The sequence below is a fragment of the Streptomyces sp. NPDC101225 genome (genome assembly GCF_044767585.1).
In the GTDB taxonomy this organism is placed as follows: domain Bacteria; phylum Actinomycetota; class Actinomycetes; order Streptomycetales; family Streptomycetaceae; genus Streptomyces.
In genome coordinates this window covers 1-56,029 of the sequence record NZ_JBIWOE010000050.1, presented here as the reverse complement: position 1 = coordinate 56,029, position 56,029 = coordinate 1, and the positions used below count along the sequence as shown (strand labels likewise).

Annotated in this window: 39 protein-coding genes, 6 tRNA genes and 1 riboswitch; of the genes, 20 read left to right on the top strand and 25 right to left on the bottom strand. The window is 71.5% G+C overall.

All coding sequences use genetic code 11. From position 1 onward, the window contains the following. Positions 1-162: 162 nt before the first annotated feature. Positions 163-237: transfer RNA gene (locus tag ACIRPX_RS40320), tRNA-Asp, on the bottom strand. A gap of 93 nt (positions 238-330) precedes the next feature. Then, on the bottom strand, positions 331-4,284 hold the full coding sequence (gene hrpA, locus ACIRPX_RS40315) for an ATP-dependent RNA helicase HrpA (protein ID WP_404204825.1): 3,954 nt from the start codon (positions 4,282-4,284) through the stop codon (positions 331-333). 322 nt (positions 4,285-4,606) lie between these two features. Between hrpA and ACIRPX_RS40310 the strand changes: the two genes are divergently transcribed. Beyond that, positions 4,607-5,881 (top strand): RNA-guided endonuclease InsQ/TnpB family protein, encoded by a 1,275-nt coding sequence (locus tag ACIRPX_RS40310; protein WP_404204823.1) that lies wholly within the window; start codon positions 4,607-4,609, stop codon positions 5,879-5,881. Between the two features lie 50 nt (positions 5,882-5,931). Here ACIRPX_RS40310 and ACIRPX_RS40305 read toward each other — a convergent pair. The 4 genes from ACIRPX_RS40305 to ACIRPX_RS40290 form a co-directional block, all read right to left on the bottom strand. Further along, positions 5,932-6,005: transfer RNA gene (locus tag ACIRPX_RS40305), tRNA-Phe, on the bottom strand. A 24-nt stretch (positions 6,006-6,029) separates the two neighbouring features. Beyond that, positions 6,030-6,104: transfer RNA gene (locus ACIRPX_RS40300), tRNA-Asp, on the bottom strand. A gap of 38 nt (positions 6,105-6,142) precedes the next feature. Then, a tRNA-Glu gene (locus ACIRPX_RS40295) sits at positions 6,143-6,215 on the bottom strand. 80 nt (positions 6,216-6,295) lie between these two features. Further along, positions 6,296-7,915, bottom strand: a complete 1,620-nt coding sequence (locus ACIRPX_RS40290) for a metallophosphoesterase (RefSeq protein ID WP_404204821.1) — start codon at positions 7,913-7,915, stop codon at positions 6,296-6,298. An 85-nt stretch (positions 7,916-8,000) separates the two neighbouring features. Here ACIRPX_RS40290 and ACIRPX_RS40285 point away from each other — a divergent pair, with 85 nt between their 5' ends. The 4 genes from ACIRPX_RS40285 (at position 8,001) to ACIRPX_RS40270 (ending at position 13,052) form a co-directional block, all read left to right on the top strand. Further along, positions 8,001-8,351 (top strand): metallopeptidase family protein, encoded by a 351-nt coding sequence (locus ACIRPX_RS40285; protein ID WP_404204819.1) that lies wholly within the window; start codon positions 8,001-8,003, stop codon positions 8,349-8,351. 889 nt (positions 8,352-9,240) lie between these two features. After that, positions 9,241-11,238 (top strand): DEAD/DEAH box helicase, encoded by a 1,998-nt coding sequence (locus tag ACIRPX_RS40280; protein ID WP_404204817.1) that lies wholly within the window; start codon positions 9,241-9,243, stop codon positions 11,236-11,238. A 94-nt stretch (positions 11,239-11,332) separates the two neighbouring features. Continuing rightward, positions 11,333-12,880 (top strand): amino acid permease, encoded by a 1,548-nt coding sequence (locus tag ACIRPX_RS40275; RefSeq protein ID WP_404204815.1) that lies wholly within the window; start codon positions 11,333-11,335, stop codon positions 12,878-12,880. 99 nt (positions 12,881-12,979) lie between these two features. After that, a tRNA-Lys gene (locus ACIRPX_RS40270) sits at positions 12,980-13,052 on the top strand. A gap of 147 nt (positions 13,053-13,199) precedes the next feature. On the opposite strand, the gene ACIRPX_RS40265 is transcribed toward ACIRPX_RS40270, so the two are convergent. After that, positions 13,200-13,376, bottom strand: a complete 177-nt coding sequence (locus tag ACIRPX_RS40265; RefSeq protein ID WP_404204813.1) for a hypothetical protein — start codon at positions 13,374-13,376, stop codon at positions 13,200-13,202. 767 nt (positions 13,377-14,143) lie between these two features. On the opposite strand from ACIRPX_RS40265, the gene ACIRPX_RS40260 reads away from it, so the two are divergent. After that, positions 14,144-16,156: an alpha/beta fold hydrolase gene (locus tag ACIRPX_RS40260; RefSeq protein WP_404204811.1), complete on the top strand. Its 2,013-nt coding sequence runs from the start codon at positions 14,144-14,146 to the stop codon at positions 16,154-16,156. Positions 16,157-16,221: 65 nt separating this feature from the next. Here the strand turns inward: ACIRPX_RS40260 and ACIRPX_RS40255 are convergent, their stop codons facing one another. From ACIRPX_RS40255 to ACIRPX_RS40220, 8 genes are all read right to left on the bottom strand, one after another. Beyond that, positions 16,222-17,988 (bottom strand): ABC transporter ATP-binding protein, encoded by a 1,767-nt coding sequence (locus ACIRPX_RS40255; RefSeq protein WP_404204809.1) that lies wholly within the window; start codon positions 17,986-17,988, stop codon positions 16,222-16,224. Then, positions 17,985-18,932: a hypothetical protein gene (locus tag ACIRPX_RS40250; RefSeq protein ID WP_404204807.1), complete on the bottom strand. Its 948-nt coding sequence runs from the start codon at positions 18,930-18,932 to the stop codon at positions 17,985-17,987. The genes ACIRPX_RS40255 and ACIRPX_RS40250 overlap by 4 nt, the downstream gene beginning before the upstream one ends. After that, on the bottom strand, positions 18,929-19,507 hold the full coding sequence (locus ACIRPX_RS40245) for a flavoprotein (RefSeq protein WP_404204805.1): 579 nt from the start codon (positions 19,505-19,507) through the stop codon (positions 18,929-18,931). Before ACIRPX_RS40245 ends, ACIRPX_RS40250 begins: the two co-directional genes overlap by 4 nt. Next, positions 19,504-20,454, bottom strand: a complete 951-nt coding sequence (locus ACIRPX_RS40240; RefSeq protein ID WP_404204803.1) for an LLM class flavin-dependent oxidoreductase — start codon at positions 20,452-20,454, stop codon at positions 19,504-19,506. The genes ACIRPX_RS40245 and ACIRPX_RS40240 overlap by 4 nt, the downstream gene beginning before the upstream one ends. A 62-nt stretch (positions 20,455-20,516) precedes the next feature. Then, positions 20,517-21,302, bottom strand: a complete 786-nt coding sequence (locus ACIRPX_RS40235; RefSeq protein ID WP_404204801.1) for an ABC transporter permease — start codon at positions 21,300-21,302, stop codon at positions 20,517-20,519. Then, positions 21,299-22,147 carry an ABC transporter ATP-binding protein gene (locus tag ACIRPX_RS40230; protein WP_404204799.1) on the bottom strand — a complete coding sequence of 283 codons (849 nt, stop codon included), beginning with the start codon at positions 22,145-22,147 and terminating at the stop codon, positions 21,299-21,301. The genes ACIRPX_RS40235 and ACIRPX_RS40230 overlap by 4 nt, the downstream gene beginning before the upstream one ends. Before the next feature lie 5 nt (positions 22,148-22,152). Further along, positions 22,153-23,397, bottom strand: a complete 1,245-nt coding sequence (locus ACIRPX_RS40225) for a M16 family metallopeptidase (protein ID WP_404204797.1) — start codon at positions 23,395-23,397, stop codon at positions 22,153-22,155. Next, positions 23,394-24,662, bottom strand: a complete 1,269-nt coding sequence (locus ACIRPX_RS40220) for a M16 family metallopeptidase (RefSeq protein WP_404204795.1) — start codon at positions 24,660-24,662, stop codon at positions 23,394-23,396. Before ACIRPX_RS40220 ends, ACIRPX_RS40225 begins: the two co-directional genes overlap by 4 nt. Before the next feature lie 163 nt (positions 24,663-24,825). Here ACIRPX_RS40220 and lxmK point away from each other — a divergent pair, with 163 nt between their 5' ends. The 5 genes from lxmK to ACIRPX_RS40195 all read left to right on the top strand — a co-directional run bounded on the left by lxmK (position 24,826) and on the right by ACIRPX_RS40195 (position 28,926). Continuing rightward, complete coding sequence (gene lxmK, locus ACIRPX_RS40215; RefSeq protein ID WP_404204792.1) at positions 24,826-25,959, top strand: class V lanthionine synthetase subunit LxmK; 1,134 nt, start codon at positions 24,826-24,828, stop codon at positions 25,957-25,959. Beyond that, complete coding sequence (locus ACIRPX_RS40210) at positions 25,949-26,914, top strand: T3SS effector HopA1 family protein (protein WP_404204790.1); 966 nt, start codon at positions 25,949-25,951, stop codon at positions 26,912-26,914. Before lxmK ends, ACIRPX_RS40210 begins: the two co-directional genes overlap by 11 nt. Positions 26,915-26,929: 15 nt before the next feature. Beyond that, positions 26,930-28,234: an NAD(P)/FAD-dependent oxidoreductase gene (locus ACIRPX_RS40205; RefSeq protein ID WP_404204788.1), complete on the top strand. Its 1,305-nt coding sequence runs from the start codon at positions 26,930-26,932 to the stop codon at positions 28,232-28,234. A 279-nt stretch (positions 28,235-28,513) separates the two neighbouring features. Continuing rightward, positions 28,514-28,675 (top strand): LxmA leader domain family RiPP, encoded by a 162-nt coding sequence (locus tag ACIRPX_RS40200; RefSeq protein ID WP_266797768.1) that lies wholly within the window; start codon positions 28,514-28,516, stop codon positions 28,673-28,675. Between the two features lie 77 nt (positions 28,676-28,752). Next, positions 28,753-28,926, top strand: a complete 174-nt coding sequence (locus ACIRPX_RS40195; protein WP_404204785.1) for an LxmA leader domain family RiPP — start codon at positions 28,753-28,755, stop codon at positions 28,924-28,926. Between the two features lie 361 nt (positions 28,927-29,287). Here ACIRPX_RS40195 and ACIRPX_RS40190 read toward each other — a convergent pair whose 3' ends face one another. From ACIRPX_RS40190 to ACIRPX_RS40180, 3 genes are all read right to left on the bottom strand, one after another. Beyond that, entirely contained in the window at positions 29,288-29,728 is a 441-nt protein-coding gene (locus ACIRPX_RS40190; protein ID WP_404204783.1) for a transposase, read from the bottom strand. 559 nt (positions 29,729-30,287) lie between these two features. Further along, positions 30,288-30,929, bottom strand: a complete 642-nt coding sequence (gene ribA / locus ACIRPX_RS40185) for a GTP cyclohydrolase II (protein WP_404204781.1) — start codon at positions 30,927-30,929, stop codon at positions 30,288-30,290. A 107-nt stretch (positions 30,930-31,036) separates the two neighbouring features. Continuing rightward, the gene (locus tag ACIRPX_RS40180; protein WP_404204779.1) at positions 31,037-31,552 is read right to left on the bottom strand and encodes a MarR family winged helix-turn-helix transcriptional regulator; all 516 of its coding nucleotides are present in this window, start codon (positions 31,550-31,552) and stop codon (positions 31,037-31,039) included. A 63-nt stretch (positions 31,553-31,615) separates the two neighbouring features. On the opposite strand from ACIRPX_RS40180, the gene ACIRPX_RS40175 reads away from it, so the two are divergent. From ACIRPX_RS40175 to ACIRPX_RS40160, 4 genes are all read left to right on the top strand, one after another. Further along, on the top strand, positions 31,616-32,749 hold the full coding sequence (locus ACIRPX_RS40175; RefSeq protein WP_404204777.1) for a dihydrofolate reductase family protein: 1,134 nt from the start codon (positions 31,616-31,618) through the stop codon (positions 32,747-32,749). Between the two features lie 49 nt (positions 32,750-32,798). Further along, positions 32,799-32,872: transfer RNA gene (locus ACIRPX_RS40170), tRNA-Met, on the top strand. 308 nt (positions 32,873-33,180) lie between these two features. Next, positions 33,181-33,338, top strand: a riboswitch (cyclic di-AMP (ydaO/yuaA leader). An 11-nt stretch (positions 33,339-33,349) separates the two neighbouring features. Then, a complete protein-coding gene (locus ACIRPX_RS40165) occupies positions 33,350-34,375 on the top strand; it encodes a M23 family metallopeptidase (RefSeq protein ID WP_404204774.1) in 1,026 nt (341 codons plus the stop codon). Positions 34,376-34,526: 151 nt separating this feature from the next. Continuing rightward, positions 34,527-35,477: an aldo/keto reductase gene (locus tag ACIRPX_RS40160; RefSeq protein WP_404204772.1), complete on the top strand. Its 951-nt coding sequence runs from the start codon at positions 34,527-34,529 to the stop codon at positions 35,475-35,477. A gap of 40 nt (positions 35,478-35,517) precedes the next feature. Here the strand turns inward: ACIRPX_RS40160 and ACIRPX_RS40155 are convergent, their stop codons facing one another. The 4 genes from ACIRPX_RS40155 to ACIRPX_RS40140 form a co-directional block, all read right to left on the bottom strand. Then, positions 35,518-36,888 carry a PrsW family intramembrane metalloprotease gene (locus tag ACIRPX_RS40155; RefSeq protein WP_404204770.1) on the bottom strand — a complete coding sequence of 457 codons (1,371 nt, stop codon included), beginning with the start codon at positions 36,886-36,888 and terminating at the stop codon, positions 35,518-35,520. A gap of 70 nt (positions 36,889-36,958) precedes the next feature. Beyond that, positions 36,959-37,831, bottom strand: a complete 873-nt coding sequence (gene trmB / locus ACIRPX_RS40150) for a tRNA (guanosine(46)-N7)-methyltransferase TrmB (protein WP_404204768.1) — start codon at positions 37,829-37,831, stop codon at positions 36,959-36,961. 68 nt (positions 37,832-37,899) lie between these two features. Next, a complete protein-coding gene (gene lhgO, locus ACIRPX_RS40145) occupies positions 37,900-39,120 on the bottom strand; it encodes an L-2-hydroxyglutarate oxidase (RefSeq protein WP_404204766.1) in 1,221 nt (406 codons plus the stop codon). Positions 39,121-39,190: 70 nt separating this feature from the next. Then, positions 39,191-40,615, bottom strand: coding sequence for an MFS transporter (locus ACIRPX_RS40140; RefSeq protein ID WP_404204764.1), 1,425 nt, complete (start codon positions 40,613-40,615; stop codon positions 39,191-39,193). 682 nt (positions 40,616-41,297) lie between these two features. On the opposite strand from ACIRPX_RS40140, the gene ACIRPX_RS40135 reads away from it, so the two are divergent. Further along, positions 41,298-43,397, top strand: a complete 2,100-nt coding sequence (locus tag ACIRPX_RS40135; protein WP_404204762.1) for an asparagine synthase-related protein — start codon at positions 41,298-41,300, stop codon at positions 43,395-43,397. A gap of 244 nt (positions 43,398-43,641) precedes the next feature. Further along, entirely contained in the window at positions 43,642-47,034 is a 3,393-nt protein-coding gene (locus tag ACIRPX_RS40130) for an AfsR/SARP family transcriptional regulator (protein ID WP_404204760.1), read from the top strand. A gap of 4 nt (positions 47,035-47,038) precedes the next feature. Here the strand turns inward: ACIRPX_RS40130 and ACIRPX_RS40125 are convergent, their stop codons facing one another. After that, the gene (locus ACIRPX_RS40125) at positions 47,039-49,012 is read right to left on the bottom strand and encodes a sigma-70 family RNA polymerase sigma factor (RefSeq protein WP_404204758.1); all 1,974 of its coding nucleotides are present in this window, start codon (positions 49,010-49,012) and stop codon (positions 47,039-47,041) included. Between the two features lie 320 nt (positions 49,013-49,332). Beyond that, complete coding sequence (locus tag ACIRPX_RS40120) at positions 49,333-50,106, bottom strand: TetR/AcrR family transcriptional regulator (protein ID WP_404204756.1); 774 nt, start codon at positions 50,104-50,106, stop codon at positions 49,333-49,335. Positions 50,107-50,488: 382 nt separating this feature from the next. Here ACIRPX_RS40120 and ACIRPX_RS40115 point away from each other — a divergent pair, with 382 nt between their 5' ends. Together ACIRPX_RS40115 and ACIRPX_RS40110 are read left to right on the top strand one after the other, a co-directional pair. Next, positions 50,489-51,868, top strand: coding sequence for an NAD(P)/FAD-dependent oxidoreductase (locus ACIRPX_RS40115; protein WP_404204754.1), 1,380 nt, complete (start codon positions 50,489-50,491; stop codon positions 51,866-51,868). Positions 51,869-52,090: 222 nt separating this feature from the next. After that, positions 52,091-53,743: a SpoIIE family protein phosphatase gene (locus ACIRPX_RS40110; protein ID WP_404204752.1), complete on the top strand. Its 1,653-nt coding sequence runs from the start codon at positions 52,091-52,093 to the stop codon at positions 53,741-53,743. 7 nt (positions 53,744-53,750) lie between these two features. Here ACIRPX_RS40110 and ACIRPX_RS40105 read toward each other — a convergent pair whose 3' ends face one another. Further along, the gene (locus ACIRPX_RS40105) at positions 53,751-55,037 is read right to left on the bottom strand and encodes an MFS transporter (RefSeq protein WP_404204750.1); all 1,287 of its coding nucleotides are present in this window, start codon (positions 55,035-55,037) and stop codon (positions 53,751-53,753) included. A gap of 110 nt (positions 55,038-55,147) precedes the next feature. Here ACIRPX_RS40105 and ACIRPX_RS40100 point away from each other — a divergent pair, with 110 nt between their 5' ends. Continuing rightward, positions 55,148-55,696: a MarR family winged helix-turn-helix transcriptional regulator gene (locus tag ACIRPX_RS40100; RefSeq protein ID WP_404204748.1), complete on the top strand. Its 549-nt coding sequence runs from the start codon at positions 55,148-55,150 to the stop codon at positions 55,694-55,696. The last annotated feature ends 333 nt before the right edge of the window (positions 55,697-56,029 follow it).

The window sequence follows — 56,029 nt, the reverse complement described above, 5'->3', positions numbered from 1 at the left end:
GCACCCCCCGGATCATCAAGGACAGGGGCAAAGAGTCATACCGGCCCCGAAGGCCACGAACCCGAACCGGGCTCTACGAGGAAGGTAATGGGCGAGCGGACGACGGGCATGGACATGGAGAAGGCCCGCACCCTTGCGAGTGCGGGCCCTCGTCCCACTGTGCGGTCCTGACGGGATTTGAACCCGCGGCCTCCACCTTGACAGGGTGGCGAGCACTCCAAACTGCTCCACAGGACCAGATGCTGCAGGGCGATTCGTGCGTTGCGCTGCGAGAAGAGACTGTACAGGAGGGTGGGTCCCCGGTCGAACTCACCCGGCGTGCACAGGCGGTTACGGGGCCACCGCGTCGATCGCCTTCACGATCCGCTTGTCGGAGACCGGGTACGCCGTGCCGAGCGCGTGCGCGAAATAGCTGACCCGCAGCTCCTCGATCATCCAGCGGATGTCCGTGACGGCGGACGGGACCGGGCGCCCCTGGGGCAGCTGCTCCAGCAGCCACGCGTACTCGTCCCGCATCTCGTGGACCTTCTCCATGCGCGTGGTGTCCCGCTGGACGTTCGTCGGCATCTGCTGCAGGCGGCGGTCCGCGGCGACCAGATAGCGCATCAGGTCGGGCAGCCGGCGCAGCCCCGCCTCCGTCACGAACCCCGGCCTCACAAGGGCGTCCAGCTGCCCCCGGACGTCCTGGAGATTCGGGAGCAGCGCAGGACTCCGCACGGCCTTCAGACGGCGCTCACAGGCCTGCCAGGCGGCGAGCACCTGCTGCACCTGACCCACCGCGCGAACCGTGGTGTCCACGATCTCCGCGCGCACCCTGTCATACAGCTTGCGATACGACTCCTCGTCCCACGCCGGGCCGCCGAAGTCCCCGATCAGCCTGTCCGCCGCGGCCGTCGCGCAGTCGTCGAACAGCCCCTGGACCGAACCGTGCGGGTTCGCGGACAGAGCCAGCTTCTGCGCGTTCGTCAGCTTCTCCGAGGCGAACCTCGCGGGACTGACCGGAATGTTGCGCAGAATCAGCCGGCGCGTCCCCCGCCACATCGCCTCGGCCTGCTCCGCCTCGGTGTCGAAGAGACGCACCGAGACCGTGTCACCGTCGTCCACCAGCGCCGGGTACGCCTTCACCGGCTGCCCGGCCCGGCGCGTCTCGAAGACACGGGTGAGCGCGCCGATCGTCCAGTCGGTCAGCCCCGCACGCTCCAGCGACTCGCCGCCCCGACGCGACGCGGTGGCCGCGGCGGCCTGGGAGAGAGCCTGGCGCGCCTTCGGCCTCAGACGCAGCCGCAGCGCCTCCAGATCCTTGTCCTCCGCCACCCTCCGGCGCCGCTCGTCGACGATGCGGAAAGTGACACGGAGGTGCTCGGGCACCTTGGACCAGTCGAAGTCGCCCGCCTCGAACGGCACACCGACCATGCGCCTGAGCTCGCGCGCCATGGTGACCGTCAGCGGCTCCTGCAGCGGCACCGCACTGTCCAGGAAGCGCCTGGCGAAGTTCGGCGCCGGCACGTAGTTGCGGCGGATCGGCTTCGGGAGCGAGCGGATCAGCTCCGTCACCAACTCCTCCCGCAGCCCCGGAATCTGCCAGTCGAAGCCCTCGTCCGTGACCTGGTTGAGAACCTGGAGCGGGACATGGACCGTCACGCCGTCCGCGTCCGCGCCCGGCTCGAACTGGTACGTCACCCGGAACTTCAACTGCCCCTGCCGCCAGGAGTCCGGATAGTCGGCCTTGGTGACCGCCTCCGCCGACTCCCGGATGAGCATCTCCCGCTCGAAGTCCAGGAACTCCGGCTCCTCCTGCCGCTTCCGCTTCCACCAGGAGTCGAAGTGGGCCCCGGAGACGACATGCTCGGGCACCCGGGCCTCGTAGAAGTCGAAGAGCGTCTCGTCGTCGACGACGATGTCCCGGCGCCGGGCCCGGTGCTCCAGCTCCTCGACCTCGCTCAGCAACCTGCGGTTGTCCGCGAAGAACTTGTGATGCGTGCGCCAGTCGCCCTCCACGAGCGCGTTGCGGATGAACAGCTCACGGCTCGTCCCCGGATCGATCCGGCCGTAGTTGATCTTCCGCTGCGCCACGATCGGCACGCCGTACAGCGTCACCTTCTCGTACGCCATCACGGCCGCCTGATCCTTCTCCCAGTGCGGCTCGCTGTACGTGCGCTTGAGGAGGTGCTCGGCCAGGGGCTCGACCCACTCGGGCTCGATCTTCGCGTTGACGCGTGCCCAGAGGCGGGACGTCTCCACCAGCTCCGCCGACATCACGAACCGCGGCGGCTTCCTGAACAGGGCCGAACCGGGGAAGATCGCGAACTTGGCGTTCCGCGCGCCCAGGTAGTCGTTCTTGTTGCCGTCCTTCACGTCCTTCATCCCGACGTGGGACAGCAGGCCGGCCAGGAGCGAGACGTGGACCCGGTCGCCGGGGGCGTCGTCCTCGTTCAGCTGGATGCCCATCTGCTTCGCGACGGTGCGCAGTTGGGAGTAGATGTCCTGCCACTCGCGGATGCGCAGGAAGTTGAGGTACTCCTGCTTGCACATCCGCCGGAACGAACTGGAGCCCCGCTCCCGCTGCTGCTCCCTGATGTACCGCCAGAGGTTGAGATAGGCGAGGAAGTCGCTGCTCTCGTCCTTGAAACGGGCATGCTGCTGGTCGGCCTGGGCCTGCTTCTCGGAAGGGCGCTCGCGCGGGTCCTGGATGGACAGGGCGGCGGCTATGACCATGACCTCGCGCACACAGCCGTTCCGGTCGGCCTCCAGGACCATGCGGGCCAGCCGCGGGTCGACCGGCAGCTGGGCGAGCTTGCGGCCGGTCTGCGTCAGCCGCTTGCGTACGTCCTTCTCCGCCGGATCCAGCGCGCCCAGCTCCTGGAGCAGCTGCACGCCGTCGCGGATGTTGCGGTGATCCGGCGGGTCGATGAAGGGGAACTTCTCGATGTCGCCGAGGCCGGCCGCGGTCATCTGCAGGATGACGGAGGCCAGGTTGGTCCGCAGGATCTCCGCATCCGTGAACTCCGGCCGGGCGAGGAAGTCGTCCTCCGAGTACAACCGCACACAGATGCCGTCGCTGGTACGGCCGCAGCGGCCCTTGCGCTGGTTGGCGCTGGCCTGGGAGACCGGCTCGATGGGCAGCCGCTGGACCTTGGTGCGATGGCTGTAGCGGGAGATCCGGGCGAAGCCGGGATCGATGACGTACTTGATGCCCGGCACGGTCAGGGACGTCTCGGCCACATTCGTTGCCAGAACGATCCTGCGCCCGGTGTGCGGCTGGAAGACCCGATGCTGCTCGGCGTGGGTGAGACGGGCGTAGAGAGGGAGGACCTCGGTGAAGCGGTACTGCTTCTTCGTCAGCGCGTCCGCGGTGTCCCGGATCTCCCGCTCACCGGAGAGGAAGACGAGGATGTCGCCCTTGCCCTCCCCCATCAGCTCCTCCACGGCGTCCGTGATCGCGGTGACCTGGTCGCGGTCGGCGTCGTCGCCGTCCTCCTCCAGCAGAGGGCGGTAGCGGACCTCCACCGGATACGTCCGCCCGCTGACCTCGACGATCGGGGCGTCGCCGAAGTGCCGCGAGAAGCGCTCCGGATCGATGGTCGCGGAGGTGATGACGACCTTCAGATCGGGCCGCCTGGGCAGCAACTGCGCCAGGTAGCCCAGCAGGAAGTCGATGTTGAGCGACCGCTCGTGAGCCTCGTCGATGATGATCGTGTCGTAGGCGCGCAACTCGCGGTCGGTCTGGATCTCGGCGAGCAGGATGCCGTCCGTCATCAACTTGATGAAGGTCGAGTCCTGGTTCACCTGGTCGGTGAAGCGGACCTTCCACCCGACGGCCTCGCCGAGAGGGGTGTCCAGCTCCTCGGCCACCCGCTCGGCGACCGTCCGCGCGGCGATACGGCGGGGCTGGGTGTGCCCGATCATGCCGCGCACGCCGCGCCCCAGCTCCAGACAGATCTTCGGGATCTGCGTGGTCTTGCCGGAACCGGTCTCACCCGCGACGATCACCACCTGGTGGTCGCGGATGGCGTCGGCGATCTCGCTCTTCTTCTGGCTGACCGGCAGCTGCTCGGGATAGGAGACGGCGGGGAGCCGGCCGCGCCGAGCGCCCATCCGCTCCTCGGCCTTCGCGATCTCGGCCTCGATCTCGGTGAGGACGGCGGCGCGGGCCTGCGGCTTGCGGATCTTGCGCGCGCCTTCGAGCCTGCGCCCGAGCCGCTGCGCGTCGCGCAGGGAGAGCTCGGTCAGGCGGGGGGCGAGGGTGCCGAGGGCCGGGGTGGCGGGGGCAGGGTGCGTAGACATACGCGGTCCAGGATCTCATCCCCGGGAAATCCGTGGCGAACGATTTGTACCCGATGCCTCACCGGGGCGTTTGTCCCCGACGCCTCACGCGGCCCGCCGACCGGTCGGCGCGGTGCCGGGCACGGCCGGCTGCCGGCGCGCACCCTCACCGGCTCGCCCCTGTATCGCCCGGTCCGTCTTCGGCTCGGCATCCCGAATGGCCCGAGCATCGTCCCGACTCATCGCCCCGCACATCGGCTCCCTGTTCGAAAGATCGCTCCCCACGGTGAACGGAGCCGGAAACGCCCGATCGAACACACGACACGACCTAGATTCCTTGTTCGTGAAACTGGCGCTGCGGATCAAACTGCTGCCGACGCCCGAACAGGCCTCGGCCCTCGACGCAACCCTGCGCGCCTGCAACCAGGCCGCCAACCACGTCTCCGCCTTCGCCTTCACCAGCGGGATCAAGAACAACCGAGCCCTCCGCACCCGGACATACACGCACGTCAAGAACCACTGGAAACTCGGCGCCCAAGCCGCCCAGCATGTCATCAAGAAGACCTGCGACGCCTACGCCGCACTCAAGGGCAACATCAAAGCCGGAAACCTCGGGCGACCGGGCTCGAAGCGCCGCACGGCAGCCACCACCAAACCCATCACCTTCCGCCACCACGCGGCACAGCCCTACGACGACCGCATGCTGTCCTGGCAGACGGAACAACGCACCGTCTCCATCTGGACCACCGCAGGTCGCCTCAAACACGTCCCCTATGCAGGCAGGGAAGATCACCTCCGCCTGCTCGCCCAGCACCGCCGAGGCGAGACAGACCTCCTGACCGAGGGCGGGCGCTGGTACCTCCTGGCGACCATCGACCTGCCCGACCCGGCGCCGAACCCCGACCCGCGGGGGTTCATCGGTGTCGATCTCGGCATCGCCAACATCGCCACCACGTCCACAGAGCACCGACACAGCGGCAGGCGACTCAACCGAACCCGCGCCAACGACCGGAACCTGCGCACCCGACTCCAGAGAAAGGGCACTCGCTCCGCACAACGACGAGCCAAGCGGCATGCCGGCAAGGAAGCCAGGCGAACCCGGGACATCAACCACAAGATCAGCAAACACATCGTGGCGGAGGCTCAACGCACCGGCCGCGGGATCGCTCTCGAAGACCTGAGCGGCATCCGCGGACGGGCCCGGCTGAGAAAGCCCCAACGCGTCACGGTGAACTCCTGGGCCTTCGGCCAACTCGCCGCTTTCATCGCCTACAAGGCGCACCGGGCAGGAGTCCCGCTGATCCACGTGAACCCCGCATACACGAGCCAGGAGTGCTCGCGGTGCCATCACATCGACAGCCGGAACCGGCCCAGCCAGGCCGAGTTCTCGTGCAGGAACTGCGGCTTCGTCGAGCACGCAGACCTCAATGCGTCCCATGTCATCGCCGCTCGCGGCTGGAGGACATGGGTCTGCGGGGCCGAGTCACAGGTCCCTGCCCTGACGCTGATCGCGAAAGGGCTGGATGCGCCGTTTCCGCCGAAGCCATCGGCGGCACGAGCTGCAAGCCGGGGAGCTCGGCTCCCGGGCAGCGGACGCGATCGCTCGTACCGGGCTTGATCCACTAGATGTACAACAAGGCCCCGATCCGGGGATCGGGGCCTTGACTGTGGCTGGGGCCGGGGTCGAACCGGCGACCTTCCGCTTTTCAGGCGGACGCTCGTACCAACTGAGCTACCCAGCCATGAGATCTTCGGAAAGATCTCGGCGGTCCTGACGGGATTTGAACCCGCGGCCTCCACCTTGACAGGGTGGCGAGCACTCCAAACTGCTCCACAGGACCAAGCTGTTGCGTACGACAGTGTCGCACACCGTATTGCGTGCCCCCAACGGGATTCGAACCCGTGCTACCGCCTTGAAAGGGCGGCGTCCTAGGCCGCTAGACGATGAGGGCTATCGGCCCGCCTGGGCGCTTCTCAGCGCGTCGGGGACGTGAGAAGCATATGGGATGGCGGGAGGTATCGCCAAAACGGTTTAGGGGGCCGAGGCCCCCGGGGCCGGTGAGGCGGGCGTGGAGGTGCGGGAGGGGGAGACGGAGGACGAGCCCGAGGGGGTCGACGAGGTCGACGGAGCGGCTCCCGGCTGGTTCTCCTTCGGCAGGTGCCGGGTGACCTCGGCCGTCGTCTCGCCCAGTCCGCCGAGCTTGATCGCGTCCCACGCCTGGAGCCGGCGGGTGCTCCGGTCGAAGTAGAGGACCGACGCCTCGATCGGGGCCGGGTACTTCTGCTCCAGGGCCCGCAGGCCGCTGCCTCCGGTGGAGCCTTCCATCCGCAGCCGGGTGCCGTACTTCAGGATCTCGTCGCCCTCGTGGTGCAGATGACCGCACAGGACCAGCGGTACCTCGCCGTCCACCTCGCGGGCCGCGGACGGCTCGTGGGCCATGGCGACGTCGACCGGGGTGCCCGCGTTCTTCTGGTCGCGCAGTGCCGAGGCCAGCCGGTCGCCCGCCAGCTCCTCCGACTGGTCGGCTCCCCGCGGGTTGGAGCGGTCGGGGGTGAACTGCGGGTCGCCGATGCCGGCGAAGCGCAGGCCCGCGACCGTCTGCGCCCGGCCGTCGTCGAGGACGTGCACGTTCTTCATGCGGGACAGATAGCGCTGGGTGGCGTCGGAGTCGTGGTTGCCGCGGACCCAGACGTAGGGAGCTCCCAGTTGCGCGACCGGGTCCAGGAATCCGTTCTCCGCAGCCGTGCCGTGGTCCATCGTGTCGCCGGTGTCGACGATCACGTCCACCTTGTACTGGTCCACCAGCGACGCGATGATCTTCCAGCTGGCGGGGTTGAGGTGGATGTCCGAGACGTGCAGGACGCGCACGGTGGAGGGGTCCGGCTGGTAGGCGGGCAGGGTGGATGTGACGTCGTAGAGCTTCGTCACGTTGGTCACCAGACGTGCCAGCTCCTTCTGGTAGACGTCGAACTCGGTGACGATGTTGCGTGCGTTGCCGACCAGGGAGGGGGCCGAGGAGAGCAGGCCGGAGTACTTGGGTTCGAGGACGGACTCGGGGTTCCAGGTCAGGTAGGCGGATGCCCCGGAGGCCACCAGGAGGGCCAGGGCGGTGCCGCCGGCGGCCAGTGCCCGGCGGGGGCGGCGGTAGACGGCGAGGCCGAGGGCGGTGGCGCCGGAGACGACGGCGACGCAGGAGCGCAGGGCCAGGTCGCGGGTGCCGTGCTCGACGTCGTGGGCGACTTCGTCCTGGAGGCCGGAGAGGCGCTCGGGGTGGTCGACCAGGGCCTGGGCGCGGGCCGGGTCGAGCTGGTCGACGTTCACGTCCAGCCGTACCGGTGCGTGGTGGCTGTCGAGCTGGAGGGCGCCGAGGGGTGAGACGTTGATCTTCGTGCCGCCGGTGAGGGAGGGGCGCAGGGTCATCGTGGTGTTCATGGGGCCGACCGGGACCCGGACGTTGCCGACGACCAGCAGTCCCAGCCAGGCGCCGAGCAGGACCACGGCGGCCAGGCCCAGTGCGCGGAGCCAGGCCGGCTGCTGCGGGGTGAGGGCGAGGGGTGGTCGCGGGCGGGGTGTGCGGGATCTGCGGGTGAGGGCGTGCGGGGCCCTCCTGAGGCGGTTCAGGGCGTTCAAGGCGGCGGGGACGCGGGCCATTGGTCCCGTATGCCCGCGGGGGTGCGCGGATATGCGGGTCGTCTCATGACTCTCGTACGGACGGGTCGTGGCCGACAATGGGCCTGTGCTGGAGATGACGCGCGAGGAGTTCGAGGAACTGGTGGCCGAGGCCCTCGACCGGATTCCGCCGGAGCTGACGCGGCTGATGGACAATGTCGCGGTGTTCGTCGAGGACGAACCGCCTGCGGGTGAGCCCGAGCTGCTCGGGCTGTACGAGGGCACTCCGCTGACGGACCGGGGTGAGTGGTACGCCGGTGTGCTGCCGGACCGGATCACGGTCTACCGGGGTCCGACGCTCCGGATGTGCGCGTCGCGGGAGGATGTGGTCGCGGAGACCGAGGTGACGGTGGTGCATGAGATCGCGCATCACTTCGGTATCGACGACACGCGTCTGCACGCCCTCGGGTACGGGTGACCGGGGTGGGCGTCCTGGCGCGTGTCCTCTTGCGGGCGGCGGGAGTTGGGCAGGTCGACTTCTTTCCTCACCCCGGAGGTGGCTTCCCGTGCGCTCCGTGTACGTACCCGTCCGTCTGGCTGTCACGGTCATGGCGGTCGCCGCTGCCGCCGGCTGTATGAGTGTGGGTGAGGACGGGGGTGGCGCGGTGAAGCCGTCGCACTCGGCGGGGGAGCGCGGCGGCGAGGCGCCGGACGGGGGTTCGGTGGTGTCCGGCCGGGGTGGCGGGAGGGGTGTCGCGGCTGGCGGAAGGCGTGGTGACGGTGGCGGGGTGGAGGAGAAGGCGGGGGAGTCGGCGTCCCCCTCGGCCTCGCCGTCGGTGGGTGAGGACGGGGCTGTCCCGGTGGTGGGCGGGCCCGGCAGGACGCAGGATCCGGGTGGTGCCACGCCGACGCGGGTGACGTCTGCTCCCACGCGCCCGGTCGATCCGCCGCCGACGCCCAGCGAGCAGCCTGCCTCCGCCTCGCCGGAGCCGTCGGTCGCGGAGCCGTCGTCGTCCGCGCACCAGGAGACGGCGCCGCAGTTGGCGGTGCGGGAGCCGGCGCCGGCGGCGGGTTCGCCGGCGTAGCGAAGAGTTGTGCCGTCTGCCGTCTCCTGGTGCGCGTCTGCCGTCCGTCGTCCGTCGCCGTGGAGCGGTGTGACGTACGTCTATGGGGCTCGGTTTGCCTTCGGGGCAGGTGGGTGCGTATGGTGGTAGATCGTTTGATCCCATTTGCCCGGCGCCACCGCAGAGCGCGCCGTGTGGCGCGTACTCTCCCTTGCCGTGGCGGACCGCATTGAGGCGGTCGTAATGCGAATCACGGAGTTGACGGGCGCGTGCCGACGAGACTCCGGAAGGTTTCGCTTACGCATGTCCATTTCCAGTACTGATCACGCCGTCGTGCCCGAGAACGACTCGGTGGACGAGGCTCCCGAGGTCACCTTCGCGGATCTCGGTCTCCCGGAGGGCGTGGTGCGCAAGCTCGCCCAGAACGGCGTGACCACCCCCTTCCCGATCCAGGCCGCGACCATTCCGGACGCCCTGGCGGGCAAGGACATCCTCGGCCGTGGCCGCACCGGCTCCGGCAAGACCCTCTCCTTCGGTCTGCCGACGCTGGCGACGCTGGCCGGCGGCCGCACCGAGAAGCACAAGCCGCGTGCGGTCATCCTCACGCCGACCCGTGAGCTCGCCATGCAGGTGGCGGACGCCCTCCAGCCCTACGGCGACGTCCTCGGCCTGAAGATGAAGGTCGTCTGCGGCGGTACGTCGATGGGCAACCAGATCTACGCCCTGGAGCGCGGCGTCGACATCCTCGTCGCCACCCCGGGCCGGCTGCGCGACATCATCAACCGCGGCGCCTGCTCCCTGGAGGACGTGCGGATCGCCGTCCTCGACGAGGCCGACCAGATGTCCGACCTGGGCTTCCTGCCCGAGGTCACCGAGCTGCTCGACCAGGTTCCGGCGGGCGGCCAGCGGATGCTGTTCTCCGCGACCATGGAGAACGAGATCAAGACCCTCGTCGACCGGTATCTGAACGATCCGGTCAGCCACGAGGTGGACGCCGCGCAGGGTGCCGTGACGACCATGTCGCACCACATCCTGATCGTGAAGCCCAAGGACAAGGCGCCGGTGACCGCCGCGATCGCCTCCCGCAAGGGCCGCACCATCATCTTCGTGCGCACCCAGCTCGGTGCCGACCGCGTCGCGGAGCAGCTGCGCGACGCGGGGGTGAAGGCCGACGCGCTGCACGGCGGCATGACGCAGGGCGCGCGCACCCGGACGCTGGCGGACTTCAAGGACGGTTACGTCAACTGCCTGGTGGCGACGGACGTCGCGGCCCGCGGTATCCACGTCGACGGCATCGATCTCGTGCTGAACGTCGATCCGGCCGGTGATCACAAGGACTACCTGCATCGTGCCGGCCGTACCGCCCGCGCCGGCCGTACCGGCACGGTCGTCTCGCTCTCCCTGCCGCACCAGCGCCGCCAGATCTTCCGGCTGATGGAGGATGCGGGCGTCGACGCCGGGCGTCACATCATCAACTCCGGTACGGCCTTCGCCCCGGAGGTCGCGGAGATCACCGGTGCCCGTTCGATGACCGAGGTCCAGGCCGAGTCCGCGGGCAACGCGGCGCAGCAGGCCGAGCGTGACGTCTCGCACCTCAGCAAGCAGCTGGAGCGGGCGCAGCGGCGCGCGACCGAGCTGCGTGAGGAGGCCGACCGGCTGACCGCGCAGGTCGCTCGCGAGCGCGGTGAGGACCCGGTGGCCGCGGTCGCCGAGGCCCAGGCGGAGGCCGCTGCGGCGCCCGGGGGGTCGGTGCCCGAGCAGCCGGTGGCGCAGGATGTCGACCGGGCGCAGGCGTCGTCGTACGAGCGTCGTGAGCGGCGGGACGGCGACCGTGGCGGCTTCCGCCGTGACGATCGTGCCTCCGGCCGTGGCTTCGACCGCCGTGACGACCGTGGTGGGCGTTCCTTCGAGCGTCGTGACGACCGTGGTGGTCGTGGCTTCGAGCGCCGGGACAACGAGCGTGGCGGTTTCCGCCGGGACGACCGCCGTGACGACCGTGGTGGGCGTTCCTTCGAGCGTCGTGACGACCGTGGTGGTCGTGGCTTCGACCGCCGGGACGGCGAGCGTGGGGGTTTCCGCCGGGACGACCGTCCGTCCGGGCGTTCCTACGACCGCCGGGACGACCGCGGCGGCCACCGCGGCAGCGACCGTCCCTTCAACCGGGACCGCCGTGACGACCGTCCCGGTTTCCGCTCCGGCGGCCACGACCGTCCGTACGGCCGTCGTGACGACCATCGCGGTGCCGGTTCCGGCTCCTACGGCCGCCGGGACGACAAGCCGCGCTGGAAGCGCAACGGCTGACGTCTGACGCAGCGCCGAGGAAGGGCCCGTACGACTGTGGTCGTGCGGGCCCTTCGGCGCATGTCACGCTCCCGGTGAGGGAATTGCTGGGGACATGACAGATGACGCCAAGGTGAGTGGGCTGTCTGACGAAGAGCGGCTGGCCCAGCTCGGCTACACGCAGGTTCTCGCCCGCCGGATGTCGGCGTTCTCCAACTACGCGGTCTCCTTCACGATCATCTCGGTCCTTTCGGGCTGTCTGACGCTCTATCTGTTCGGCATGAACACCGGCGGTCCGGCGGTGATCACCTGGGGCTGGATCGCCGTGGGCCTGATGACGCTCTTCGTCGGGCTGTCCATGGCGGAGATCTGTTCGGCCTACCCGACGTCGGCGGGCCTGTACTTCTGGGCGCACCGGCTCGCGCCGCCGCGCTCCGCGGCCGCCTGGGCGTGGTTCACGGGCTGGTTCAACGTGCTCGGCCAGGTGGCGGTGACCGCGGGCATCGACTTCGGCGCGGCGTCCTTCCTCGGCGCCTGGCTGAACCTGCAGTTCGGCTTCGAGGTGACGCCGGGGCGCACGATCCTGCTCTTCGCCGGGATCCTGGTGCTGCACGGCCTGCTGAACACCTTCGGTGTGCGGATCGTCGCCCTGCTCAACAGCGTGAGCGTGTGGTGGCACGTGCTGGGCGTGGGCGTGATCGTCGGCGCGCTGGCCTTCGTGCCGGACCACCACCGGTCGGCGTCCTTCGTGTTCACGAAGTTCGTGAACAACACCGGCTGGGGGAGCGGGACATACGTCGTGCTGCTGGGTCTGCTGATGGCGCAGTACACCTTCACCGGCTACGACGCCTCCGCCCATATGACGGAGGAGACGCACGAGGCGGCGACGGCCGGCCCGAAGGGCATCGTCCGCTCCATCTGGACCTCGTGGATCGCCGGCTTCGTGCTGCTGCTCGGCTTCACCTTCGCCATCCAGTCCTACGACAAGGAGCTGGCGTCGCCGACCGGCGCGCCGCCCGCGCAGATCCTGCTGGACGCGCTGGGTGCGACCGCGGGCAAGCTTCTGCTGCTGGTCGTGGTCGGGGCGCAGCTGTTCTGCGGGATGGCGTCGGTGACGGCCAACAGCCGCATGATCTACGCCTTTTCACGCGACGGCGCCCTGCCCTTCTCCCGTGTGTGGCACACGGTGAGCCCGCGCACCCGGACGCCGGTGGCGGCGGTGTGGCTGGCCGCGGCGGGCGCGCTGGTCCTCGGTCTGCCGTATCTGATCAACTACACCGCCTACGCCGCGGTGACCTCGGTCGCCGTGATCGGCCTCTACATCGCCTACGTCATCCCGACGCTGCTGCGGCTGGTCAAGGGCGACGCCTTCGAGCGCGGGCCCTGGCACCTGGGGCGCTGGTCGCGGCCGATCGGTGTCGTCTCGGTGACGTGGGTGGGTGCCATCACGATCCTCTTCATGCTGCCGCAGGTCTCGCCGGTCACCGGCGAGAGCTTCAACTACGCCCCGGTCGCCGTGCTGGTGGTCCTCGGCTTCGCGTCGGTGTGGTGGCTGGCGTCGGCCCGGCACTGGTTCCTCAACCCCGGGCACCGCCGCACCCTCGCCCGCGAGGCGTCCCGCGCGGGGGCCTCCCGCGCCTCCGCCGAACAGGTGGATCCCTGACACTGCGGCCCGATCCTCACCTCCGCCACGGCCGTGTCTCCGATACCCGATCGGAGTCCCGGCCGTGTCCGGCTATGCTCGGGGAGGCAACATCGCCAAGGGCCCTTAGCTCAATTGGCAGAGCAGTGGACTTTTAATCCATTGGTTGTGGGTTCGAGTCCCACAGGGCCTACGGCCGTAGTCAGAGGTATACCCCCTCTGACCTGCGAAGGAGCGCCTCGATCGGTTTTGTTCGGTCGGGGCGCTTCGAGGTGCAAGGGTCTGTGCGTGAGCGACTGTGCCGGGTGACGGACGGGCGGGCCAGTCGTCTTCACGCCCGTCAGCCGCTGAGGCGGTGGAACCGTCCGGGGTACGGCGGGGCGAGCGGCCGGCCCGCCAGGCGGCGCGAGGCCGCGGCCACCGCCCGCGCATGGGCAGTGCGTTCGGCGGCGAAGGTCCGCTCCATCTCCGCGAACAACGCGATCAGCATCTGCCCCGTGACTGCGGCGCGTTCCACAACCAACCCACCGGAACACCCCACCACCAAGATCAACACACTGGTGAACGATCACCCTTGACGCGGAGATGATCTCCACACCGGCTGACATGACCACTCGTCACAGGACTATGTCGGCACCCCACCGCAGTCGGGCCTGCTGACAGCGGCGACGGCCCTCCTGGGGAGGGCAGCGACTCGCCGGGACCGTAGGCGGTGAGGTTCACCGTCGGGGTGCCATCGTCCGTGGTAACGGCGTGCCGAGACGGTAGCCATTGTCATGAACGCCCGGTCGGGCAGGTATCCGAGGGCATGCGCACGGCCGTCGAGTGCCCCCAGTACATCCTCGGGCCGCCCTGGGCGGATCGTCGCCACGCGCTGTGTCCAGGGATCCGTGAGACCGCTCGATGGGGTCAGCCGGTCGATGACGACGATGCCGTCGCGGGCGTGGAGCGCGTCGGCCGCCGCGCGCGATGCTGTTGCGGATGGGCGGGAAGTCCAGCTGTGGTGGATCAGAGCGGTGCCCCGGCGGCACGTGCCGGTGCCCGCCCACGGCGCCCATCGCTCGGTCGCCGGCCATGAGGCCCCCCTCGCTGTCGAATCCCGGCTGGTCCACCGCAACTGCAGCGCCGTTCACGATTCAACTCGTAGGTGGTTGACGGGATCCCGTCCGATCACTTCGATCGCGCGGGATCTCTGCGTCTCGCAGGACGGGCGGCAGGCACCCCTGGCGGGCGGCGCCCGTAATCCGCTGTTCACCTCCTCCTTCGCGAGCAAGAATCGTCCGCATGTCTGCGATCCCCGGTGGAACGACCGCCTTCCACGACCTGCCCGCGTTCCTCGCCCAGCCTCGCGTCAACTCCCTTGCGCTGTCCGCCGACGGTGGCCGTCTCGTGGCCGCCGTGCAGACGTTGTCGGAGGACCGGACCAGGTTCGTGTCCGGGCTGTGGGAGATCGATCCGGCCGGGGAGCGCGAGGCGCTGCGCCTGACCCGGTCGGGCAAGGGCGAGTCCGGGCCCGCGTTCGGCCCGGACGGGGTGCTGTACTTCCTGTCGGAACGCGAGGACGGCAGTGACGAGGGCAAGCACGAGGGTGCCGCGCTGTGGGCGCTGCCCGGGCGTGGTGAGGCCGCCGTCGTGGCCCGGCACCCGGGCGGGATCACCGCGTTCACCGTCGCCCGGGACTCCGGCGCGCTGGCTCACACCGCCGGACTGCTGCCCGGGGCCGCCGACGCCGACGCGCACGGCAAGCTGCGCACGGCGCGCAAGGAGGCGAAGGTCACCGCGATCCTGTACGAGGCCGGGCCCACCCGCGCCTGGGACCGCGATCTCGGCCCCGAGGCACAGCACACCTTCGTGCGCGCGGGGGCCGAGTGCGCAGTGGTCGACGCCGGCGGGCAGGGCGTCGGCCTCGAGCACCCCGGGGACGTGGCGCTGTCGCCCGACGGGACGCGAGTGGCCTACACCCGGTTCGTACCCGGCCGGGTGCCCGCCGAGAACCGCACCGCCGTGGTGGTGGCAGACGCGGCCACCGGCGAGGAGGTCTTCGTCCTGGGCGATGTGGAGCACCTCTACGAGGCGCCGGTGTTCACGCACGACGGCTCGGCGGTCGTGTGCTCGCGGATGACGTGGCCGACTTACGACGAGTCGATGGACATGACGCTCGTCCGGGTCGGCGTGGACGGCGGCGAGGCCGTCGATCTGCTGCCCGGTTTCGACAACTGGCCCGTCGGCGCCGTCTGTTCGCCGGTCGACGACGCCCTCTTCTTCGTGGCCGATGTGGAGGGGCACGCGCCCGTCTTCCGGCGGGACGCGGACGGTACCGTGACCCGGCTCACCGCCTCGGGCGCGTACGGCTCGCTCTGCGTGGCCCCCGACGGGCAGACGCTGTACGCGCTGCGCAACGCGATCGACTCGCCGCCGCGGCCGGTCAGGTTCGAGGCCGGCGCCGCCGATCAGACGCCGGTCGAACTGCCCGCCCCCGGTGCGTTCGACGCGCTGCCGGGCACCCTCACCGAGGTGTACGCCCACGCGGCGGACGGGTACCGGCTGCGCGGCTGGCTCGTGCTGCCCGAGGGCGCGTCGGCCGAGGACCCCGCGCCGCTGCTCGTCGCCGTGCACGGCGGGCCGCAGGGCAGCTGGAACGGCTGGACCTGGCGGTGGAACCCGTGGCCGTTCGCGGCCCGCGGCTACGCGGTGCTGCTGCCCGACCCGGCCCTGTCGACCGGCTACGGTCAGCAGGGCCACCGGCGCGGCTGGGGGCAGTGGGGCGGGGCCCCGTACACGGACGTGATGGCGCTGACCGACGCAACCGAGGCCCGCGACGACATCGATGCCGCGCGCACCGCGCTCGGGGGCGGCTCCTACGGCGGCTACATGGCCAACCGGGTCGCCACGAGCACCGATCGGTTCAAGGCGATCGTGAGCCACGCGGGCCTGTGGGACCTGCGGTCCTTCCAGGGCGACACCGACGTGCCCTGGTACTTCCAGTGCATCTTCGGGGACCCGGTGACCCGGCCCGAGCGGTACGAGGCGCACTCGCCGTACCTGGACGCCGCGAAGATCCGTACGCCGATGCTGGTCATCCACGGCGCGAAGGACTACCGCGTGCCGGTCGGCCAGGGCGCCGCGCTCTTCCAGGATCTGCAGCGGTTCGAGGTGCCCGCGAAGTACCTGTACTTCCCGGACGAGAACCACTGGATCCTCTCACCGGGCCACATCCAGGTCTGGTACGAGGCGTTCCTGAACTTCCTCGACCACCACGTCCTCGGTGCCGAGTGGCAGCGGCCCGGACTGCTGTGACCGCGGGCGGGCGTCGGCCTTCGACGAGGCGGGATCGCCGCTCCTGGGCAGAAACGGACGCCGCTTCACCGCGGCCACCGACCAGCGCTACGTGTGGCTGGAGACGGTGCCAGGGTCTGTGCCGCGTGCAGTTCCCGGTACGGCTCGCAGTTCTCCAGCAGGACGTCGTGCGGGCCCTCCTTCACCAGGCCACCCTCGTCCAGCATGATGACGTGCCGGGCGCTGCGGACGGTGGACAGCCGGTGCGCCACCACGAGGACCGCCCTGGTGCGGGCCAGTTCCTCGATGATGGAGCGGAAGCGGTCTTCGTTGATGCCGTCGAGCTGGCTGGTGGGTTCGTCCAGGATGACCAGCTCGGTGTCCGAGAGCAGGGCTCGGGCGAGCGCGAGCCGCTGGCGCTGGCCTCCGGACAGGTCCGTCTCCGCGCCGATGACCGTGTCCAGTTGGCCGGGGAGCGCCGCGACGGCGGCCGTCAGGCCCACGGAATCGAGGGCCTCCCACAGTTCACCGTCGGCGACGGGCTCCTTGCGCTGGACGGACAGGTTCTGGCGGACGCTCGCCTGCAGGAGCGTGAACGCCTGGTCGACGTAGGTGATGTTCCGGCGCAGGTCGTGCAGCGGCCAGGCGCGGATGTCGGTGCCGAGCACGTAGATGTGGCCCTGCTGGGGTGTGGAGAAGCGCTCTATCAGGGACAGCACGGTGCTCTTGCCCGCGCCGGACGGGCCGACCAGGGTGGTCAGGCCGTGACGCGGCACGAAGAACGACAGGTCGCTGACGGCCGGTTGCCCGGTGCCCGGGTAGCCGTAGGAGACCTTGTCGAACACGATGCCGGTGTTGTCGCGGGTTTCGAGGAGGTGCGTCGCCGGCTGCCGGTCGTCCTGCTCGCGCGGCGTGGCGAGCAGGGCGTTGAAGCGTTCCTTGACGGCCTGTCCGATGCGCAGCCGCCCGAATCCGGTGAACAGCAGCATGACCGGGGCGGCCAGTTGCAGCAGGTACAGGACGAACGCGGAGAAGGAGGCGACGCTGAGTGTGCCGTGGGACATCTGCACGCTGCCGACGAGGATGATGGCGAGCAGTGCGACCTGCTGGCCACCGGCGAGGACGGGCAGGATCGCCGCTTGCAGGACGTCGCCCTTCAGGCCGATGCGCCGTACGCGGTCCGCCTCGCGGGACAGGTCGTCCTCGACGGTGTCCTCGGCGCCCGACGCCTTGATGGTGGTGATGGCGTCGAGGTGGGAGGAGAAGAGTCCGGCGATGCCTCCGAGCGCCGTCTGCTGGTCGATCGCGTTGGCCTTGATCCACTTGAACATGACCACGATGGCGATGCCGACCAGGGCGAACACACCGGCCGAGACGAGGGTCAGCAGCCAGTTCAGCCAGGCCATGGCGGCGATGGAGGCGGCCACCAGCAGCGCGGAGGCGGGCATCTGCGCGAGGCCGACGTCGATGACCTGGCGCAGCACGAGCGCGTCGGAGGTGATGCGGGAGGTGAGGGCTCCGGCGCCTTCGGCCTTGATGTGCTGGACGGGCAGGCGCAGGATGTGGCTCATGACGGCCACGCGTATGCGGTAGACCATGTGGGAGCCGATACGGGCCAGCAGATAGGCCGATCCGCCCTGGGCGGCGGCCGACGCCAGGGCGATGACGAAGGCTCCGACGACGAGCCAGTTCACCGAGCGTCCGGCGGACACGTCCGCGATGACCTGGCGGGTGATCAGGGGGACGGCCAGCGATCCGGCGGTCGACAGCAGGCCGGTGAGCAGGGATATGGTCAGCGCCGCGGGATGGCGGGTGATTTCTTTGAGCAGCCGTATCTCGGTGGTCTGGCTCATCGGGTCTCCTGGGCTGTGGTCTGCGTTCCCTCGTTGTCCAGCAGGTCGGCGAGCATGCCGACATAGGCGTGGAGTTCGGTGTGGAATCCCACGTACGCGGCGAAGTCGTGGGCGTGGGCGGCGATCCGGACGACGGCCGTCCGTGCCGTTCTGGCGATGTCCAGCGGTGGTCCGTAGCCCTTCAGCAGTGCCTCGCGCCAGGCGCTGACCTGCTGGACGGGCAGTGCGCGGGCGGTGCGGGAGGCGGTGATCTCGTGGAGTTCGCCCAGGACGCAGCCGAGGTCGACCTCCGGTGCGGCGACGGTGCCTTCGGGGCCGCAGAGCAGGGCCGCGGGCCGGGCGGCTTCCGGGTCGTCGACGGTGATGAGGCTGCCCAGGGTGGCCCATCCGACGACGACGGTCCGGTGTCCCGACGCGGATGTCGCCTCGTGGGCGTAGGAGGTGAGCCGGTTCCAGCGTCGTGTGCCGAGACCGTCCCGCAGGATGCCGTGGAAGGCGGGCGCCGCGCGGGTCCCGGCCGCGGTACGCAGCCAGGTGGCGAGCCGCGTGGGGTAGCGCGGGGCGGGGTAGTCGGTGCCGGCGGTGACCTCGGTGCCGTGGAAGGTCCTGAGGTGTTGGCCGTAGGTGTGGGCGAGCCGGGCCGAGGCGCCGGGATCGTGCGGCGAGCCGTCCAGCAGGGTCTGGGCCGCGCTGCGCCGGCCGGGGGCGTGCCAGGTGTAGGCGCCGTCGGTCCACGTGCCGGGGACGGCGAAGACGAAACGGTCGCTGGAGGCGGCGGACGCACGGCGGGTGAAGTCCTCGGGGACCGGGCCCGGCTGGTGGTGGGGATCGGCGCGTACGTCCTTTCCGGGGCGGCGGGCCCAGCGGAACCCGGTGGCGGTCCGGGTCACCGTGGTCTGGGCCATCCCGGTGCTGAACCGGGCGACCGTTTCGCCGTTCGTCACAGGGTCTCCTTGAGGTCCTGGAGCGCGGTGAGGGCGTGGGGGAAGAACGCGGCGGTGCCGATCTGGGTGTGGCCCGTGCTCGCGCTGACCCCTTGGGTCGGGGGCAGCACGGTGGTGTGCGGGCGTTCGGCGAGGGTGGCCGCGTGCGCGCGGTAGGCGGGGCTGTCGGCTCCGCCGGGCGGCAGCGCGGGGCAGACGACGACGGGGGCGGACGTGCACTGCAGGGCCAGCGTCATCGGGGTGTCGGTGATGCCCAGGGCGAGCCGGGTGACGGTGTGGAAGGTGGCGGGGTGGACGATGATGCCGTCGCTCCATTCGGCCAGTTCCACGTGCACGGCGTGGTCGACGTCCTGATCCCACCTGTCGGTGAACGGCCGCCGTCCGCCGTTGAAGACCGAGCAGGCCAGGGGCGTGGTGAACCGCAGGGCCGAGGAGGTCAGTACGCAGCGGACCTGTGTGGCCGGGTAGTGGGTGCGCAGCCAGTCCAGCCAGGTGGGCAGGAGGGTGGTCTGGATGCCGCCGGTGGCCATGACGACGAGCCGTTCGCCGGTGAACTCCGGTGCCGGGGTGCTCATCGAGCGGTCCGTTCCGCCACGGCGGTGAGGATGTCGGTGGTGTCGCGGAGGGCTTCGCCCAGGCCCGCGGTGATGAGGACGCCGGAGGTGTTGAGGATGATCTCGTCGGCGCCGGCGTCGTGCCAGGCGGTGAGCCGTTCGGCGATCTCCTCGGGGGTGCCGGTGACGACGACGCCCGCCTCCAGAAGGGTTCGGGCCGAGGCGGCGGGGTCGCCGTGCACGACGGGCAGGCCGGAGCGCTGGAGCATGTCCACGTAGTGGGGCAGCGAGAGGTGCTGGTGGGTGCCGTTGTGGGCGACGAGGTCCATGTCGCGTCCGGGGCGGGTGACGGCGACCTGCACCACGGTGACGAACCGCGGCGCCTTGCGGTCCGCTGTGCGGGCGGCCGTGTCGGCGGCGGGCACGAGCTGGTCCGAGAGGAGAGCGGGCGGGGTGAGCCAGGTGATCGCGGCGTCGGCGTGCCGGCCGGCCGCCCGTGCCATCGCGGGCCGCAGGACGCCCATGCCGACCTCGATGTCGGGGGCGTCGTCCAGGGGCAGGAGCTCCATCTCGGGTGCGCCGGGTGCCATGGCGACGGGGGTGCCGTCCAGGAGTGCTCTGACCTTGGTGACGAAGTCGGCGGTGTGCGCGACGGGCTTGTCGAGTCCGGCCCCGTAGATGTTGGTCTGGAAGCTCGTTCCGCTGGGGCCGAACCCGGCGGTGAAGGGCTGCCCGGACAGCGCGGCGACGCTGCGGGCCTCGACGGCGGCGTGGTACGGGTGGCGGAGGGGGGTGAGGACGACGGAGGTGCCGAAGCTGACCTGGACGCCCATCCCGGTGAGGGCGGCGAACAGGGCGTGGGTCTCGATCTGCATGGACTGTCCGCACCACAGCCGGACACCGAAGCGTTCGGCGAGTCGTCCGTAGGCGGCCATGGGGCCCACATCGGCGGACTGCAAGGGGTACATGAGGGTCGTTTTCGGCACAGCGGTGTCCCTTGTGTTCGTGGTGCGGACGGAAAGGGAGGCGGTCAGGCGACGGTCGCCTTGTCCTTGCGCCTGATCAGGGAGGCGCCGGTCTGCTTGCGGACCATCGTGCGCATCAGGGGGACGGCCAGCAGCGATCCGGCGGCCAGCCACGCGGCGCACACGAGGACGAAGATCCAGGCGGGGAAGGTGTGCAGGTGCCCGGCGAAGGCGTCGCGCGTGCCCCGGGTCATCCAGGCGAGGGGGAAGATGTCGGCGATGTGGTTCAGCCAGTCCGGAAGCCCCTGGTCGGGGGTGAGGACCCCGGAGATCCCGGCGATCACCATGAAGGGGAAGGAGACCATCGCGACCGCTTCGCGGGGGTTGGGCAGCAGCGCGCCGATGGCGATGCCCAGGGGGACCAGTGCGGCGCCGCCGGTCATGATGACGATCACGGCGAGGACGACGTCCAGGGGGCCGGCGGGCAGGTCCGCGCCGGTGGCGAAGACCACGATCAGCAGGGGCAGCATGGACACGAACGACGTCACGGTGCTGTAGATGATTCTGGCCGCGACGTAGGCGGGGATGCCCCGGGGGATGTTCTTGCGCCGCAGGATCGTTCCGTCGGTCTTCTCCAGGGCGATCAGGGACGGGATGGACAGCATCGCGCCGACGGCCGGCATGAGGCTCATTCCGCCGAGGAGCACGGTGGTGCGGTGGTTCCACTGGGCGAAACCGGCCGCGAGCATCAGGATGACGAAGACGAAGATGTTGAAGAGGTCCTTGGGCGAGGTGAAGGTCATCCTCAGGTCGACGGCGGCCTTGTTCCATGCCAGGCGGGCGGTGGTCACCGGGCGGCCTCCACGATGCTCAGGTAGATCTCTTCCAGGGACGGCCGGTCGATCCGCAGCCCGGTCGGCGGGCGGCCGTGGGCGGTCATCAGCGCGTGGACGAAGGTGTCCGGGTCGTCGGTCGGTTCCGTCCGCCTGGTCCCGTCGGGGGCCGTCCACGACACCTGGGTGCGCTGCCCGATCGCGGTGACGAGCCGGTCGGGGGTGGAGTCGATGTGGATGACGCCGCCCAGCAGGATGCCGATGCGGTCGGCGAGGCGTTCGGCTTCGGTCAGGTCGTGTGTGGTGAGCACGATGGTCACGCCCTGGCTCTTCAGCCCGGTGATCATCTTCTGGAAGTCGGCGCGCGCCTGGGGGTCGAAGCCGGCGGTCGGTTCGTCGAGGAAGAGCACGCGCGGGTGCCCGATGAGGCCGAGGGCGACGTCCATGCGGCGGCGCTGCCCGCCGGAGAGCTGGTTGAGCCGGCGGCGGCGCTGCTGTTCCAGCCCGACCAGCTCCAGCAGTTCGGTCGTGGGGTAGGGGTCGCTGTAGTAGGCGGCGATGTCGTTCAGCAGGGTGTCCAGCCGCCAGGTGGCGTGGTCGGCCCAGGACTGCATGACGATGCCGACCTTGTCGCGCCAGGCGTCGTCCGCGGTCAGCGGGTCGCGGCCCAGCACGCGCACCGTTCCCGAGGCCGGCCTGACGTAGCCTTCCATGATCTCGATGGTGGTGGTCTTGCCCGCCCCGTTGGGCCCGAGCAGCACGAACAGCTGGCCTTCCTCGACGGTCAGGTCCAGCCCCTTGAGCACCTGCTGCTGCCCGTAGGACATGGTCACGCCCTCGAGGGCGATGGGTGGATGGTTCAACGTGCTCAGCCTTCCTCGGGGGTCGCCGGGCGGACGACGACGTGGGCGGCCGGTCCCGCGCCGTAGACGAGACGTGCCGCTTCGGTCACCTGCGCGGCCGTGGCCGCGCTGATCGCGCGAGGCAGGCCGGATATCTCGGGGACGCCGAGCCCGGAGGTCGCGTAGGACAGCAGGGACGCGGCGAGGCCCGTCTGCGAGGACAGGGCGAGGGCGTACTGGCCGGTGACGAAGGAGATGACGTCCTCGAGCTCGGCGTCCTCGGCACCCCGCTCGGTGAAGGTCCCCACGATCGAGGTGATCGCGGTGTCCGCGGTGTCGGCGTGGTCGGGGGCGACGTCGGCCTCGACGAAGACCATGTCGTGGTCGAGGTACTGGCCGACCGAGGCGTCGGTGCGGTAGGCGAGCCCGAGGCGTTCGCGGACCCGGGTGTTGATACGGCCGGAGAAGTAGCCGAGCGCGGCCGTGGCCACCAGGGACGCGGGGAAGAGGGGATGGCTCCTGTGCAGTCCGCTGTAGGCGTGGCGCAGATGCGCGACGGACCAGCCGGGCCGGGTGTGCTCCTGGCGTGCGCCGTCCCCGTTCACCGGTCCGGGAAGCAGGGGCGTGGGCCGGTGGGCTCCGGCGGGCAGCGGGTCCATGGCGGCGCACGCCAGCTCAAGGGTCCGGTCGGGCGGTACGTCCCCGCATATCACCAGGTGGGCCGGGGATCCCGCGGTGTGGCGGGGGGCGAAGGAGGCGACGTCCGGCGCGGTGGGGGCGTCCCACATGGGGCCGGTGAGCTGGGTGGACAGCGCGGGAGGGATGTGTCCCAGGGCGGCCAGGGTGACGAGTTCGGTGCTGATGGCGGCGGGGCGTGCGGCCGTGCTGCGTGCCTGCCGGCGGGCCCGGTCCGTGGCCTGGCGCAGCTCGTCGTCGCTCGTCTGCACGCGGGCGGCGGCCGAGCAGACGGTGTCGACGGTCTCCTGGACCAGGGCGCTCGGTGCCATGGCGGCGAAGCTGAGCCAGTGCTGGCTGCGTGCGACCTGCACGGTCCCGCCGACGCGCTGCAAGGCGGTGACCTTCGCCGTGGTCAGCCAGTGCGCCTGGAACACCTCGGCCCGGGCGAGGTCGGGCAGGGTCGGTGTGTCGACGCGCAGCGCGAGATGGACCCGGACCAGCGGGGCGGTGGCCAGGGGCGCCACGTGGATCTCCGCGCCGTTCGTGGAGCGGGCCTGAAGGACATGGGGCTGGGCCACGAGTGTGCCGGTCATGCTTCTCCTGCGGTGGTGAGCTCCGCGTAGCCTCTGCCCTGATGGCTCATCAGCTGCCGTGCGGCGGAGTGGACCTGGGCGGCCGGCACGGTGGCGGTGGCGAGCATGGCGCGGCGGATGAGGCCGGGATCGTCGAACAGCAGAGCGGAGCGGGCCAGGGCACGCGCCTCGTTCAGGGCGGAGTCCTGCTGCGCCAGCAGGGTGACGTAGGTCTGGCTCCTGGCCGGGTCGATCGCCTCGCTGCCGGTGGCGGCGAGGCGGCCGCACGCCTCGTCGAACGCCTCGACGACCGCGTCCCCTTGGCCCGGGTCGTGGTGGGCGACGAACGTGAAGGTGTCCGGGGCCACGGCCAGCCACGGCCCGAACAGGCCGCACACCGAGGCGCACGGGATGCCCCGGCTGTCCAGGGTCCGCCGCAGCGGGCTGCGGTCGTTGCCGGTCAGCCACATCGACGCCACGACGAAGCCGGCGTAGGCGTCGATCTCGGAGGGGGCGGGCAGGGGCCGTCCGAGGGCCAGCGCCGGACGGGGCGCGAGCACGTCGCGGTGGTGGCGGGTGCGGGCGGGGGAGTCCGCGTCCTCCGCGAGCGGCGGCGGTTTCGGACTGCCCCGGTCGTCCAGCACGCCGAAGATCTCCGCCGCGTCCTGGACGACCCGGTCCGGATCGATGTCGCCGGCGACGGCGACCACGGCGTTCCCCGGGGCGTACGCGGACGCGTAGAAGTCGCGGCACTCCTGGACGGTGATCTCCGTCAGGTCGGCCTCGTCGCCGTATCCGTTGTGGGCGTTGCGCCAGTCCGAGTAGACCGCCTGGGGCAGCACCGTCCAGGGGAAGCCGCCGTAGGGGCTGCCCTTGACCTTCAGGTTGATCTCCTCCAGGACGACTCGGCGCTGTACGTCCAGCCGGTTCTGATCGATGATCAGGTTCTGCATGCGGTCGGCTTCCATCTCCAGGACGCGCCGCTCGCAGCCGGCCGGGACCAGCTGGTGGAAGTCGCTGACATCGGTGAAGGTGTTGCCGGACACGGTGCCGCCCAGCCGCTGGACATAGCCGAAGTGCCCGCCCGCGCCGACGGTGGTGGAGCCCTGGAACATCAGGTGCTCGAAGAGGTGTGCCATGCCCGCGCGTCCCTCGGGTTCGCCGCGGAACCCGGCGCGGTAGTTCACCGCCACCCCGACGGCTCCCTGCCCGGGAAGACGCTGCGCGACGATACGCAGCCCGTTGGACAGCGCCGCGTGCCGGATCGTGTCGTCTGTAGCAGTCACGGGCCGTGACCCTAGGGACAACCGTGTGCGCCCTTCAACGGTTTCTTGCCGCGGCGGCTTACGCCTGGCGTCGCTGACCTGCACAAACTTGTGGGCTGTGCCAAACAATCACCATGGTTGCTCGTTGCCACCCCGCACCGAGGGGTCCTAGCGTCCAGCGACCATGGACAGCCAATCAAGCTCCGACCGCATACGGTTCGAGCCGGCCGACCTCGGCCGGCACCCTGAGGTCAACGCCCTTCTGGAGCGCATGGGGCTCGGGAAGTTCGTGGCCGACACGGTCACCTCGCCCTTCGGGCGCAACGAGTCCTGGATGGGGACCACGGACCGGGGCGACCGGGTCTTCGTCAAGAAGTTCGATCCGCCAGGCAGCCGGGAGAGGCTGCAGCGCACGCTCACCTTCGCCGAGTGCGCCCTGCGGGCCGGCGTCGCCACCCCGAGGGTCCTCGGGCACGACGAGCGGACGGCGACCGTGGTCTTCGAACTCCTCGACGACCCGCAGTCCCTGCTGGAACTGTTCACCGCATCGCAGGACGGCCACCAGGACTTCGACACCGAGTGGTGCGTCCGGGCCGCCCGTCTGATCGCCGACACCCATCGCCTCGCCCCGGACGGCTTCGACACCTCCGACCATCCGCTGCCGCCGCTCGCCCCGATGAACGCCCTGACCCTGCCGGGCTACCTGCGGCAGTCGGGGGCCGAACTGCACATGTGGAAACTGCTGCACAACGACCCCGACGTCCTCGAGGCCGTCACCGCCATGAGGACCGCCGACAACCCCACCGTCGGCCCGTGGGTTCCCGTCCACGGCGACCTGCGCCTGGACCAGTTCCTCATCAGCGGCGGCGAGCTGTACCTGACCGACGCCGAGGAGTCCCGCCTGGGCGATCCCGCCCGCGACCTGGGCGCCTTCGCCGGGGAATGGCTCTACCACGCCGTCAACCGCATCCCCGCCGTCCTCAACGAGGCACGGGTGGTGGGACACGTGCCCACCCATCAGGAGATCGTCGCCACCGGAGCGGCCGAGGTCGACCGCTTCGCCCCCCGCACCCGGGCGTTCTTCTCCGCCTACCTGGAACGCGCCGGCCTCGACGCGTCCCTGCACGAGGAACTCGCCGTACGCGCCGCGCGCTACGCCGGATGGCACATGATCGACCGGATGATCTCCATCGCCCGGCAGAAGCAGGTCCTGGAGGCCGTGCCCCGCGCCGCCGCCGGGATCGGACGCTCCCTGCTCCTCGGCCCGCGGCAGTTCCTGGACACCATCGGACTAAGGACCCCTGCCCATGCTGCTTGATGCCCAGCTCGCTCCGGCCGTCGCCCGACTGGCCGACCAGGTCACCGTCACCGCGACGGACGACGGTGACGTCAGCGCCGTCTGGCAGGACGAGAGCCTCACCGGCAGCTCCCAGAAGGTCGCCTCGGAGCTCGCCGCACTCCTGTACAAGTCCGCGCACGCCCGTCTGGACCACCGCAAGGACCTCACCCCGCGCACCTTCTCCGACCCGGAGTTCGACCGGGCCTTCCACGAGACGGTGGGCGACAGGAACAGCCGCCGTGAGGTGAGCGTCGCTCAGGAGGGCGCGGAGCACACCGTCGTCGTCCTCGACTCGATCCGGGTCGCGGTCACCCCGGACAGCCTCACCCACGACGGCGAGAAGACGTATCTTCGGCTGAGCTGGGCCAGGCCGTCCCTGTCGCCGGGGTTCTTCTTCCTCACCTCCTGCACGACTCCCATGCCGGCGCGGACCGGCGGAGTGCTGCGCGTGTACGCCCACGTGGCCGACCCCGGCCACGGTCCCCGACTGCTGGCACGGGCCGCCACCTACCTGGAGGACCGCGGGCTTCCCTGGCAGGCCAAGGCGTCCTCCAGCCGCGACCTCTACCCGCGCACCGACGCCGTCGTGGTCTATCTGCCCCGCGTGTCCTGGAGCGCGGCACGCGAACTGGCCCAGCTGCTGGAGAGCGGCTCGGACCTCGCGGAGGGCACCTCCGCCTTCACCCACTCCCTGACCGCCTCGGTGGGCGTGGCCTTCGAGCCCGCCGACAAGCGGCCCGGCCGCGAGGGTCTCAGCTTCGGGCAGCACCGCTGCCGGGTGCTCGCCGAGGCGCTGGTGACCCATGCGACGACGACGGACGGCCAGAGCCGGACGGGACGCATCGTGGCGATGTTCAACGACGCCTCGATCGACCCGCTCAACCCCGCCCGCAACCTCAGCTCACCGGTCACCCCGGTCATCCCGGCCCACTGACGAAGGACTAGCGACATGGCCACCCGTACCACAGACACCGACGTCCTCATCATCGGCGCCGGACCGGCCGGCGCGGTCGCGGCCGGACTCCTCGCCCGCGAAGGCCACCGCGTCACCGTGCTGGAGAAGGAGGTCTTCCCTCGCTACCACATCGGCGAATCGCTGATCACCGGCATGCTCCCGGTCATGGAGGAACTAGGGCTGAGGGAAGAACTCGACACCATGGGGTTCCCCAAGAAGTACGGCCTCACCCTCGTCTGGGGCAACGACCCCACCCCGTGGTCCACCAAGTTCCGTGACGCCGGCCCCTACGAGTACTCCTGGCACGTGCGCCGCGCCGAATTCGACGCCCTGCTCGCCAACCGCGCCGCGGACCTCGGTGCCGAGATCGTCTACGGGGCCACCCTCACCGCGGCGCTGCGCACCGGCGAGGGAGCCGTCACCGGCGTGCAGTGGCGCGACGCCTCCGGGGCGGAGCGCACGACCACGGCCCGCTACACCCTCGACGCCTCCGGCCAGGCCCGCGCACTGGCCCGGCTGCTGACCCCCGTCCAGCGCGCGGACGACCTCAACTCGGTCGCCGTCTGGTCCTACTACAGCCCCTTCGCGCCGCTGCCCGGGGACCTGCACTCCCACATCATGGTCGAGGCGTTCGAGGACGGATGGTTCTGGAGCATCCCGGTCTCCGATTTCGAGATGAGCGTCGGCATGGTCATGCACACCGACGTGTACGCCGCCGTGACCAGGGACTCGACGCCCTCCGAGATCTTCGAGCAGCGCCTGTCCACCACCCAGGTGCTGAAGGATCTCCTCAAGGACGGCGTCCGCAAGGAGGGCCTGCGCACCGGCCGTGACTGGTCCTACGCCTCCGACGCCTTCCACGGGCCCGGCTGGATGGCCGTCGGTGACGCGGCGGTGTTCGTCGACCCGCTGTTCTCCTCGGGCGTCTGGCTGGCCACGTCGGGGGCGTGGCTGGCCGCGAAGGCCCTCCTGGCCAGTCTGGCCACTCCGGAGGCGGAGGGGCCCGCGATGGAGAAGTTCGAGAACGTCTACCGGCAGATAGCCAAGGACATTCTGGCCTATGTCCGCTACTTCTACGACCCGAAGCGGAACAAGGAGGATTACCTGGCCAAGGCCAACGCGGCCACGAAGATGGTCTCGGAACAGTCGGAACTGGGATTCATCTCGCTGATCTCGGGGATCAGCAGCCTCCCGGAAGTGCTGAACTTCGACCCGATCGGACTGGAGAACCTGCTCGACGTCGGAGAAAAGGTCGGCATCAGTCAGAGCGGTACGCGGCCCGAGCCGGAACTTTCTTAACTTTGGACGTCCGGGGCTGCGGCGCGGAGGTACCGGCGGCGGAGCCCGCAACCGGGGAAAGTTACCCGTTTCTTGCGCCCCTTGGAACGCCCGAACCGAGGTGGCAGCGTAGTCCTCAGCCGGTTTCCCCCCGACTGGCAGGGCACCGCACGGGATGCGGTGAAATAGTGCGGCCGCGCGGAAGACTCGTTTTTCTTCGTACGGTGCGGCCGCACTGCCTGCCGGGCCGGAAAAGGGAACACCGCCGCCACATCATTCCGCACAGGAGGGGACACGATCATGACGCAGGACCTCATTTCCGGATACGCCGCGTACGCGGAGGCCGACGAGCTGGTGACCGCCACGGGAGAGGCTCCCGCCACGCCCGTCACCATCGCCATCTCCGGCGCGTTCTCCACCTCGCTGGCCGCCAGCGCCGCCACCGTCGGCGCGCACTGCTGACCTCTGGCCTTCAGGACACGGCGCCGGTACCGCCGGCGCCGCCATCACGGCAATCACTGCAATCACAGGGAGAAGACATGACCGACGAGCTGATCGAGGGCTACGCCTCCTACGCGTCCGCCGAGGAAATCCAGGCCGCCGGCCAGGCGCCGGCCACCCCCGTCACGGTCGTGCTGTCGATCGCCGGCAGTGCCACGGCCGGTGCCAGCGTCGGTGTCAGCATCGGCGAGAGCATCAAGCACTCCTGCTGACAGCGGCTCGCTCGGCACGGTGAGCCGGAATGCGGCGGTTATGTGAAAACTTTACGTGGCCGCCGCATCCCGTTCTCCTCGTGCCGTTGCGGCGGGATGCTAGAATCGGCTGTCACGGCCTTATGAAAGGGGGACAGCCGGTGAGTTCGAAAGAGGGCGGGAAAGATATGGGAAACAACCTGTCGATGCTGCTCGCGTACGGCATGGTCGGCCTGTCGTTGCTGACGGGACTTGTCGTCCTGCTGTGGATGACCATGCGCAGCAACTAGGCTCGGCACAGTGGTGCAGATTCTCCAGATGGCTGGTCCCCGCGAAGGGGACCAGCCATCAGGTGTTTTCAGGCCGTCAGCACGCCGTCAGGTCATCGCGGATTCCATGGCCTGGTCGCCATGTCGCGCCGCGTGGCTTCCTTGATGGCCCGGAGCTGCAGGAAGGCGTCTCCGAGTGCCGCTTTGAGGTTGTGTATCTCCTTGCGAAGCTGTCTTTCCCTGTCGCTCACCTGGGTGTCGCCGTCGTGGGCCGCCGGTTCGAGTGCCTCTTTGCCGGCACTGATGAATTTCCGTTTCCAGTTCCCTATCGACTGCTCTGACACACCTGCGATTTTCGCCGCATCGGAGATGGTCAGTTCTCCTTTGAGATGCATGAGGACGATGTCTATTTTTCTGGTCGCGGGCAGCGCAGGTGGTCGTGACAAGACTTCCCCCGTTCTTCGGTCAACGCGGGACACGTGAGGCTCACGCACCCCAGTCACACACATGAAAACATGTTCGATGGTGGGCTTAAAACCGCCTATCTGGAACATGAAGGTAAAGATTGCGCCATTGTTCGGCGATGTCGCCGTAAATTGTTTGGGGTGCAGAATTAGCCGGCCCGGACGGGGCCGAGAAGGCGCGCGCCGGTCCGGCGCCACGGGAGGAGGCCGATCGTTCCGGCTCGTTCGCCGACGGCCGTCGCCGCGGCGGCGCAGGAGGTGGGCCCGGACGCGGAGGCGTCTCACCGGGAGGGACGGGTCCTGCCTGGCCGGCCGCGGACGCGGGCCCCCGCGTGCGGACCGTCGGAGCCACGGCCGTCGCCGGCCGTGTCAGCATGCCTGTCCTTGTGCACATGCCGGAACTTCTCCCGGGGGTTGTGCAGTGGTGGGAATAGGGTGACCTATTTACCTGGCCAAAGGGAATCTAAGCAGCCTGCGTGTGCGGGGTGCAGCCGACTTGAGGAACATCAGAGGTTGACCGGCCGACGATTTTCTTCACATCGGACGCATCCTGAATTGCCCGGCTTCGAGCGAGGTATGCATATACCTGAGTCTTCGGGTGGCGTTTATACCCCGGGCGTCGGTCGTCGCCGCCCCGCACCAATTCCGGTCAGCCCGCGCTGCGTTCCGTCAGCCGGGCGAGCGGCAGCGTGTGCTGGGTCTGGAGGACCTTGGCGCGCAGATAGCGGACGTTGTGGGCCGTGGTGAAGACCCCGGTGGGGACGCGGTCGCGGACGTCGATGCCGAGGTCGCGCAGCTGGCCTGCCTTGTCGGGGTTGTTGGAGAGCAGGTCGAGGGCGTCGATGCCCAGGGCCCGCAGCATCTGCGCGGCCGCCGTGTAGTCGCGGTCGTCCTCGGGCAGCCCGAGGGCCGCGTTCGCGGCGTAGGTGTCGAGGCCCTGGTCCTGGAGGGCGTAGGCGTCGAGCTTGTTGTAGAGGCCGATCCCGCGGCCCTCCTGGCGCAGGTACAGCAGCACCCCGCCGCGGTCCGCTATCCGCTCGACCGCCTCGCGCAGCTGGGGGCCGCAGTCGCAGCGCGCCGAGCCGAACACGTCGCCCGTCAGGCACTCGGAATGCAGCCGGACCAGGGGTGTCGTGCCGGGGGCCGGGTCGCCGAGCACGAGGGCCACGTGCTCCTGGCCGTCGGTCAGACCGTGGAAGGTGACCAGTTCGGCGTCGGTGCTGTAGCCGTCCTGGAAGCGCAGCGGTACCCGGACACGGGCGCGCGGGGTGGCGGCGGGGAAGTCGGGCATGCGGGGTCTCCCGGGTCCGGTCGGCATCTGCTTCAGATTTGAAGCAGATCTACGCCGCAGGACACTACCCCTGCTTTAAATTTGAAGCAACCGTCCTGCGGCGCGGCTCACGAGCAGGGGCCGGAGGAGCGCCGCCGCCACGGGACGTCCTCCGCGGCGGGGCGCTCCGCGTCGCTCTCCAGCGCCTGCGCGATCCCCGAGAAGATGTCCTCCAGCTGCTCGACCTGCTGGGGGGTCAGCCGGTCGAAGAGCAGGGAGCGTACGGTCTCCACATGTCCCGGCGCCGTCCGCTCCAGCACGGCCATCCCCTCGTCCGTCAGCGTGGCGAAGCTGCTGCGTTTGTCCCACTGGCAGTCCTCGCGGCGGATCAGGCCGTCCTTCTCCAGCCGGGTCACGGCGTACGTCAGCCGGCTGCGGGTGATCTTCGACTTCTCGGCGAGGTCGGTCATGCGCAGGCTGCGCCCCGGTGCCTCGGAGAGGTTGGCCAGGATGGAGTAGTACAGGTGCGGCATGCCGGCGTCCTGCTGGAGCTGCCGGTCGATCGCGTCCTCCAGGAGGTGCGTCGCGGCGATGTACGCGCGCCAGGCGCGCTGCTCCTTGGAGGTGAGCCAGCGAGTCGTCATGGCCCCAGTGTAGGTTTGTTTCAAACTTGAACCAAGCGGTCCGTCCGAGAGTGAGCGCGTCCGATGCCGTACCCCCACGTCCTGCTGTCCGCCGCCGTCTCGCTCGACGGCTACCTCGACGACACCGGCCCCGAACGCCTGCTGCTCTCCAGCCCCGCCGACTTCGACCGCGTGGACGAGGTGCGGGCCTCGGCCGACGCGATCCTCGTCGGCGCCGGCACCCTCCGCGCCGACAACCCCCGGCTGCTGGTCAACGCGCCGCGGCGGCGGGCCGCGCGGGTCGCGGCGGGGCGGCCGGAGTATCCCCTCAAGGTCACCGTCAGCGGCTCCGGCGAACTGGACCCGGACGCGAGGTTCTGGCACACCGGCGGCGACAGGCTCCTGTACACGACCGACAAGGGCGCCGAGCGGGCCCGCGCGCTCGGCCTCGCCGCCGACGTCGTCTCGCTCGGCCCCGACCTCGACTGGCGCACGCTCCTCGCGCATCTGCACGACGAGCGCGGCGTGCGCCGCCTGATGGTGGAGGGCGGCGGCACGGTCCACACCCAGCTGCTCCAGCAGGGTCTCGCCGACGAACTCCAGCTCGTCCTCGCCCCGCTCCTCGTGGGCGACCCGCACGCGCCCCGCCTCTTCGGCCCCGGCGCCTACCAGGGCGGCCGCCTGCGCCTGACGGAGACCCGGCGGATCGAGGACGTCGTGCTCATGCGCTACGAGCCCACCGCCCCCGGGGCCGGCCCGCTGCCCACCGCCGCCGACCACCGCTGGCTGGCCCTCGCCTGTGAGCTGGCGGCCCTGTGCCCGCCCTCCCGCACGGCCTTCAGCGTGGGGGCGGTGATCGTCGCCGCCGACGGCACCGAGCTCGCCCGCGGCCACTCGCGCGAGGGCGGCGACCCCGTCGCGCACGCCGAGGAGGCGGCCCTGGCCAAGCTCGGCCCGGCCGATCCGAGGCTGGCGTCGGCCACGGTCTACAGCAGCCTGGAGCCCTGCACCCGCCGCGCCTCCCGGCCGAGGCCGTGCGCCCGGCTGATCCTCGACGCGGGTGTACGGCGGGTGGTCACGGCCTGGCGCGAGCCCGACACCTTCGTCGCCGGCGCGGACGGCAGCGGCCTGCTGGCGGCCCAGGGCGTCGAGGTGGTCGTACTGGAGGAACACGAGGAGCAGGCCAAGGCGCCCAACCGTCATCTGCCGGGCTTCTGAGCCGTGGCGCCGGCAGTCCCGCGGATGGCGTATGCTGGTCACACACCGACGCGGGGTGGAGCAGCTCGGTAGCTCGCTGGGCTCATAACCCAGAGGTCGCAGGTTCAAATCCTGTCCCCGCTACTCAAGGCCCAGGGCCGGAATCCGGAAACGGATTCCGGCCCTGGGTGTTTTCCGCCCGGAAGGCCCGTCACCGGCTGTTGTCACCCGCGGTGACCGGGCGACCGCTTTCCGCATCACGACTGACACACCGTCAGAACGGGTGGGGTTTCCGGGGCGCGGTCAACTCGCCCGTTTTTCGCCTCTCTTGGCCCCTACGTCCAGGCCAAGAAGCATTAATGATCAAGCAGAACAGCTTGGAATCGGCACCCCGGGTCTATTAACGTTCGATAACGCAGCGCGGTCGTCCCAGCCGTCACAAGAGGCGGCTCCGTGCGCACGTGCCGAATCCCGCAAGGGAACCGGGGAACCACCACCCAGGGGTGAATCGCGTGGACACCGTCGTGGAGCCACGACTGGTATACGCGCGTAGGAGACCTTCCTGCTCCGAACCCGTCAGCTAACCCGGTAGGCGAGAAGGAAGGAAAGGAGCGCGCCCACGTGGCGTCCAACCCGCCTGCCCCGGCAGCACCGTTCGTGCCGAGCACCGAGCCCTTCGGCTTCCCCGGTCCCCGTTCCGACGAGGGTCCGTGGGAGGAGTGGAACCCCACCGAGGAGTCCCTCCGCCCGGTCCGCGGCCGGCACCGCGTCGCCAAGCAGCGCGGCGGCGGACTCGCCCGCAGCTCCACGGTCCTCGGCGTCGGCGTCATAGCCGCCGTCGGCGCGGGCGGCATGGCCAGCGCCAACACCGGCAAGCCCCCGGTGTCCATCTCCATGCCCGATCTGGGCTCCGTGGGCCACATGTTCGGTGGCTCGGCCGAGACGCCCAAGGGCTCGGCCACCGCGCTCAGCACCGTCGGAGTCAGCACCGAGGACACCGAGCAGGGCGCCCAGGACGCCGGTCAGGCACTGCGCGACCGCATCATGGCGCAGGCCGAGAGCCAGCAGGTCCAGGTCGAGAGCAAGGCCCAGTCCGTCACCGAGGCGGCCCTCGCCAAGCAGGTCGACGACGCCGCCGCGAAGGCGGAGAAGGAGGCGGCCGCCAAGGCCGCCGCCGCCAAGGAGAAGGCCGAGGCGGAGGCCAAGAAGGCGGCCGAGGCCGCGCGCCTGGCCGAACTGGCCAAGCAGTACACGCTCCCGGTCGTGTCCTACACGATCACCGGCACCTTCGGGCAGGCCGGCTCCATGTGGTCCTCCGGCTACCACACGGGCCTGGACTTCGCCGCCCCCACGGGCACGCCCATCAAGGCCGTCCACAGCGGCACCGTCACCGAGGCCGGCTGGGCCGGGTCCTACGGCTACCGCACGATCGTGACCCTGGACGACGGCACGGAGCTGTGGTTCTGCCACCAGTCGTCGATCAGTGTGAGCGTGGGCCAGAAGGTCAGCACCGGCGAGGTCATCGGCCGCGTCGGCGCCACCGGCAACGTGACCGGGCCGCACCTGCACCTCGAGGTCCACCCGAACGGCCAGGCCGAGGCCATCGACCCGATGACGTGGCTGCGCGGCAAGGGCCTCACCCCCTGATCCAGGCCGGGACCCCGGTGGTCCCGGCGTCTCCCCCGACGCCAGGACCACGGCGCGGGTGCGCGCGTCCGCCGTGCCCCCGCCGCCGGTTTACGTGATCTTTGCGGCGCCGGTGGAATGGGCTGCCCCGGCGCGGTCGTTGACGTGGAGCATGACTTCCCCTTCTCCGCGCAGGCTCGGCTCCTCCGGCCTCGACGTCTTCCCGCTCTGCCTCGGCGGCAACGTCTTCGGCTGGACCGCCGACGAGGCCGAGTCCTTCGCCGTCCTCGACGCCTACGCGGCCGCGGGCGGCAACTTCCTCGACACCGCCGACTCCTATTCGGCGTGGGCCGACGGCAACCGGGGCGGCGAGTCCGAGACGATCATCGGCAGGTGGGTCAGGGCGCGCGGCAACCGTGACGACATGGTCATCGCGACCAAGGTCAGCCAGCACCCCGAGTTCCCGGGCCTGACGGCCGCCACCGTCAAGGCCGCCGCGGACGCCTCCCTGCGCCGCCTGGGCACCGGTCACATCGACCTCTACTACACGCACTTCGACAAGCCCGAGGTGCCGGTCGAGGAGATCGTCGGCGCCCTCGACGACCTGGTGCGGGCCGGCAAGGTGCGGCACATCGCCGCCTCCAACATCTCACCCGGCCGGCTGCGCGCGTCCCTCGACTTCTCCGACCGCGAGGGCCTGGCCAAGTACGTGGCGCTGCAGCCCCACTACAACCTCGTCTCGCGCGACACCTACGAGGGCGAACTCCAGGAGGTGGCCGCGCGCCACGGCCTCGCGGCCGTGCCGTACTACGCCCTGGCGGCCGGCTTCCTCACCGGCAAGTACCGGCCCGGCAGCACCGTCGACAGCGCGCGGGCGGGCCGGGTGGCGCAGTACCTGGACGGCGAGCGGGGCCGGCGGGTGCTGACCGCGCTCGACGAGATCGCCCAGGCCCACGACGCCGCGGTGCCCACGGTCGCCCTGGCCTGGCTCGCCGCCCGGCCGACGGTCGTCGCGCCGATCGCGTCCGCCCGCACGGTGGAGCAGCTGCCGGCCCTGCTGGCGGTGGGGGAGCTGACCCTCACGGACGCCGAACTCGCGCGGCTGACACAGGCGTCGGCCTGATCACACGGCCGGGCATGCCCTGGTCCCCTGAGTCAGGAGACTAGGACTGGTACGGGTTGTACGCGGGATTCGGGATCGCCGGATACCCGTACACCCCGTACACCGGCCAGGGCGGCGCGACCACGGGCACCACGGGTGCCGTCGCGCGCGCCGCGTGGTCCAGCGCCGGGCGGGCCACCTCGCGGCGGCGCCACAGCTCGTACAGCAGCTCCCGCTCCCTGACGACGAAGTCCGCGCCGGCACGGCCGCGGCGTCCCCGGTGCCGCAGGAAGGCCAGGGAGGTCGCGTACGCCTCGTACTGGGTGACCTGCTGCGCGGCCGGCCGGCCGCCGTAGTGGGCGGCGTAGTCGCGGGCCAGCCGGCGGGCCCGCATCGAGCCGAGCGCGTAGGGCTCGGCGGGGGAGAGCCAGCCGGCGACGGCGTAGGCGGGCAGTTCCTCGCGCACGGTGCGCAGTTCGCGCTGGCGTGTCCAGATCACCAGCCAGGTCAGCAGGCCGAACGCCGGGACCATGAAGGCGGCGTAGACGGCGAAGAACCCGTACTCGCCGAAGGCCGACGAGCCGTTCCAGATCGCGTGCATGCCCATCGCGAGCAGCAGGCCGGAGAGCGGGACGAGGATCCGCCGCAGCTGCCGGTGCTCCGGGGAGACCGCGGCGAGGCCGAAGCCGATGCCGGTCAGCACGGTGAAGAGGGGGTGCGCGAACGGCGACATGATGATGCGCACGAAGAAGGTCGCGGCTGTGACGGAGGCGATGCCGCGCTCGCCGGTGAGCTGGTCGGTGCCGAAGGCGGTGCCCAGATAGAGGATGTTCTCGGTGAACGCGAAGCCGGTGGCGGTGACACCGGCTATGACGACGCCGTCCACGACCCCGGTGAAGTCCCGTCTGCGGAACAGGAAGACCAGCAGGACGGCCGCCGCCTTCGCCGACTCCTCGACGATGGGCGCTATCACGGTCGCGCCGAGGGTGTCGGCGCTGGACGGATCGGCCGTCGCCGTCGCTATCCACTTCGTGGCGAAGCTGTTGGCGACGATGGCTATCAGCGCCGCCGCGCAGGCCCCCCAGGCGAAGGCGAACACCAGGTTGCGCCAGGGGCCGGGGGCGACGCGGTCGAGCCAGCGGAAGGCGGCCACGAGCAGGGGCACGGGCAGCACGGCCAGTCCCAGCCCCACCAGGAACCCTTCGGTGCCGGTCTGCTTGCGCACCAGGGCCAGGATGACGAGCCCGGAGAGTGCGAGAAGAGCACTGAGTGCGCCGTACCGCACCCTCCCCCAAGCCCTCGACTGCGCTCGGCCCCGGGGGGACCCCCACCGCCGCCACCAGGGCACATGCTTGAGCGCACCACCGGCCGAGGCGCCGGCCGGGCCGCCGGGCTGCGGCGGATGCGTCGGGTACGGGGGACTGCTGGCCACGGCATTGACCCTAACGAGGCAGGGCGCCGCCCGCGACGGTACGTCGGATGGCCCGCGCGGCCGAAGGGGTTCAGGCGCCGGTGGAGGGCTGGTTGCGGTGCTGTACGCGACGGAAGAGCAGGTCGTTCACGACATGACCCTTCTCCAGACCCTGGCCCTCGAAACGGGTCAGCGGCCGGAAGTCGGGACGCGGCGCGAAACCGCCGTCCGCCTGTGTGTTCTCGAACGCCGGGTGCGCGCCCAGCACCTCGAGCATCTTTTCGGCGTACGGCTCCCAGTCGGTCGCGCAGTGCACGATGCCGCCGGGTCTGACGCGGGCCGCCACGAGGTCGAGGAATTCCGGCTGGATCAGCCGCCGCTTGTGGTGCCGCTTCTTGGGCCAGGGGTCGGGGAAGTACACGCGCAGCCCGTCCAGCGAGTCCGGGCGCAGCATCTCGCGCAGCAGGATGATGGCGTCCCCGTTGCCCACCCGGATGTTGGACAGTCCCTTCTGCTCGGCGAGGTTGAGCAGATTGCCCTGGCCCGGAGTGTGCACGTCCACGGCGAGGATGTTCGTGGCCGGGTCCGCGGCGGCCATCCGCGCGGTCGCCTCGCCCATCCCGAAACCGATCTCCAGCACGACGCGGCCGGTGTTGCCGAACAGCCCGGCGAGATCGATCGTCTCCCGCCCGTCGATGTCCAGCCCCCACCGGGCCCACAGCCGCTGCAGCGCGTCCGCCTGCCCGGCCGTCACCCGGCTGCGCCGCGGCTGGAAACTCCGGATCCGCCGCTCGAAGTGCGACCCCGCGGGATCGGCCTTCGGCCCGTCGGGAAACCGCGGCTCTCCCTTGGCCCTGGTGTGCCTGACGGAGACACCGGGTGCGTGGGCGGAGAACTCGCCCGGCTCGCCGTGGGCGGGGTCGGCGGGTCGGGGGACGTCGGAGGCATTGAGCGAGTCAGACACAGTGGGGTCGATTTTACGGGGGTGGCGGGGGTGGGCGGCGGCGACGGTGCTGTGGCGCGGGGCACGCCTCACACCGCCTCCAGCTTCACCAGCGCCCTCCTCGCCACCTCCCGCCCGATCGGCAGCGAAGCGGTCGCCGCGGGCGAGGGGGCGTTCAGCACGTGGACCGTCCGGGGGCCCTCCTTGATCAGGAAGTCGTCCACCAGCGAGCCGTCCCGCAGCACGGCCTGCGCCCGCACCCCCGCGTGCGTGGGCACCAGATCGTCTTCGCCCACCGCCGGCAGCAGCCTCCGCACCGCCGTCGTGAACGCACGCTTCGACACCGACCGCCGCATCTCTCCCGCGCCGTAACGCCAGTGCCGCCGGGCCATCCGCCAGGCCCCGGGCCACGCCAGCGTCCCGGCCACCTCCCGTGGCCGCACGACACCCCAGCCGTATCCCTCGCGCGCCAGCGCGGGCACCGCGTTGGGGCCGATGTGCACGCCGCCGTCGATCCCGCGCGTGAGATGCACGCCGAGGAACGGGAACGCCGGGTCCGGCACCGGGTACACCAGACCCCGCACCAGGCCGGGCCGGGCCAGTTCGTAGTACTCCCCGCGGAAGGGGACGATCCGCATCTGCGGGTCGTCACCGGTCAGCCGCGCCACCTCGTCGCAGTACAGCCCGGCACAGTTGACCAGCACGCGCGCCCGCACGACGTCGCCGGCCCGGGTGCGGACCGCGACCCCGAGCTCCGGCCGCCGGTCGATCCGCTCGACCCGCGCGCCGTAGCGGATCTCCGCCCCCGACGCCTCGGCGAGCTGGCGGGCCACGCCCACGAAGTCGCACACGCCCGTCGTCCCGACGTGGATCGCCGCCAGGCCCCGCACCTCCGGCTCGTACTCCTCGATCTGGGTCGTGCCCAGCTCCCGCACCGGTATGCCGTTCTCCCGGCCGCGCTGCACCAGCGCGTGCAGCCGGGGCAGCTCCTCCCGCTCGGTGGCGACGATGAGCTTGCCGGTGACGGCGTGCGCGATGCCGTACTCGGCGCAGAACTTCACCATCTCGGCGGCCCCGCGCACCGCGTACCGCGCCTTGAGCGAGCCGGGGCGGTAGTAGATGCCGCTGTGGATGACGCCGCTGTTGCGCCCCGTCTGGTGCCGGGCGGGCCCCGGCTCCTTCTCCAGCACGGTCACCCGGGTCCCCGGCGCGGCGCGCGTGATCGCGAACGCCGTCGACAGCCCGACGATCCCGCCACCGATCACCAGCACGTCGCAGTCGTAAGCGATCTCCGGCCGCACCTGCACCACCTCCGCATTCGATAGTGCACTGCGCCACTGACAGCCGCTTCAAACGCGGGGACGCGGAGGTCGGCCGGCCTCACGCCGGCGCCATCAGCAGGGGCCTGGCCCGCTCCCTGAGCTCCACCACCCGCGGCTCGTCGCCGTAGGGCTCCAGCCGGTGCAGAAGATCCTTCACGTACTCGGTGGTGCGCGCCGAGGAGATGCGCCCCGCGACCTCCACCGCCCGCACGCCCTGCTCGCACGCGGCATCGAGGTTGCCGGACTCCAGCTCCGCGACCGCGGAGACGACCAGCCGCAGGCCGTGCGACCGTACGAACTCCTCCGTCGGCTTCGACAGCGCCTGCTCCGTGAAGCGGCGGACCTGGCGCGGGGCCTTCAGGTCGCGGTAGCACTCGGCCGCGTCCGCGGCGAACCGGTCGTAGGAGTAGAAGCCGAGCCAGCTCGGGTCGTTGTCGCCGTCACGGGAGCGCTCCAGCCAGCCTTCCGCGGCCTTCAGCGCGGCACCCGCCGCCTGGGCGTCGTTGGCGCGTGCGTGCGCGCGCGCCTCCACCAGGCGGAAGAAGCTCATGGTGCGGGCGGTCGCGAGGCCGCGGTTGCGCTCCAGGGCGGCCTGCGCGAGGTCGACGCCCTCGTCGCCGAAGCCGCGGTACGTCGCCTGCAGCGACATCGACGCCAGCACGTACCCCCCTAGGGGCACGTCGGCCGCCGCGCGCGCCAGGCGCAGCGCCTGGATGTAGTACCGCTGCGCGGCCTCCTGCTGGCCGGTGTCGAAGGCCATCCACCCGGCGAGGCGCGTGAGTTCCGCGGAGGCGCCGAACAGCGCCCGCCCCACTTCGTCCGAGTACGAGCCGAGCAGCAGCGGTGCCGCCTCCACCCGTAAACATTCGGGCACCATCGACGAACGCCAGTCGCCTCCTCCGTACTTGGAGTCCCAGCGCCTGGCGTCCTCTGCGGCCTCCCGCAACTTCTGCACATCGCTGTGGCCGACTTTGAGCGGTGCGCTCGAGCCCTCGGACGGGTTCGCCTCGCGCGCCACCGAACTGTCGGCCGGTGTTATCAGCCAGCGTGAGGCCGGCGTTGCGTATGCGCTTACTGCGAACGATCCGGCCAGCGACTGCCAGATGCCACCGGAGCCGGCCCGGCGCCCGGCGAGGTCGAGACGGTACAGATCCGTCGCCGACCGCACCGCCATTCCGACATCCCTGGGGAAGGCGAGCCCGACTTCGGGTGCGGGATCCGCGTCCGCCAGGCCGATCTCGTGGAGCGGCACGGGGCGGCCGAGCTTCTGGCCGATCGCGGCGGCGATGAGGTGCGGCGCGGCGCCCTGCGGCACCATGCCCTTCGAAACCCAGCGCGCCACCGAGGTCTTGTCGTAGCGAAGTGTCAACCCGCGTTGGGCGCCAAGGTCGTTGACGCGTCGCGCGAGGCCTGCGTTGCTGATTCCCGCGAGGGCGAGAACGGCGCCGAGTTTCTCGTTCGGCCCGCGTTGCTCCCTGGACATGCGCCACCCCTCGACACAGACGGCTGCCGCGCTGGCATAACCACGCGGCATTCGTAAACCCAGCGTAGTTCGCCGCATCCCAAGCGTTAAGGGGCATAACTCCGGATGGCGGGATTGTGGTCCGCACGGAAGTACGGCCGTGATACGCGCAGTTGCGCCGTGCTCCCGCTGTGTGGCCGTGCGCCCGTGCGTGCGCTCTTCTCCGGCCAACCGGGGAGCGCTTCCATGATGGTGCGTGGGTCGGCCCGCTGTACTGGATCCAGTGGGCTGGGGGACACCGCCGCCACCATCCCCGCGGGCGGCGGACGGGCCCGGGGGGCGAACTCCGTCTCCCGGGCTGCGCGCGGCCGATGCGCTGCGCAGAGCGTGTACGGAGCGTGTCGACTCCTGCGCTCTCATCCGGTATTTGGCCGAAAATCGACCCCGTGTTCTCCGCGCGAATACCCCTCTCACCATGGAACTTGAGGGCGCGAACGGCGTTCTCGGGGAGCATTGCGGGGGCGCATTCGCGTCGCAGCAACCCTCTCCCGTACGGACGTTCGCCCTTTCGCAAGGGTGAGTGCCCCGGCGCATTAGACGCAGCACAAGCCGCTCCAGGGCCCCTCCAGCGTGCGCCCTTCATGGCAGCATGGGGAACCAGTTCGTACGGTGCACTGGTTGTCCACACCTTGTGGAGGCGTCGATGCGGTGGTTGGTGGGGTGGAGCAGCACCGCAGCGGGGGCTTTGGATCTCGGCTCCGCAGGGGTCACCGGAGAGGGCGGCGAGACCGTGCACCCGGTGGGCTCCCAGCTCCTGTGGGGCGACCCCGATCCGCTCTGGGCGGTCGGCGACTGGCGCCCCGACGAGGTGCGGGTGGTGAGGGCCGACCCCCAGACCCGGATCGCGGTGCTGGGCACGTGCGCGGCCTCCGACGAACAGCTGCGCGTCGGGCTGTTCGCCGCGCGCGGCGGCGCGCTCCGGCATCTGACGGCGTGGCCGGGCAGCTACACCGCGATCGTCCAGGTCGGCCGCAGGGTCACCGTCTGCGGCGACCTCGCGGGCGCGCGCCCCGTCTTCTACACGCCCTGGGCGGGCGGTACGGCCTACGCCACGGCCGCCCTTCCGCTCGCCGACCTCATCGAGGCCAACCTCGACTTCGGTCACCTCGCCGCGTTGCTCGCCGCTCCCGACGTGCCGGCCGCGCTGCACGACTCCACGCCCTACGACGGTGTGCGGCGCATTCCGCCCGGACACGCGCTGATCCTGCGCGCCGGAGCGCGCGAGATCGCCGGCTACGAGCCGGTCGCCTCCCTCGCGGTGGCGGCGCCCTCGGCGGACCCCGACAGCGCGGTCGACGCGGTGCGGGACGCGCTCGTCGACGCGGTACGCGCGCGTCTGTCGGCGCCCCGGCACGTGCCCGGGACCGACATGGACCCCGGCCCGGTGCCCGGCATGGGCCCGGCGGAGCGGCGGGCCGCGCGCGGGATGCCCGTCGCGGGCATCGGCGCGGACCTCTCCGGCGGCCCGGCCTCCGGCACCCTGGCGCTGCTCGCCGCGGGCCTGCCCGGGATGCCGGGCACGGTCCTGGGCCACGGCACGGGCGCGGGGGAGCGCCTGCTGGCGGTCACCTTCAACGACCTCGCGGTCGGCGGCCGGGAGGCCGAACTGGAACGGGCGGGAAACCTGGCCGCCAACCCGCGCCTGCACCACGTGGTGGTGACCGGCGGCGAGGAGGCGCTGCCCTACGCCGAGCTGGAGGGCCCGCTGACCGACGAGCCGGGCCCGTGCCTGGTGACGGCGGCGCGGCACCGGGCACGGCTGGCCTCGGGCAGTGCCGACCACTTCACGGGCTACGGCGCGCGCCAGGTCCTGGACGCGCACCCGGCCCGCCTGGCCGACCTCCTGATGGACCGCAAGCGCCGCCACCTCGTACGCCCCGTGGCGGCCCTCGCCAAGGCGGACGGCTCGGTGATGGTCCCCGCGCGCGTGTACAGCGCGGCCCGCCGGCTCGCCCGCACCCCCTACCGTGCCGGTCTCGAGGTCCTGGCCGACCGTCTGCTGCAGCGCCGTTTCGACGAGCCCGGAGGCGCCGTCGGGGCCTCCCTGGCGGCCCTCACCTGGGCCAGACCGGGCCCCGCGGCCCGCTGGCTGACCGGCGAGGCCCTCGCTGAAGTATCGGTTCGCCTGCAGGCGTCGACGGGCCGTTCGGGTGTGGGCCCGGGCCAGCGTCCCGGCGACTACCGCGCGCGCGCGGCCCTGGCCCGCCACGCGGCGGACCTGCGCGTCCTGGAGCAGGCGGCCGAGATCCGCTCCCAGCGCCTGCACGCGCCGTTCCTGGACAACCAGGTCGTCCGCGCCTGCCGGACCCTCCCCGAGGCGCTGCGCGTCAAGCCGGGCGCCCGGGCCGCCATCCTGAGCACGGTCCTGGAGGGCGCCGGCGTCAGCGACCTCCCGCCCGGCTGGGGCGTCCCCTCCCACGCCTCGGCGGCGGTGGCGGCCCGCACCGGCCTGCGCGTCGCCGCCGACTCCCTGATGTCCCTCTTCGGCACCCCCCTGCTCGCCGAGGCGGGCCTGGTCGAGGCCCGCACGGTCCGCAAGGCCCTCCGCGCGGCGGCGGCCGGCGAACCGCTCCCGCTGGACGGGCTCGCCGACCTCGTCTCCCTGGAGCTCTGGCTGCGCCGCCTCCTGGCCCGCCGGGGCACCTGCTGGACGGGCACCCCCGCCCGCCAGCGGGCGGTACCGGCGGGAATCCATCCGCAGCGGGGGGCGCTGGCCTCCGGCGAGGGCGCCGGGGTCGCCTAGAAGGCTCATGAAGATCTTGGTGAGCTTTCTGGGCGGGTCTGCCGGGCGTCGCGAGCCGGTGAAACTTCCCGGCCACAGCACGGGGGCGTGTTGCGCACGCGGCGTTGTGAGCCCGCAGGGCGGGCCAGGCGCCGCCGGGCAGGCGGGAGGTCCGCGACGGGTCCCGGTCCGGCCGGCGGGTGAGGACGGCGCCGCCGGGACGAAAAGCCGTGCCGCGCACAGGCGCCCCGGCGACAATGACCCGGTGCGGTACAGAATCCTGGGCGTCACCCAGGCCGAGGACGACCACGGCACCCCCCTACCCGTCCCCGGCCCCCGCCTCCGCACCCTCCTCACCGCCCTGGCCCTGCGCCCCGGCCGGGTCACCACCCCCGACACCCTCATCGACGAGGTCTGGTCGAACGCCCCGCCCCACGACGCGCCCGCCGCCCTCCAGGCCCTGATCGCCCGCCTGCGCCGCGCCCTGGGCAAGGACACGATCACCTCGGCCCCCGGCGGCTACCGCCTGGAGGCGGCCGAGGACGAGGTGGACCTGTTCGTCTTCGAGCGGCTCGTACGCCGGGGCACCGCAGCCCTGGACCAGGACGACCCGCAGACCGCCGCCCCCATCCTGGCCGAGGCCCTCGCCCTCTACCGCGGCCCCGTCCTCGCCGACCTCCCCGACCGCACCGCCGCCGCCCGCCCGGAGGCCCTGCACCTGGAGGCGTCCCGCGCCCGCATCGACGCGGACCTGCGCCTCGGCCGCGCCCACGCCGCCGTACCGCATCTGAGGGAACTGACCACGGCGCACCCCTACGACGAGCCGCTGCACGCCCTCCTCATCCGCGCCCTGCGCGACACCGGCCGCACGGCGGACGCCCTCGCCGCGTACGAGACCGCCCGCCGCGCCCTCGCCGACGGCCTCGGCACCGACCCGGGACCGGGACTGCGCGCGCTGCACGCGGAACTGCTCGCCCCGCCGCCCCGCGCATCCGGGCACGAACACCCCCGGCCGTCCCCTCCCGGGCCGGCACCGGACCCGGGCCGCGACGGCAACCTGCGTCCGCGGCTCACCTCCTTCGTGGGACGGGAACCCGAACTCGACGCCATCCGTTCCGCATTGCACAGGGCGAGACTCGTCACCCTCACCGGTCCCGGCGGCTCCGGAAAGACCCGCCTCGCCGAGGAGGCCGCCGCCGGGCTTCCGCAGGCGTGGCTGGTCGAGCTGGCCCCGCTCGACCGGCCGGAAGCGGTGCCCGGAGCGGTGGTCAGCGCGCTCGGCCTGCGCGAGACCGTGCTGATGACCACCGAGCTGACGGTGCCCCAGGACGACCCCGTCGCCCTGCTCGTCGAGTACTGCGCCCCGCGCAGCCAGCTCCTGATCCTTGACAACTGCGAACATGTCGTCGAAGCGGCGGCCACCCTCGCCGAGACCCTGCTCACCCGCTGCCCGGGACTCACCGTCCTCGCCACCAGCCGTGAACCCCTGGGCGTCCCCGGCGAGTCGGTGCGCCCGGTCGAACCCCTCGTCCCCGACCAGGCGCTGCGCCTCTTCGAGGAGCGCGCCTCCGCCGTCCGCCCGGACGCGGAGGCCGTGCTGCGCGACCGGGCGGCGGTGCGGGAGATCTGCCGCCGCCTGGACGGCCTGCCGCTCGCCATCGAGCTGGCGGCCGCCCGGCTGCGGCTGCTCACGCCCCGCCAGATCGCCGACCGGCTCGACGACCGCTTCCGCCTGCTCACCTCCGGCAGCCGTACGGTCCTGCCCCGCCAGCAGACCCTGCGCGCGGTCGTCGACTGGTCCTGGGACCTGCTCGACGAGCGGGAGCGCACGGTGCTGCGCGAGGTCTCCGTCTTCGCCGGCGGCTGGGACCTCGCGGCGGCGGAGGCCGTGTGCACCGGCCCGGCGGCCGATCTCGTCGGGGCACTCGTCGACAAGTCCCTGATCGTGGCGGCCCCGTACGGCAGTGGCGCACCGTACGGCCAGGACGGCTCGCCCGGCATGCGGTACCGCATGCTGGAGACCATCCACGAGTACGCCGCGGAGCGCGCCGCCGAGGCCCCCGGGCCGCGCGCCGAGGCCGAGCGGCGCCACCGCGCCTGGGTGCGCGCGCTGGTGGAGAAGGCCGAGCCGCTGCTGCGCTCCGCCGACCAGCTCCCCTGGATCTCCCGCCTGGAGACCGAGCTGGACAACATCCGCGCGGCCTTCCACCGCGCGCTCAGCTGCGCCGACGAGGAAGAGGCGGGCGCCCTCGCGCTGAACATGGGCTGGTTCTGCTGGCTGCGCAACCACCGCCCGGAGGCCATCGACTGGCTGGACCGCACTCTGCGCCTGGGCGCGGCCCTGGACGCGCGTTCCGCAGCCTCGGACGCGCATCCCGCGGCCCGGGGCTCCCGGCCCGCCGCTCCGTCCCGCGCCGCCGGCCCGGCGCCCGGCCCCGGCGGACCCGCCGCCCCGGTCCTCCCGGTCGACCCCGTGGACGCCTTCCTCGCCGCCCCGGACGGTGAGCGGGGCCACCCGCGGCACCGGCTCCGGATGAACCTCCGGATGCTGCACGTGTTCCTGAGGTCGGACTCCGAGCGGATGGACCACGGCGCCCTGGACGACCGGACGCGCGCGTACATCGTCCGGCTGAGGGACCACTTCGCGCGCGGCGGCCCGGACGCCGCCCGGCTGCCGGGCATCGCCTGGCCGCTGGCCACCTTCGTGCTGAACTCGGCGGACGCCCGTGCCGCCCTGGACGAGACCGTCGCCAACTGCCGTGTGCACGGCGACGACTGGGCGATCGGCGTCTCCCTGATGTTCCGCACGCACATGGCGGTGGACTCGCGGGGCGGCCTCAAGGGCGTCGACGAGGACCTCGCGGAGCTCAGGGTGCTGAGCCGCCGCGTCGGCGACCGCTGGATGCGGGCCCAGGTGTGCAGCGCGGCCGGCGAGGCGGCGATGGCCCGCAGCAGACTGGACGAGGCCAAGGGCGAGTACGACGAGGCCCTGCGGCTCGCCTACGAGGTGGGGGCGTACGCCGAGACGCCGTTCCTGATGGCCCGGCTCGCCGAGATCGGCTACCGCGCGGGCGACCGTGCGAGCGCCGAACGGGGCCTCGACGAGGCGACGGTGGCCGCCGACCGGTACGGGGTGCCGGACACCCGGGCGTTCCTCCTGCTCATGCGGGCCCAGCTCGCGCTGGACGAGAAGGGCACCGCCCGCGCGCGGGAGATGGTCGACGCGGCGCGCGTGGAGTGCGCACGCGGCACACCCCCGCCGCAGTTCATGGTGATGCTGAGCGCGGTCGACACCATGGTGACGGTCGCCGAGATCGGCCCGGAGCGGGGTCTCCCGAAGCTGGCGGGGACCCTTCGCGTGGCGGTGGACCAACAGCTGGCCGACGTCGTCACGGCGACCCTCGTGGACCACGCGGCGGTCCTGCTGACCGGGCTCGGGGAACATCCGCGCGCGGTCCGCCTGCTCGCCGCGGCGGAGACCTGGCGCGACGGCGCACCGCGCCCCATGCCGGAGCGCGCCGAGGCCGAACGCGCCGAGAGAGCCGCCCGCGCCGCGCTCGGCGCCGGGGCCTACGACGCGGAGCTCGCCCGGGGCGCGTCCCTGGCCCCGGACGGGGTCCTCGCCGAACTGGACGAGGCCGTGCGCGTCCACCGGTGAGCGGCTACGAGCAGGTGAACCTCGACTCGGCCCAGTCCGCCAGCGTCAGGGAGTCGAAGCCGCTGCGCGGCGAGACGACCAGCCGCACGGTCCTGTGCCCGGCGAGGTTCACATGGACCGGAACCCCCGCGCCGCCGCCCTGGAGCATCCCGGAACGCCACAGCCGGACGCCGTCGGCGTAGACGGAGAAGGAGACCTTGCCGAGGCCCAGGGTCATGTCGTCGACGCCCACCACGGCGTCGTAGGCCGAGCAGCTGCGGTTGAGGTCGACGGTGACGGAGGACTCGCCGTGCACGGTCACACCGCGCGCGTACCGCTTGCCGCCGATCGACATGCCGTGGCGCTGCCACACCCAGCTGCTCTCGCCGAGGCGCATCTCCGGCTTCGTGCCGTCGCCGGTGAGGCCGTAGGCCAGCGTGTTCCACTCGTAGACCACCGGGGGCGGCGGGGGAGTCGGCGTCGGCGTGAGGGTGGGGGTGGGAGTGGGTTTCGGGGTCGGCTTCGGCTTCGGTGTCTGCCGGGGCGTGGGCGCCGGCTTCGGGGTGTGCGTGGGCCGGGGGGAGGGCGTCGGGGTCGGCGCCGGCTCGGCGGCCTTCACCGGCACGACCGGCGGTGTCGGCGCGGGCGTCCGCTTCGGCGGCGCCGGTGTCGGCGACTGCGGCCGGACGGACGGCGTGGTGGCGGGCGGCTTGGCGTCCTGCTTCCTGGCCGGGGCGTCGCCGCCGGAGAGCGCGAGGGCCAGGGCCACGCCCGCCGCGGCGACCACGGCAGCGGCGGCGAGACCGGCCTTCGCGGGCGCTCCCAGCCCCTCGGCGGCCACCGCGCCACCGGCGCCCGCGCCGCCGGACGAGCTCCCGCCCGCCGCCGCGGCCGCACCCGCCACGCCCGCGGCGCCGGCCCCGGTGCCGCCGGCGATGAGCGCGGCCGCCTTGGCGTACCCGGCGGCGCCGAACCAGCCGATGACCGCGACCGGCACGACACCGGGGATGCCGCTCGCGACTTCCTTGATCTGCCCCGCGGCCAGGCGGCACTTGGCGCACTCCTCCAGGTGCTTGCGCAGCCCCCGCTCGGCACGGGTGCGCAGTCCGCCGCGGGCGTAGGCGCCGAGCCGGTCGGCGTAGCGGGCGCACTCCTCGTCGTCGGCGAGCGAGGCGCTGACGTGGGCCTGGAGGTAGGCCTGCTTCAGGCCCTCGCGGGCCCGGCTGGCGAGCACGCGCGTGCCGTTGGCGTCCAGTCCGAAGAGCGTGGCGACGTCGCTCGGCGACTCGTCCTCGACCTCGGTGTGCCACAGCACGGCCTGCCAGCGCTCGGGCAGCGACCGGAAGGCCTGCATGGCCATGGACTGCTCGGCCACCTGCATCGCCCGCACGTCGGCGCCGAGGTCGAGCGTGTCGTCGTCGGAGACCTCGGAGGAGCGGGCGGCCTGCGTGGCGAAGACCGCGAAGTCGTCGACCAGGTGCTCCCGCCTGGCGGACTTCGTCCAGCTCGCGGCCACGCGCCGGACGCTGGTGAGCAGATACGCGCGGACGGCGTGCTCGGGGCCGTGGCCGCCGCGTACGGCCTGGAGCATGCGGGCGAAGACCTCGGCGGTCAGGTCGTCCGCGGTGTGGGCGTCGCGGCAGCAGGTGCGGGCGTAGCGGCGCACGGCGCCCGCGTGGCGGCGGTAGAGCTCCTCGTACGCCGTGTCGTCGCCGGCGCGCATCCGCACGATGAGGTCGGCGTCGGACGGCGGGACGTCCCTCGGCGGCGGCAGCACGCTGTCCTCGTGCAGCTCGCGCTGTGCCGGGACGGTGCCCTCCGCGGGGTCCACGGACTCGACGGGCCCGGCGGGTTCGCCGCCCTGCAGGGGAATGACGCCCTCCGCGGGGACACCGCCCTGCGGCAGGCCCGCCCGTCCGCCCTGACTCGGTACCTGCGGCGGACCGCCGGCCGCCTCGTCGCCGTCACCCGGCGACTCGTCCCGCCCGTCGAAGCTCATCGCGGAACGCCCCTGCCGCCGCCTGACCCACTCGTCCCGAACACCGGGTCAGAGTGCCATATTGGCTTTTGTTCAGGACCCCGCAGGGCGGACCATCCACCCGTCCGTGGGCACTTGTCGTGCCTTAGTACTGGGCGTCCCCCATTCGGGGAAGGCTCAATCGACGTGCGCCCGGCGGTAGTTGAGCGGCACGCCGGATGAGCGGCACGCCGGAGATGTCCGGCGGGTTCCCGGCATCGCACCGGCATCGGATCATTCCCGGCGCACGCCCCACGCGCGGGCTGCGCAGCGCCCGCGCTCTCCACGACCGTGGCCGCGGATCAGGCGGGCCGCGACCGCAGCCCTTCGAGCAGGATGTCCAGCAGCCGCGAGGAGGCGGCCGCCTGCTGTGCCGGGTCCGGCAGCGAGGGTGCCGCCGTGGCGATGACCAGCAGGACGTCCGACACCGACACGTCGGCCCGCAGCTCACCGGCCGCGCGCGCCCGCTCCACGAGCATGCCGACGACCTCGAGCAGCGCCGCGGCGCCCGTGTCCTCCTCGTCCGCCGCCTTCGGGGCCTCCCCGGAGACCAGCCGCAGCTCGCCGGAGCCCGGCTGGATCCGCTGCTGCGGGACCCGGGCCTCGTCGAACACCGTGCCGTCGGGGCGTCCGTCGCCGTCGTCGGTGACCGAGACCCGCAGCACCTGCGGCGGCAGCAGCCGCCCGGCGCCCGAGGCCACCGAGGTCCGCAGGAAGCGCGAGAGCGCCGACCACGGCTCGTCCTCCTGGCCGAGCGCCGCCCGGGCCTGCTCGGTCAGCCGGGAGGTCTCCTCCTCGGCTATCCGCCGCACCAGGACGTCCTTGCTCGGGAACCGCCGGTAGACGGTGCCCACGCCCACCCGTGCCCGGCGCGCCACGTCCTCCATCGGCGCGCCGTAGCCGAGTTCGCCGAAGACCTCCCGCGCCGCGCGCAGGACGTGCTCCAGATTGCGCTGTGCGTCCACGCGCAGCGGCGTCGTACGCGACCCGTCGCGTCCGTTGCCCGCCGCCGCGCTCACCATGCCGCCCGTTGTCAGTGCTGACGCGGACGACCAATGAGAGTCCTGAACATGCATAAGTGTTCCCCCGGTAATGACGTCTCCCCCCGGAGACTCTCCCCGCCATCGGTTGCCGGAGCGCGGGAACATGCCCGGTCCACCGGTCCGCCCCTCGCGGACCAGGTGAGCGATGAGCGCATCCCCCTACACCCCGTCGTCACACGAACATAGTTGAGCGGGGGTCAATTCAGAAGGGGCAGGTTCCGCACGGAGCGCCCCCCGATCGGACCACGGGCCGCTTACGTCCCGATTACGCCCCCCAAGGTCACCCGGGGCACACCGGCTGACCTGCGATTCTTCCGGACACTCGGGCAATTCGGCCAACTCTGGGCGTCCTGGGCCGGCGGTCACACAAATTGTCGGGGCTGTGGACAAACTCAAGCGCTCGGTGCGTCATGGGATGGTGAAGGAACGTGCGCGCATTCTCGTTGTCGGCGGCGGCTACGTCGGGATGTACACGGCCCTGCGCCTCCAGCGGAGGCTGAAACAGGAACTCGGGCGGGGCGAGGTCGACATCACCGTCGTCACTCCGGACCCGTACATGACCTATCAGCCGTTCCTTCCCGAAGCCGCGGCCGGTGCCATCTCCCCGCGCCACGTCGTCGTACCGCTGCGCCGCGTCCTCGACCGGTGCCATGTCGTGGTCGGCGAGGTGCAGTCGATCGACCACGCCGGACGCACCGCCGCCCTCACCACGCTCGCCACCGAGGAGGAGGCGGCGGGCGCCGAGCGGCTGACGTACGACGAACTCGTCCTGGCGCCCGGCTCGATCGCGCGCACCCTGCCGATCCCCGGCCTCGCCGACCACGCCATCGGATTCAAGTCGGTCGAGGAGGCCATCGGCCTGCGCAACCACGTCATCGAGCAGATGGACATCGCCTCCTCCACCCGCGATCCCGAGATCCGCGACGCGGCGCTCACCTTCGTGTTCGTCGGCGGCGGGTTCGCCGGGGTCGAGGCGCTCGCCGAACTCGAGGACATGGCGCGCTACGCGACCCGCTACTACCACAACGTCCAGCCCGAGGACATGAAGTGGATCCTCGTGGAGGCCTCGGACCGCGTCCTGCCCGAGGTCGGCGAGGAGATGGGCCGCTACACGGTCACCGAACTGCGCCGCCGCAACATCGACGTACGCCTGCACACGCGCCTGGAGTCCTGCGCGGACCGGGTCGCCGTCCTCAGCGACGGCTCGCGCTTCCCCACCCGTACGGTCGTGTGGACGGCCGGCGTGAAGCCCCATCCGCTCATCGCCGCCACCGACCTGGCCCGCAACGGCCGGGGCAGGCTGAAATGCACCCCCCAGCTGACCGTCGAGGGCACCACGCACGCGTGGGCGGCAGGCGACGCCGCCGCCGTCCCCGACGTCACCGCGGCCGACCCCGGTGCCGAGACGGCCCCCAACGCCCAGCACGCGGTCCGCCAGGCCAAGGTCCTCGGCGACAACATCGCGCACGCGCTGCGCGGCGAGCCCCTGGAGACGTACGCGCACAAGTACGTCGGCTCGGTCGCCTCCCTCGGCCTGCACAAGGGTGTCGCCCACGTCTACGGGCGCAAGCTGAAGGGCTACCCTGCGTGGTTCATGCACCGCGTGTACCACCTCAGCAGGGTGCCCACCTACAACCGCAAGGCCCGCGTCCTGGCCGAATGGACGCTGTCGGGTCTCTTCAAGCGGGAGATCGTCTCCCTCGGATCCCTCGAACATCCGCGGGCGGAGTTCGAACTCGCGGCCGGTGGAAAGCCTCCGACCAACCCCACCGGCGACCCGAAGGGGTCGTCCTGACCGGACCGAGGAACTCCGCCGCCCGGGAGGGCGTCCCACGGATGTCGCCCCGGTGAGCGACACTGCCAGACTGATCCCCGCCCCAGGGCGAGCAACCGCTCGTCCTCCGCACCCAAGAGGCTCTCCCACCGTGCTGCATCCCGGGGGCGTCACCCCCCAGCCCTCCGGCCAGGCCCGGAGCCGGCCCAAGACGCCGAAGACGACGACACGAGGCAAGGATTCGTGAACTTCACGCGCTGGAGCGCCCGGCTCCCCGGAACGCAGCGCCGCGCCGCAGCGCGGACCGACCACGCGGCCGCCCCCGAACGGCCGGCCGAGACCGCGAGCTCCGTCCCCGCGGCCCGCGCCGAACAGCTCACCGACGAGCACGCGCCCGTACCGGCCGTCGACGACCTGCCCGTCCGGGAGGTCCTCGACCGCGTCCCCGCCCTCGTCGCCCTGGTCCACGGCCCCGACCACCGCGTCGCCTACGTCAACGACGCCTACGTGGCGGCCTTCGGCGTACGCCCCCTGGGCGAGCCCACCCGCGACGCCCTCCCGGAACTCGACGAACTGGGCCTGCTCCCCCTCCTCGACCAGGTCCTGCGCAGCGGCCGACCCCGCACGCTCAAGTCCCGCAAGGCCCCCGACGGCCGCTCCTACACCTTCACCTGCACCCCGGTCACCGAAGGGGACGACGGCGGCGTACTGGTCTTCGCCACCGACGTCACCGACCACGCCGAGGCCGCCGAGCGCCTGCGCGCCAGCGAGCGCAGCCAGCGCCAGACCGCGGTCACCCTTCAGCGCTCGCTGCTGCCCCAGGAGCTGGAGCAGCCCGACGACCTGCGCATCGCCGCCACCTACCAGCCCGGCGGCACGGAGGCCGCGGTCGGCGGCGACTGGTACGACGTCATCACCCTCGGCGGCGGCCGCACCGCCCTGGTCATCGGCGACGTGATGGGCAGAGGCGTACGCGCCGCGGCCGTCATGGGCCAGCTCCGCACGGCCGTGCGCGCGTACGCCCGCCTCGACCTGCCCCCGCACGAGATCCTGCAGCTGCTCGACGGCCTCGCCGCCGAGATCGACGCCAACCAGATCGCCACCTGCGTCTACGCCATCCACGACCCGAACGAGGGGCGCCTGGTGTACGCCTCCGCCGGGCATCTGCCGATCCTGGTGCGCGACGAGAGCGGCACCGTCCTGCGCGCCGACGAGCCCACCGGCCCGCCGCTGGGCACCGGCGGCTGGATGCACGCCTCGGGCTCGGTCCCGCTGGGCCCCGGAGCCACGGCCGTGCTCTACACCGACGGCCTGGTCGAGCGCCGGGACGAGGACCTGGACGAGGGCATCGCCTCCCTGGAGCGGGCCCTCGCCGGCGCGACGGGCACCCCCCAGGTGGTCTGCGACCGCCTGGTGCGCTCGGCGGGCGTCACCGCGGACCACTACGACGACGTCGCCGTCCTCGTCCTCCAGCACCCGGCCCGCACCGGCCCCGACAGCGAGCTGTTCCGCAACGCGGCCCTGGAGCTCCTCGGCGGCGTCGAAGCGGCCCCACGCGCGCGTGCCTTCGCCTCCGGGGTCCTGACGAGCTGGCGGTTCCCGACCGAACTGCACGACCTGGGCGTCCTGGCGGCGAGCGAACTGGTCGCCAACTCCCTCCAGCACGGCACGCCCCCCATGCGCCTGCGCCTGCGCCGCACCGACCGCCGCCTGATCGTCGAGGTGACCGACGGGGACGACCACCTCCCCCGCCGGCGCCGCGCGGAGCCGGCCGACGAGTCCGGCAGGGGCATCGCGATCGTCGCGACCATCGCCTCCACCTGGGGATCACGGCGCACGCCCGGGGGAGGGAAGGCCGTCTGGTGCGAGTTCCTCCTGCCGAACACCACCGCCTGACCGGCGGCTACGCCTCCGAGGCCACCGGCTCCGCGGCCGCCCCACCCCGCGCGACCACCCGGCTGCGCACCCGCCACGGCTGATCCTGTACGGCGGTGAGCTGCCTCCCCAGCCGTAGGGCGAGGAAGGTGATGCCCAGCGAGAACACCAGGAACGTCACCACGTACGGCCCGTGCAGCGAGGCTCCCATCGGCCCGCCCACGGCCGGCCCCACGGCCAGCGCCAGCTGCTTGACCAGGGCGAACACCGAGTTGTACTGCCCGGCCATCCCGCTCGGCGCGAGATCGGCGACCAGCGGCGCGACGGTCGGCGACAGCATCGCCTCACCGAGCCCGAACAGGGCGTACGTCGACACGAAGGCCGCCGTCGCCATCTCGCGGCTGCCGTGCCCGAGCCCGGCGTAGCCGGCCGCGACCCATGCCACGGCCCAGATCAGCCCGACACCGGCGATCACCCGCGACCGCCGGCGCCGCTCGACGAACTTCAGCACGGCGAACTGCGCGACGACGATCATCAGCGTGTTGGCGGCCAGCGCCGTCCCCAGCGCGGACGTCGAGATCCCGGCGGCCTCCACGCCGTAGGCGCTCAGCCCGGACTCGAACTGCCCGTAGCAGGCGAAGAACAGCACGAAGCCGAGCACGGACAGCTGCACCATGGCCCGATTGCCCAGCAGCTGCTTCCAGCTCCCCTTGGCCGACGGGGCGGGCGCGCCCTCGATCCGCGGCGCCCGCGGCATCCGCACGGTCGCCATCACGCCCACCAGGAGCAGGAACATCGCCGCCTCGATCGAGAACAGCAGGGTGAAGGAGTCGACGCGCGTAGCGTCGACGAGATGGCCACCGATGAGGCCACCGACACCGAGCCCGAGGTTCTGCAGGAAGAACTGCATCGCGAAGGCACGCGAGCGCGTGTCGGCCGTGGAGCAGTCCACGATCATCGTCGCGAGCGCGGGCTGCATCACGGCCTGACCGGCCCCGAGCACCGCCGCCGACAGCAGGACGGCCGCCGCGCTCCCCGCCAGCCCCAGGCTCAGTGCTCCCAGGGCGGCCGTGACCAGGGCGGCGAGAAGGACCGGCCGGGGACCGCGCCGGACGATGGCCCGTCCGGCGAACGGCAGCACGATCAGCGCGGCCACGGCGAAGACGGCGAGGACGAGCCCCGCCGTCATGGCTCCGAGGCCCCGTACCTGTGCCACATAGACGTACAGGTAGGGGACGGTGAAACCGAGCCCGAACGCGCTGAGTGCGTTACCCACGTGGATCCGGCGCATCGCTGCGCCCATCGCCCTGGTCACGTTCACCTCTCTCACTAGTTAGGACTGAAGACTTCAAAGCTAAAGTTCGAAGCTAAAGAGTACATAGTCAAGGACTTCAAGGCAAAGCAGCCGCGTGCCATACTGCGGCCATGGCCCAGACCCCCGGCGTCACGGAGCCGACACTCGAAGAGCAGATCGCCGCGTACCAGCGGGAGTTTCAGGACCTCGACCCCCAGGTCGAGAAGATCGTCTCGGCGCTCTCCCGGCTGAACCGGCGTATGAACGTCGCCTACGGCCGTCAGACCGCAGCCCTCGGCATCAGCAACGCCGAGTGGGAGGTCCTCAAGGCGCTCGTGCTCTCCGGCGCTCCCTATCGCCTGGGCCCGAGCGACCTCGCCAAGCGCCTCGGCCTCACCCCGGCCGCGATGACCCACAGGATCGACCGCATGGTCGGCGAGGGACTGGTGACCCGGGAGCGCGACGAGTCCAACCGGGTCCGGGTGATCGTGGAGCTGACCGCGGAGGGGCGCGAGAAGTGGCTCGAGGCGATGCGCCTGGCCACGGTCTTCGAGGAGGACCTCCTCCAGGACCTCTCCCCGGCGGACCGCACCGCCCTCGGCGAGGTCCTCACCCGCCTCCTGCGTAGGGTGGAGCACGCCCAGCCGGACGCCGGCGGGCGCCTCACCGACCTGGACTGAGGCGCACGGAAAAGATCTTGACACGAGGCGCTTGACAGGCCCTCGCCGGATCCGTAAAGTTCTTCGGGTTGCCACGGGGCCGTAACGGTTCTGCGACAGCACCTCCGCCGCATCAGCGGCACACCAAACCACAGCACGATCTCCCGACCGGGTTGATTTCGGCATGCTCGAATTCAATTCCACCTGGGACTGGGCGGCCCGATTGGGAATCGCCGAGAGGATCCGCTAAGGTTTGAGACGTCGGAACGGCCCAACGGCCGGAAAGACAACCCCCTCTGACGGGGAATCAGACGCCGAAAGGATCTGATAGAGTCGGAAACACCGAAGGGAAGC

What these genes read in the sequence shown, in the direction of transcription:
- ACIRPX_RS40175 (WP_404204777.1), top strand. Translation starts at nt 31,616, where the DNA reads ATGCCGTACCCCCACGTCCTGCTGTCCGCCGCCGTCTCGCTCGACGGC.
- ACIRPX_RS40280 (WP_404204817.1), top strand. Translation starts at nt 9,241, where the DNA reads ATGTCCATTTCCAGTACTGATCACGCCGTCGTGCCCGAGAACGACTCG.
- ACIRPX_RS40160 (WP_404204772.1), top strand. Translation starts at nt 34,527, where the DNA reads ATGACTTCCCCTTCTCCGCGCAGGCTCGGCTCCTCCGGCCTCGACGTC.
- ACIRPX_RS40290 (WP_404204821.1), bottom strand. Translation starts at nt 7,915, where the DNA reads ATGGCCCGCGTCCCCGCCGCCTTGAACGCCCTGAACCGCCTCAGGAGG.
- hrpA (WP_404204825.1), bottom strand. Translation starts at nt 4,284, where the DNA reads ATGTCTACGCACCCTGCCCCCGCCACCCCGGCCCTCGGCACCCTCGCC.
- ACIRPX_RS40205 (WP_404204788.1), top strand. Translation starts at nt 26,930, where the DNA reads ATGGCCACCCGTACCACAGACACCGACGTCCTCATCATCGGCGCCGGA.
- ACIRPX_RS40115 (WP_404204754.1), top strand. Translation starts at nt 50,489, where the DNA reads ATGGTGAAGGAACGTGCGCGCATTCTCGTTGTCGGCGGCGGCTACGTC.
- ACIRPX_RS40255 (WP_404204809.1), bottom strand. Translation starts at nt 17,988, where the DNA reads ATGAGCCAGACCACCGAGATACGGCTGCTCAAAGAAATCACCCGCCAT.
- ACIRPX_RS40195 (WP_404204785.1), top strand. Translation starts at nt 28,753, where the DNA reads ATGACCGACGAGCTGATCGAGGGCTACGCCTCCTACGCGTCCGCCGAG.
- ACIRPX_RS40245 (WP_404204805.1), bottom strand. Translation starts at nt 19,507, where the DNA reads ATGAGCACCCCGGCACCGGAGTTCACCGGCGAACGGCTCGTCGTCATG.
- ACIRPX_RS40135 (WP_404204762.1), top strand. Translation starts at nt 41,298, where the DNA reads ATGCGGTGGTTGGTGGGGTGGAGCAGCACCGCAGCGGGGGCTTTGGAT.
- ACIRPX_RS40190 (WP_404204783.1), bottom strand. Translation starts at nt 29,728, where the DNA reads ATGTTCCAGATAGGCGGTTTTAAGCCCACCATCGAACATGTTTTCATG.
- ACIRPX_RS40120 (WP_404204756.1), bottom strand. Translation starts at nt 50,106, where the DNA reads ATGCATGTTCAGGACTCTCATTGGTCGTCCGCGTCAGCACTGACAACG.
- ACIRPX_RS40210 (WP_404204790.1), top strand. Translation starts at nt 25,949, where the DNA reads ATGCTGCTTGATGCCCAGCTCGCTCCGGCCGTCGCCCGACTGGCCGAC.
- ACIRPX_RS40200 (WP_266797768.1), top strand. Translation starts at nt 28,514, where the DNA reads ATGACGCAGGACCTCATTTCCGGATACGCCGCGTACGCGGAGGCCGAC.
- ACIRPX_RS40225 (WP_404204797.1), bottom strand. Translation starts at nt 23,397, where the DNA reads ATGACCGGCACACTCGTGGCCCAGCCCCATGTCCTTCAGGCCCGCTCC.
- ACIRPX_RS40140 (WP_404204764.1), bottom strand. Translation starts at nt 40,615, where the DNA reads ATGTCCAGGGAGCAACGCGGGCCGAACGAGAAACTCGGCGCCGTTCTC.
- ribA (WP_404204781.1), bottom strand. Translation starts at nt 30,929, where the DNA reads ATGCCCGACTTCCCCGCCGCCACCCCGCGCGCCCGTGTCCGGGTACCG.
- ACIRPX_RS40100 (WP_404204748.1), top strand. Translation starts at nt 55,148, where the DNA reads ATGGCCCAGACCCCCGGCGTCACGGAGCCGACACTCGAAGAGCAGATC.
- ACIRPX_RS40240 (WP_404204803.1), bottom strand. Translation starts at nt 20,454, where the DNA reads ATGTACCCCTTGCAGTCCGCCGATGTGGGCCCCATGGCCGCCTACGGA.
- ACIRPX_RS40260 (WP_404204811.1), top strand. Translation starts at nt 14,144, where the DNA reads ATGTCTGCGATCCCCGGTGGAACGACCGCCTTCCACGACCTGCCCGCG.
- lxmK (WP_404204792.1), top strand. Translation starts at nt 24,826, where the DNA reads ATGGACAGCCAATCAAGCTCCGACCGCATACGGTTCGAGCCGGCCGAC.
- ACIRPX_RS40125 (WP_404204758.1), bottom strand. Translation starts at nt 49,012, where the DNA reads ATGAGCTTCGACGGGCGGGACGAGTCGCCGGGTGACGGCGACGAGGCG.
- ACIRPX_RS40275 (WP_404204815.1), top strand. Translation starts at nt 11,333, where the DNA reads ATGACAGATGACGCCAAGGTGAGTGGGCTGTCTGACGAAGAGCGGCTG.
- ACIRPX_RS40180 (WP_404204779.1), bottom strand. Translation starts at nt 31,552, where the DNA reads ATGACGACTCGCTGGCTCACCTCCAAGGAGCAGCGCGCCTGGCGCGCG.